The sequence below is a fragment of the Micromonospora sp. NPDC049175 genome (assembly GCF_043197345.1).
Lineage (GTDB): Bacteria > Actinomycetota > Actinomycetes > Mycobacteriales > Micromonosporaceae > Micromonospora.
This window is the reverse complement of record NZ_JBICSY010000011.1, coordinates 57,672-114,825: the sequence shown is the minus strand read 5'-3', so window position 1 is coordinate 114,825 and position 57,154 is coordinate 57,672. Positions and strand designations below refer to the sequence as shown.

At 69.0% G+C, this 57,154-nt stretch carries 55 protein-coding genes (2 of these 55 only partly in view); 15 read left to right on the top strand and 40 right to left on the bottom strand.

The genetic code is table 11. From position 1 onward, the window contains the following. Positions 1–988, top strand: partial view of a hypothetical protein gene (locus tag ACGFH8_RS31280; RefSeq protein WP_393374287.1) — the 3' portion only. 329 nt of this gene lie to the left of the window's left edge; only the last 988 of its 1,317 coding nucleotides appear in the window; the start codon falls outside the window, past its left edge; its stop codon occupies positions 986–988. A gap of 407 nt (positions 989–1,395) precedes the next feature. Continuing rightward, positions 1,396–2,238 carry a hypothetical protein gene (locus ACGFH8_RS31275; RefSeq protein ID WP_393374285.1) on the top strand — a complete coding sequence of 281 codons (843 nt, stop codon included), beginning with the start codon at positions 1,396–1,398 and terminating at the stop codon, positions 2,236–2,238. 134 nt (positions 2,239–2,372) lie between these two features. Here ACGFH8_RS31275 and ACGFH8_RS31270 read toward each other — a convergent pair whose 3' ends face one another. Continuing rightward, a complete protein-coding gene (locus ACGFH8_RS31270; RefSeq protein WP_110568000.1) occupies positions 2,373–2,855 on the bottom strand; it encodes a MarR family winged helix-turn-helix transcriptional regulator in 483 nt (160 codons plus the stop codon). A gap of 82 nt (positions 2,856–2,937) precedes the next feature. Between ACGFH8_RS31270 and ACGFH8_RS31265 the strand changes: the two genes are divergently transcribed. Continuing rightward, positions 2,938–4,041, top strand: coding sequence for an NAD(P)/FAD-dependent oxidoreductase (locus ACGFH8_RS31265; RefSeq protein WP_393374282.1), 1,104 nt, complete (start codon positions 2,938–2,940; stop codon positions 4,039–4,041). Positions 4,042–4,479: 438 nt separating this feature from the next. Here ACGFH8_RS31265 and ACGFH8_RS31260 read toward each other — a convergent pair whose 3' ends face one another. The 24 genes from ACGFH8_RS31260 to ACGFH8_RS31145 form a co-directional block, all read right to left on the bottom strand. Then, entirely contained in the window at positions 4,480–4,941 is a 462-nt protein-coding gene (locus ACGFH8_RS31260; protein ID WP_393374280.1) for a DUF4262 domain-containing protein, read from the bottom strand. 16 nt (positions 4,942–4,957) lie between these two features. Next, positions 4,958–5,326, bottom strand: coding sequence for a hypothetical protein (locus tag ACGFH8_RS31255; RefSeq protein ID WP_393374277.1), 369 nt, complete (start codon positions 5,324–5,326; stop codon positions 4,958–4,960). A 106-nt stretch (positions 5,327–5,432) separates the two neighbouring features. Beyond that, the gene (locus ACGFH8_RS31250; RefSeq protein WP_393374275.1) at positions 5,433–6,263 is read right to left on the bottom strand and encodes a hypothetical protein; all 831 of its coding nucleotides are present in this window, start codon (positions 6,261–6,263) and stop codon (positions 5,433–5,435) included. Positions 6,264–6,659: 396 nt separating this feature from the next. Then, entirely contained in the window at positions 6,660–8,297 is a 1,638-nt protein-coding gene (locus ACGFH8_RS31245; protein ID WP_393374272.1) for a VWA domain-containing protein, read from the bottom strand. Between the two features lie 34 nt (positions 8,298–8,331). Then, on the bottom strand, positions 8,332–9,504 hold the full coding sequence (locus ACGFH8_RS31240) for an AAA family ATPase (protein WP_393374269.1): 1,173 nt from the start codon (positions 9,502–9,504) through the stop codon (positions 8,332–8,334). Between the two features lie 352 nt (positions 9,505–9,856). Beyond that, positions 9,857–10,339: a hypothetical protein gene (locus tag ACGFH8_RS31235; RefSeq protein ID WP_393374267.1), complete on the bottom strand. Its 483-nt coding sequence runs from the start codon at positions 10,337–10,339 to the stop codon at positions 9,857–9,859. Between the two features lie 106 nt (positions 10,340–10,445). Then, the gene (locus tag ACGFH8_RS31230; protein WP_393374265.1) at positions 10,446–11,621 is read right to left on the bottom strand and encodes a DUF4314 domain-containing protein; all 1,176 of its coding nucleotides are present in this window, start codon (positions 11,619–11,621) and stop codon (positions 10,446–10,448) included. Then, the gene (locus tag ACGFH8_RS31225) at positions 11,618–12,286 is read right to left on the bottom strand and encodes a hypothetical protein (RefSeq protein WP_393374263.1); all 669 of its coding nucleotides are present in this window, start codon (positions 12,284–12,286) and stop codon (positions 11,618–11,620) included. The genes ACGFH8_RS31230 and ACGFH8_RS31225 overlap by 4 nt, the downstream gene beginning before the upstream one ends. A gap of 101 nt (positions 12,287–12,387) precedes the next feature. Beyond that, positions 12,388–13,479 (bottom strand): M23 family metallopeptidase, encoded by a 1,092-nt coding sequence (locus ACGFH8_RS31220; protein ID WP_393374261.1) that lies wholly within the window; start codon positions 13,477–13,479, stop codon positions 12,388–12,390. Positions 13,480–13,593: 114 nt separating this feature from the next. Continuing rightward, complete coding sequence (locus ACGFH8_RS31215; RefSeq protein WP_393374258.1) at positions 13,594–14,007, bottom strand: hypothetical protein; 414 nt, start codon at positions 14,005–14,007, stop codon at positions 13,594–13,596. A 136-nt stretch (positions 14,008–14,143) separates the two neighbouring features. Continuing rightward, positions 14,144–14,542 (bottom strand): hypothetical protein, encoded by a 399-nt coding sequence (locus ACGFH8_RS31210; RefSeq protein WP_393374256.1) that lies wholly within the window; start codon positions 14,540–14,542, stop codon positions 14,144–14,146. Between the two features lie 215 nt (positions 14,543–14,757). Further along, positions 14,758–15,345 carry a hypothetical protein gene (locus ACGFH8_RS31205; protein ID WP_393374253.1) on the bottom strand — a complete coding sequence of 196 codons (588 nt, stop codon included), beginning with the start codon at positions 15,343–15,345 and terminating at the stop codon, positions 14,758–14,760. A gap of 104 nt (positions 15,346–15,449) precedes the next feature. Beyond that, positions 15,450–16,127: a GGDEF domain-containing protein gene (locus ACGFH8_RS31200; protein WP_393374250.1), complete on the bottom strand. Its 678-nt coding sequence runs from the start codon at positions 16,125–16,127 to the stop codon at positions 15,450–15,452. Positions 16,128–16,222: 95 nt separating this feature from the next. Next, positions 16,223–17,128, bottom strand: a complete 906-nt coding sequence (locus tag ACGFH8_RS31195) for a MarR family transcriptional regulator (RefSeq protein WP_393374248.1) — start codon at positions 17,126–17,128, stop codon at positions 16,223–16,225. A 156-nt stretch (positions 17,129–17,284) separates the two neighbouring features. Further along, positions 17,285–17,677: a hypothetical protein gene (locus tag ACGFH8_RS31190; RefSeq protein WP_393374245.1), complete on the bottom strand. Its 393-nt coding sequence runs from the start codon at positions 17,675–17,677 to the stop codon at positions 17,285–17,287. Then, positions 17,674–18,306, bottom strand: a complete 633-nt coding sequence (locus ACGFH8_RS31185; protein ID WP_393374242.1) for a hypothetical protein — start codon at positions 18,304–18,306, stop codon at positions 17,674–17,676. The genes ACGFH8_RS31190 and ACGFH8_RS31185 overlap by 4 nt, the downstream gene beginning before the upstream one ends. 456 nt (positions 18,307–18,762) lie before the next feature. Beyond that, positions 18,763–19,479, bottom strand: coding sequence for a hypothetical protein (locus tag ACGFH8_RS31180; RefSeq protein WP_393374240.1), 717 nt, complete (start codon positions 19,477–19,479; stop codon positions 18,763–18,765). Positions 19,480–19,958: 479 nt separating this feature from the next. Continuing rightward, positions 19,959–20,834, bottom strand: a complete 876-nt coding sequence (locus ACGFH8_RS31175) for a replication-relaxation family protein (RefSeq protein ID WP_393374237.1) — start codon at positions 20,832–20,834, stop codon at positions 19,959–19,961. A 211-nt stretch (positions 20,835–21,045) separates the two neighbouring features. Next, a complete protein-coding gene (locus ACGFH8_RS31170) occupies positions 21,046–23,565 on the bottom strand; it encodes a type IV secretory system conjugative DNA transfer family protein (RefSeq protein WP_393374235.1) in 2,520 nt (839 codons plus the stop codon). Beyond that, on the bottom strand, positions 23,562–25,352 hold the full coding sequence (locus ACGFH8_RS31165) for a VirB4 family type IV secretion system protein (RefSeq protein WP_393374232.1): 1,791 nt from the start codon (positions 25,350–25,352) through the stop codon (positions 23,562–23,564). Before ACGFH8_RS31165 ends, ACGFH8_RS31170 begins: the two co-directional genes overlap by 4 nt. After that, on the bottom strand, positions 25,349–26,317 hold the full coding sequence (locus tag ACGFH8_RS31160; protein WP_393374229.1) for a PrgI family protein: 969 nt from the start codon (positions 26,315–26,317) through the stop codon (positions 25,349–25,351). The genes ACGFH8_RS31165 and ACGFH8_RS31160 overlap by 4 nt, the downstream gene beginning before the upstream one ends. Continuing rightward, positions 26,314–27,228, bottom strand: a complete 915-nt coding sequence (locus tag ACGFH8_RS31155) for a hypothetical protein (RefSeq protein ID WP_393374436.1) — start codon at positions 27,226–27,228, stop codon at positions 26,314–26,316. The genes ACGFH8_RS31160 and ACGFH8_RS31155 overlap by 4 nt, the downstream gene beginning before the upstream one ends. A gap of 5 nt (positions 27,229–27,233) precedes the next feature. After that, positions 27,234–27,614: a pilin gene (locus ACGFH8_RS31150; protein ID WP_393374227.1), complete on the bottom strand. Its 381-nt coding sequence runs from the start codon at positions 27,612–27,614 to the stop codon at positions 27,234–27,236. Positions 27,615–28,343: 729 nt separating this feature from the next. Further along, positions 28,344–29,222 carry a hypothetical protein gene (locus ACGFH8_RS31145; RefSeq protein ID WP_393374224.1) on the bottom strand — a complete coding sequence of 293 codons (879 nt, stop codon included), beginning with the start codon at positions 29,220–29,222 and terminating at the stop codon, positions 28,344–28,346. 835 nt (positions 29,223–30,057) lie between these two features. Between ACGFH8_RS31145 and ACGFH8_RS31140 the strand changes: the two genes are divergently transcribed. The 7 genes from ACGFH8_RS31140 to ACGFH8_RS31110 all read left to right on the top strand — a co-directional run bounded on the left by ACGFH8_RS31140 (position 30,058) and on the right by ACGFH8_RS31110 (position 35,709). Next, positions 30,058–30,990: a hypothetical protein gene (locus ACGFH8_RS31140; RefSeq protein WP_393374222.1), complete on the top strand. Its 933-nt coding sequence runs from the start codon at positions 30,058–30,060 to the stop codon at positions 30,988–30,990. After that, entirely contained in the window at positions 30,974–31,966 is a 993-nt protein-coding gene (locus ACGFH8_RS31135; RefSeq protein ID WP_393374433.1) for a TRM11 family SAM-dependent methyltransferase, read from the top strand. The genes ACGFH8_RS31140 and ACGFH8_RS31135 overlap by 17 nt, the downstream gene beginning before the upstream one ends. Further along, on the top strand, positions 31,963–32,829 hold the full coding sequence (locus ACGFH8_RS31130; protein ID WP_393374220.1) for a hypothetical protein: 867 nt from the start codon (positions 31,963–31,965) through the stop codon (positions 32,827–32,829). Before ACGFH8_RS31135 ends, ACGFH8_RS31130 begins: the two co-directional genes overlap by 4 nt. Next, positions 32,826–33,377, top strand: a complete 552-nt coding sequence (locus tag ACGFH8_RS31125; protein WP_393374217.1) for a DNA cytosine methyltransferase — start codon at positions 32,826–32,828, stop codon at positions 33,375–33,377. The genes ACGFH8_RS31130 and ACGFH8_RS31125 overlap by 4 nt, the downstream gene beginning before the upstream one ends. Positions 33,378–33,600: 223 nt before the next feature. Then, positions 33,601–34,083, top strand: coding sequence for a hypothetical protein (locus ACGFH8_RS31120; RefSeq protein ID WP_393374214.1), 483 nt, complete (start codon positions 33,601–33,603; stop codon positions 34,081–34,083). Positions 34,084–34,201: 118 nt separating this feature from the next. Continuing rightward, positions 34,202–34,585, top strand: coding sequence for a helix-turn-helix domain-containing protein (locus ACGFH8_RS31115; RefSeq protein WP_393374212.1), 384 nt, complete (start codon positions 34,202–34,204; stop codon positions 34,583–34,585). Then, positions 34,573–35,709, top strand: a complete 1,137-nt coding sequence (locus tag ACGFH8_RS31110) for a tyrosine-type recombinase/integrase (protein ID WP_393374210.1) — start codon at positions 34,573–34,575, stop codon at positions 35,707–35,709. The genes ACGFH8_RS31115 and ACGFH8_RS31110 overlap by 13 nt, the downstream gene beginning before the upstream one ends. Positions 35,710–35,835: 126 nt before the next feature. Here ACGFH8_RS31110 and ACGFH8_RS31105 read toward each other — a convergent pair whose 3' ends face one another. From ACGFH8_RS31105 to ACGFH8_RS31095, 3 genes are all read right to left on the bottom strand, one after another. Beyond that, a complete protein-coding gene (locus tag ACGFH8_RS31105) occupies positions 35,836–36,078 on the bottom strand; it encodes a hypothetical protein (protein WP_393374208.1) in 243 nt (80 codons plus the stop codon). Between the two features lie 161 nt (positions 36,079–36,239). Next, positions 36,240–36,785 carry a hypothetical protein gene (locus ACGFH8_RS31100; RefSeq protein WP_393374205.1) on the bottom strand — a complete coding sequence of 182 codons (546 nt, stop codon included), beginning with the start codon at positions 36,783–36,785 and terminating at the stop codon, positions 36,240–36,242. A 66-nt stretch (positions 36,786–36,851) separates the two neighbouring features. Next, positions 36,852–37,103: a transcriptional regulator gene (locus ACGFH8_RS31095; protein ID WP_393374203.1), complete on the bottom strand. Its 252-nt coding sequence runs from the start codon at positions 37,101–37,103 to the stop codon at positions 36,852–36,854. A gap of 65 nt (positions 37,104–37,168) precedes the next feature. Here ACGFH8_RS31095 and ACGFH8_RS31090 point away from each other — a divergent pair, with 65 nt between their 5' ends. Next, on the top strand, positions 37,169–37,804 hold the full coding sequence (locus ACGFH8_RS31090) for a hypothetical protein (RefSeq protein ID WP_393374200.1): 636 nt from the start codon (positions 37,169–37,171) through the stop codon (positions 37,802–37,804). Between the two features lie 9 nt (positions 37,805–37,813). On the opposite strand, the gene ACGFH8_RS31085 is transcribed toward ACGFH8_RS31090, so the two are convergent. The 9 genes from ACGFH8_RS31085 to ACGFH8_RS31045 all read right to left on the bottom strand — a co-directional run bounded on the left by ACGFH8_RS31085 (position 37,814) and on the right by ACGFH8_RS31045 (position 48,433). Beyond that, the gene (locus ACGFH8_RS31085) at positions 37,814–38,563 is read right to left on the bottom strand and encodes a hypothetical protein (RefSeq protein WP_393374199.1); all 750 of its coding nucleotides are present in this window, start codon (positions 38,561–38,563) and stop codon (positions 37,814–37,816) included. A 36-nt stretch (positions 38,564–38,599) separates the two neighbouring features. Next, on the bottom strand, positions 38,600–38,917 hold the full coding sequence (locus tag ACGFH8_RS31080; RefSeq protein ID WP_393374196.1) for a hypothetical protein: 318 nt from the start codon (positions 38,915–38,917) through the stop codon (positions 38,600–38,602). After that, the gene (locus ACGFH8_RS31075; RefSeq protein ID WP_393374194.1) at positions 38,910–39,575 is read right to left on the bottom strand and encodes a hypothetical protein; all 666 of its coding nucleotides are present in this window, start codon (positions 39,573–39,575) and stop codon (positions 38,910–38,912) included. The genes ACGFH8_RS31080 and ACGFH8_RS31075 overlap by 8 nt, the downstream gene beginning before the upstream one ends. Positions 39,576–39,748: 173 nt before the next feature. Then, positions 39,749–40,384, bottom strand: coding sequence for a hypothetical protein (locus tag ACGFH8_RS31070; RefSeq protein ID WP_393374191.1), 636 nt, complete (start codon positions 40,382–40,384; stop codon positions 39,749–39,751). Positions 40,385–40,641: 257 nt separating this feature from the next. Further along, complete coding sequence (locus tag ACGFH8_RS31065; protein WP_393374189.1) at positions 40,642–42,075, bottom strand: tyrosine-type recombinase/integrase; 1,434 nt, start codon at positions 42,073–42,075, stop codon at positions 40,642–40,644. A gap of 830 nt (positions 42,076–42,905) precedes the next feature. Beyond that, on the bottom strand, positions 42,906–44,240 hold the full coding sequence (locus ACGFH8_RS31060) for a Shedu anti-phage system protein SduA domain-containing protein (protein ID WP_393374186.1): 1,335 nt from the start codon (positions 44,238–44,240) through the stop codon (positions 42,906–42,908). Between the two features lie 311 nt (positions 44,241–44,551). Then, positions 44,552–45,418, bottom strand: coding sequence for a hypothetical protein (locus tag ACGFH8_RS31055; protein WP_393374184.1), 867 nt, complete (start codon positions 45,416–45,418; stop codon positions 44,552–44,554). 4 nt (positions 45,419–45,422) lie between these two features. Continuing rightward, the gene (locus tag ACGFH8_RS31050) at positions 45,423–47,411 is read right to left on the bottom strand and encodes a hypothetical protein (RefSeq protein WP_393374182.1); all 1,989 of its coding nucleotides are present in this window, start codon (positions 47,409–47,411) and stop codon (positions 45,423–45,425) included. Between the two features lie 197 nt (positions 47,412–47,608). Then, the gene (locus tag ACGFH8_RS31045; RefSeq protein ID WP_357308044.1) at positions 47,609–48,433 is read right to left on the bottom strand and encodes a hypothetical protein; all 825 of its coding nucleotides are present in this window, start codon (positions 48,431–48,433) and stop codon (positions 47,609–47,611) included. On the opposite strand from ACGFH8_RS31045, the gene ACGFH8_RS31040 reads away from it, so the two are divergent. From ACGFH8_RS31040 to ACGFH8_RS31030, 3 genes are all read left to right on the top strand, one after another. Beyond that, positions 48,434–49,129: a hypothetical protein gene (locus ACGFH8_RS31040; RefSeq protein ID WP_357308041.1), complete on the top strand. Its 696-nt coding sequence runs from the start codon at positions 48,434–48,436 to the stop codon at positions 49,127–49,129. A gap of 72 nt (positions 49,130–49,201) precedes the next feature. Then, positions 49,202–49,885: a Crp/Fnr family transcriptional regulator gene (locus ACGFH8_RS31035; protein WP_357308039.1), complete on the top strand. Its 684-nt coding sequence runs from the start codon at positions 49,202–49,204 to the stop codon at positions 49,883–49,885. A gap of 672 nt (positions 49,886–50,557) precedes the next feature. Then, on the top strand, positions 50,558–53,221 hold the full coding sequence (locus tag ACGFH8_RS31030; RefSeq protein WP_393374178.1) for a PHP domain-containing protein: 2,664 nt from the start codon (positions 50,558–50,560) through the stop codon (positions 53,219–53,221). Positions 53,222–53,280: 59 nt separating this feature from the next. Here the strand turns inward: ACGFH8_RS31030 and ACGFH8_RS31025 are convergent, their stop codons facing one another. Next, a complete protein-coding gene (locus ACGFH8_RS31025) occupies positions 53,281–54,300 on the bottom strand; it encodes a hypothetical protein (protein ID WP_393374176.1) in 1,020 nt (339 codons plus the stop codon). A gap of 595 nt (positions 54,301–54,895) precedes the next feature. Between ACGFH8_RS31025 and ACGFH8_RS31020 the strand changes: the two genes are divergently transcribed. Further along, on the top strand, positions 54,896–55,828 hold the full coding sequence (locus tag ACGFH8_RS31020) for a hypothetical protein (RefSeq protein WP_393374174.1): 933 nt from the start codon (positions 54,896–54,898) through the stop codon (positions 55,826–55,828). Between the two features lie 97 nt (positions 55,829–55,925). Here ACGFH8_RS31020 and ACGFH8_RS31015 read toward each other — a convergent pair whose 3' ends face one another. Both ACGFH8_RS31015 and ACGFH8_RS31010 read right to left on the bottom strand, forming a co-directional pair. Then, positions 55,926–56,489: a hypothetical protein gene (locus ACGFH8_RS31015; RefSeq protein ID WP_357308031.1), complete on the bottom strand. Its 564-nt coding sequence runs from the start codon at positions 56,487–56,489 to the stop codon at positions 55,926–55,928. A gap of 116 nt (positions 56,490–56,605) precedes the next feature. Then, positions 56,606–57,154: the final stretch of a hypothetical protein gene (locus ACGFH8_RS31010; RefSeq protein ID WP_393374172.1), read on the bottom strand. 645 nt of this gene lie beyond the right edge of the window; the window shows 549 of its 1,194 coding nt (coding positions 646–1,194); its start codon lies beyond the right edge, outside the window — the gene reads right to left on this strand; it ends in the stop codon at positions 56,606–56,608.

Here is a 57,154-nt window from a genome sequence, read left to right as displayed (position 1 = left end):
CCTCGGATACCTCGTCTGGCTGATGCACGCCGGCAACCAGCGCCGCGACCGGCTGCGCGTCACCGGAGGCCTGCCGCCCACACCACCGGCCTACGAGGTTTTCGGGCATTGGATCTGCCACCCCGTCGTCACTTCTCAGGCGCGGTCCATCGCCAAGGCCGACGGCCTCGACCTGTACGAGTCTCTCGCCGCAGCCCGCACCGCGATCGCCCGCCGACGCCGCGACGCCGCCATCGCCAAGGTCCTTCATCGCAAGATCAGAGCGGCGGTGGATCCCACCACCGCCGACATCGCCGTGCGCGTGTACGACCTGGACGAGATCGCTGCACGCCTCGCGGCAACCGCCGACTACAACGGGCTGACCACGCTCCTGGCCGCTGACCTTGCCCCGGAGCGGATCATGACGGCTCACAGTTTCCGCCGCCGCCGCCGTCGTCGCTGGTTCAGGCTAGAGCCTCTCGCCGACGCACCACCAGCGCCTGAGCCGGCCCCCTCCGCGCCACAAGCGCCCACCGCGTCGGTGGCGGACACGCCTCGCGATGATCGGCAGGAGCCGAAACCAGAGCCAGAGGAGAACTTTATGTCGGCCCCGAGTGGCCACCAGCAGAGTGCCGAGAGCCGCGACGCTGGCACGCCTGAAGCTCAGTCCCCGGACGACTCGGCCGACGCGGGACCGACAGACAGGACCGTGGACGACATGGACATCCTCGGCGCGGACGCCGACGAGGAGAGGGACGACGGCGATCAGAATGCCGCCGACGACGCCAACGACGACGCGGAAGTGCCCCGGGGAACCGCGCAGGCAGTGGCCTACTGGCTGCGTAAGGAGCCGAACCTGGACCCTGAACTGCTCGCCGAGAGAATCGGCAAGTCAGTGCGATCGGTCTACCGATACCTGCCGCCGGACTACCCCCGCCGACCGGGGATCGCCAGGCGACGGACCCGAAGCCAGCCCGACCTCGCCCGACGCTCGAGCCACAGTGAGTGACGTCAACAGGCACCACGGCCGCCCGACAAACGAGGAAAGAGCCGCACTTGTTACTCGAGAGCCCGCAGGTGGGCTAAGACTGTGAAAGCGAGACCGGTGCAGGATGTCGCTCTCCATGAGGGATGGCCGAAACGAGGTAAGCGCACAGACAGGGACGGCTTGATGTACACGGCAGCATTGGGCAGGCGCCTTTTGATGGTCGGCTGCCCTGGCGGTTGTGCGACTGGCCGGTATGCCCGGTCGATGACGTTTGCGTGACGGGCACCCAGTCGATATCTCCACGCGGCATCCGCTTCTGCCGAGTTGAGTGCACTCGACCAGCTACCGCTAGGGCCGGTATTCCGGAAGATCGACTTGGTCCCAGCTGCAGGCGCCGAGTCTGGGATCCGCCTGTATACCCTGTGCGGATGCCTTCAGCGAAGCAGCTTCTGCTGCTCCTCGGGGCCGCGCTGCTCGCCGTCGTGGGCGCGCTGTTCGGATCACCCTGGGCGACCGGGGCCGGCGGCGTCGTCGTGCTGGGCGTCCTCGCCGTCCACCCCGCGGTGACCGGTCCCGCCGTGCCCCGGTCGACACGTCTGCTGCTGCAGGGTGGCCTGCTCCTACTCACCCTCGGGGGCGTCGTGGAGATGTGGGGATGGGCGGCCTCGTCATTCGGCGACGCCCCACCGAGCGCGAGCGAGCTGATCGCGCTGGTGACCGACCCGGTACGGCAGCGGACGCAGTTCCTGCGACAGCTAGCCGTGGCAAGCTGTCTGATCCTGGCCTGCGTCTGCCTCGGCGTCGCTATCGGGCGGTTGCCGCGGGATCAGCTGCGCCGGATCGGCCAGGCCGCGCCGGCCGTGGGCGTGCTCACGCTGGTCACCCTGGTATTCGTCGCCCTCCTCCCGTCGGGGCTGACCGCCCTGCTCGGCTCGTTCACCAATGTGGCCGTGGCGGCGTTGCTCGTGCTCGGGGGGTATGCCTGGGTCGTGAGCCGCGCGGTCCGGCGCCATGGCACCGCCCCGATCGCCGCATTAGGTGCCACGCTGCTGGCCACGGCGGCCTGGCTCGCGGTGGACGATGCCTGGCGGAGCCGGCCGGAGCCGCGCGGCAGCGACGCCTTCTACCAGACGGGCGTCAGTGTGTCCGTGGCCGCCGAGACCGGGCCCGACGTCGAGACCGCCGTCGCGGTCGCGGCGCTGCTGCTCGGAGCCGCCCTGACGGTGCTGGCCTGCGCGAGGCTCAGCACGACCCACAGCAAGACGCGCTGAGCCGGGCACCCTCCAGCGGTGACCATTCAACGGCAAGCGCGCACATCTGCCGAGAAGAGGGCGTTGTCCGGCCGATAATTCTTGTCACGCGTGCACGTGAGATCCTGCGCATCCACGTGCTCGGTCATCTGTGTTTATCCACCGCTGGTCAGCTTTGAGTCTGGGGCTTCGATGCGGTCGATTGTCTGGTGGCTCCACGCCTGGATGGCCGCGGCCTGATCGGGGCTCAGGGCCTCGAAGAAATAGCGGCGAATGTTGGATCCGTGGCCCACGATGGCATTCTGGGCCGCGCTGCGACCTTTCGCGGTAAGGCGAATGCCTGCGCGGCGGCCGCTGGACTCGCGGTCGGTGCGGTCCACCAGGTCGCGGTTCTCCATCCGGGTTAGCTGATGTGCGACGCGGCTCTTCTCCCAGTCGAGTGATTCGGCCAGCTCGCCGACCCGCATCTCTCTGTCGCGGGCCTCGTGCAAGGTCACCAGCACGCTGAACTCGGCCTTGGAGATGCCGTAGTCGCGTTGCAGATCCCGGTCCAGTTCGCGCTGGAGCAAGCGGTGTGCCTGCATCCAGGCGTGCCACAGCTCCCACTGCTCCGGCGACAGGGTGCGAGGTTCCGCCATGGCAGAGATCGTACCGGCTCAAGGAGTTGACGTGACAACTCCAGGCGCTACAGTTGTCACGTCAACTCTAGGAGGTGCAGGCATGGAACGAACTGTCGTGATCATCGGCGGAGGCTACGGAGGGACTTTGGTGGCCAAGGAGCTCGATGCCGACGCGAACGTCATCCTGATCGATCCGAGGGAAGGTTTCGTCAACGCGGCCGCTTCGCTGCGGGCGCTGACTCGCCCGGACTGGGCGCACAACGCGTTCTTCCCGTACGGCGCTCTGCTCAGCCGAGGACTGGTCATCCGCGATCGAGCGGTCTCGGTAGATCCCCAAGGCGTGACGCTTGCGTCCGGCGAGCGGATCCGAGGCGACTATTTGGTACTGGCCACCGGTTCCGGGTATTCGTATCCGGCCAAACCTCACCCGGAAGCAACTGAGATCGCCCGGCAGCTGGACGACCTCCGCGAGACTCACAAGGAGCTGTCCGGCGCCGCCCGCACGCTGATTCTCGGCGCGGGCCCGGTCGGCCTGGAACTCGCCGGCGAGATAAAGGACATCTGGCCGGACAAGAACGTGATCATCGTCGACCGGGCCACCGAGCTACTTCCCGGATTCCTGCCCGAGGTGCGGAACAGCCTGCACCACCAGCTCAACGAACGCGGTATCGATCTGCGGCTCGGTACCAGCTTGACCGCACTGCCGCCGGTCCCGGCCGGCAAGACTGCCCGTTTCACGGTCACCACCAACAACGGCGAGGAGATCGTCGCCGACATCTGGTTCCGCGCGTTCGGTGTCCAGATCAACACCAACTACCTGGCCGACGGACGCCTGACCCCGCTGACCGACCTCGGAACAATCCCGGTAACCGACCACCTGAACGTCCGAGGCTACGACCACGTCTACGCCATCGGCGACATAACCGAGCTCCCCGATCCGAAAATGGCCTCCTACGCCATGGAGCATGCCGTCATCGTGGCCGCCAACATCAAAGCGCAACTCGCCGGCGAGACACCCGAAGCCATCCACACACCGACGTCCGACCGACGGATTCTGCTGCCACTCGGAACCCACGCGGGCGTCGGTCAGCTCCCCACCGCCGACGGCCCCGCCGCAGCAACCGCGGAGACAGTCCACCAGCGCAAAGGCGCCGACCTGTTCACCGCACGATTCACCGCTCGTTTCGACCAAGGTCGCCATTGACCCCCTCCGTTCACCACCTGCTCCAGAGGCCGTCCTTGCCACGAAGTCGACGGCAGCCTTGCCCGCCGCACGAGATCGCTGCTCGCGATTCGCATCCGATTGAGAAACAGCGGCACCTTCGACGTCGTCGACTGGACCGAGGAATGGAGCCCGCCGCACTCATCTGCCGCGTTCCGGGCGCGCATGCGTCTGCGATGGGGTAGCCGAGTAGCCGGACGGAGTAGCTCCGCCTGAGTGGCGAGGGGAACTCGGGTCGACCATCCTGGGATCCGTCGTCATGTGGATCTTTGTGCCTAACGGCGTACCTACCTACGTACTCCGATCTGTACGCCGACAGATGCCCTCGCTGCTGCTGACACCTTCGTGGGCCAGCGGTTCGGCCGTGCCTGGGATCCGGCGCCTCGGGGCGTCCGGATCCCGGGCGGTGCCGCGTTGTCGCTACATCTGGGCGATCAGTGGCTGTGTCTGCGGTTCGAGGCTGTACCCGCTGTCCCAGGGGAACCGTCCCTGCTGGTCGGGCCAGACGAGCTGCTGGAGGCGGATCTGGTGACGGCCGTAGCGGGCGATCGCCATCCCGGGCAGCAGGTCGTCGGTGGGTGGCCCGTCGATGATGATCGCGTCGTATCCGGCGATGAGGTTGCTGACGCGCTGGCCGTGGGTGAACCGTTCGGCCCTGTCGTAGATCCGGCGGGCGAGGTCGTTGAGCAGGCAGTGGGCGACCTCGGAGGGTAGCCCGGCGGTGAGCAGTTCGGGGTAGTGGTGGGCGGTGAGTCCGACGGTGTAGGCGAACGGGGTGGTGGTGTCGGGGTCGTCGTCGGTGGGCAGGACGTGCGTGACGGCCCAGCCGATGGTGTCGATGATCTGTTCTTGGCGTCGGAGGACGTCGTCGATGTTCGGCATGGTGGGTGTCCCCTGGTCACTCGGGAGTACGGGTGGGGTCCGGGTCGGGTGGTTCGACTTCGACGAAGCCCCAGAGTCGTTCCATGACCTGGAGTTGCCAGGTGCGGTAGCGGTCGGCGAATCCGCGGCAGACCGCGGGCGGGACCGGGCTGCCGGCGTACGGCAGGGTCGAGTGGCAGATGATGTAGCCGGCGTCGCCGCGCGCCGCGGTCACCATCTGCTTGAGCCGGCCGGGGTCGAGGTGCATTGGGTTGCCGGGTTTGAAGATGCAGGTGGCGCACTCGCGGGCGAGCAGGCGGGTTTTGCGCAGGTCCGGGTCGCCGACATTGAGCCGGACTGGACGACCGGTGGCCGGTTCGTCAGCGGGCTGCGACATGCTGTCCATCGTCAACTCCTTGTCGTTACGGCGCGGTGCCCGCATCCATGGATGTGGGCACCGCGAGTCCGGGTGAACGGGATGGTCTGGCGCCGGGCGGGCGCCGGTGTCGTTGTCAGAGCTGCCTCAGCCAGGTCAGCACCGCGTCGATGTCGGCGCGGCGTAGCCCGTGGTACGGGTTGACCGGGCGGAGCAGGGTGGGCGCGCCGTCGGCGGTGCGCTGGTCGGCGGCGAAGGGGTCCTTGCCGCCGAACTCGTCGTCGAGGACGGCGAGTGGCCGCCGCGCGGTCCAGGCGTAGAGGGGGCTGAGTTTGCTCTGGTGGCCGAAGCGGATACCGCCCGCGTGGACGGGGACGTGCTGCCAGGTGGCCGGTAGTCCCAGCCGTGGCGCGATCCATTCGGCGGCGAGGTGGTTCCAGTTGGTGCACCACACCGGCTGGGCGTGGTTGGCCAGTTCCCGCAGCCATGGCCCGTGGTCGGGGTGGAGCCAGACGGTGCCGGTGATGTGCCGGCCGTCGGGGCCGGGCCCGTCGTAGCGGTGCGGTTGGTAGCCGAGCGCCGTGGCGTGGGTGGGGAACGGGCCGACGGCGGCGAGCCGGCCACCGGTGCGGTCGAGCAGTACGAGGACGGCGGTGCGGGCGTCGTCGAGTGCGGGTCGTAGGGCCGCGGCGAGGTCGGTGGGCAGGTCGACCCAGCAGGTGGTGGGCAGGGCCGTGGCGGCGGGGTCGTGCAGTGGTGTGGGCCTGGTCGCGGCGAGGGTGGTGCTGTCGAGCGCGAGCGTCGCCGCGTGGGAGTCGGCCGCGGTGGCGCCGCCGGTGGGGCCGTGCGCGGCGAGTTCGCCGCCGGTGTGGACGGCGAGCAGCGTGTACGGGTCGCGGATCTCGAGTGAGTCGAGGATCGCGAGGGTGATCGTGTCCCCGGTGTGCAGGTCGACCAGGGTGAGCATGACCGGCCGGCCGGGTCTCTGTTCCAGGTGATGACGTCGAAGTGTTCGCTGGCGATGTCGCCGAGGCGTCGCCAGGCGCGGTTGTCGGTGTCGAAGGGGTGTTCGCTGTCGGTGCTGTAGCGCATGGGGTGAACTCCTTGTGATGGGCATCGCCGTGCCGCGTCCGCGCCCGGTCGGTTAGGGCCTGTCGGGGACGCGATGCATGCACGCTTCGATGACGGCGGATGGTCAAGTCGCGGACCGGGTGGCGGGGAGCCGGCGGCGGGCCGCGCGATCCCAGGGGCTGAGGGTGCTTCGTGAGACGCCCCGCGCGGCGCTGCCCGGCCGTAGCTCGTTGCAGCGCCGCGCGCGGGGTGGGACTGGTTTGCCGCCCGGACGAATCCGGTTTGGCCGGGGTTAGGCCTGGGCGAGCGCGGTGACGGCGGCGTCGGCGATCGCGGTGATGGCTTCGACCGGGTCGGTGACGGTCAGGGTGGTGGTGTGCGTGAAGGTGTTTCCCCAGTTCTGGTCCGGGTCGGTTGGCTCGCCCGCGGTGGGTGGGTCGGCGGGGTGTAGCCACAGCACGGCGCAGCCGGCGCGGTGCAGGGTGGTGACGAGGCGTTGTCCGGCGGGGATGTCGTCGAGGTAGCCGTCGGAGACGACGGCGAGCATCCGTAGGGTGCGGCCGTGGCGCAGGTCGAGGAGGCGGTCGGCGACCTTGACCGCTTCGGGGAAGGTGGCGGTGGCGAAGTCGGTGCGCATGTGCAGCACCTGCTTCGGGTAGGTGCGTGGGGGTACCAGGATGGTGGTGCGGTCGCCGAAACCGATGGTGGTGGTCGTCGCGTCGGCGCGGCGGGCGGCGTGGGCGAAGATCCATGCCGCGGAGGACATCGCCTCGGTGTAGCGGTCCATCGATCCGGACAGGTCGACCAGGATCGCCAGGTGCAGACGGGGTTTCTCGGGTGGTAGGTGGGCGCGTTGCTGCCACGGGGCGGCCGTTGGCAGTTGCCCGGCGGCGGTTTGTGCGTCGGCGGTGATGGCGTGGCGGGTGCGCAGCCGGCCGGGTGGGATCGCGGAGGGCCGCCGGCCGGGTTCGGGGTGGCTGGTGCGGGCCTGCCGCAGCCGGTGGGCGAGGTCGCGGGCCGCGCGGTGTTCCTGCTCGGTCGGGTCCCGGCGGTCCCACTCCGAGGGTGGGCTGTGCCGGCGGGCCAGCATTGATGCGGCGTAGTCGGCCGGGGTGACACCGGCTGCGACGGCGAGGTAGTCGACGAGGGCAGCGGCGAGGCGGCCGGGGAACAGGCCGGCGTCCGGTACGGGGGTGTCGTACTGCTGGTCGGGGTCGATGCCGAGGGCCTGGCACCACCGCCGGGCCAGGGCGATCATGGTGTCGGCGTCGGTGTCGTCGCAGGTGTGGGCCTCGCGCCAGATGTCACGGAGCTGCCGCAGGCGTTTGCGTCCGAGGACGCCGGTGACCGCGGCCCGGACCGGGCGGACGTCTTTGCTGGTGACGATGCGGGCGTCGACGCGGGCGAGGAGCAGGGCGGCGAGTTGCCCGGCGTGCCACGGGTCGTCGACGGCCGCGTCGTCGGGTGCGATGAGGGTTGTCACGACGTGGCGCAGCCAGCGGCGGTCGCCGCGGCGGCGACCGCGGTGGCGTCCTTCGGCCCGGGACTCCTCCAGCATGTCGGCGACGTGGGCGAGGATCGGCGGGGTGCCGGGCGGGGTGGTCCAGTGGCTGTGCGCGGCGTGCGCGGCGCCGTGTACGAGCAGCCCGTAGCCGGTGGGCACGAGGCGCTTGTGGCGGGCCTTGGCCGGGTCGGTGATGTCGGGGCGCTCGGCGATGTAGGTGGCGTCGACCTCGATGCGGTTGAGGTCGGGGTAGAAGCATTCGGGGGCGCCTCCGGCGGCGCCGGGGGCGACGAGGACGGTGAGGTCGGTGCGGCTGGTCAGCAGCGGGACGTGCTGGGTCCACGCTGTCGACCAGGCCCGCCAGTCGGCGTCGCCGGCCGTTGCCGGTGGTGTGCCGGTGCGCAGGTGGGTGTGGGGGTGTGACACGGAGTGGCTCCTTCCAGAATGGGGTGGACGGTGGTTAGCGCTTGCCGAGGGCGAACGCGGTGATGGGTGCGCCGGTGTGCCGGGACAGGGCGGCGGTGACGTCGTCGCGGGCGTCGTCGGGGGCGATGCCGGCCAGGTTGGCCAGGGCGGCGGTCATGCCCAGGTGGTCGCGGACTGTGACGAAGCCGAGCAGTTCGCGAAGCTGCGGCGCCCACACGGTCTTGCCCGCGGCGAGGTCGGCGTTGAGGTCGATCGCCGCGTTGACGACCTGCTTGGGGACGCCGAGTTGGCGGGCGAGGTCCCAGTCGGTGGTGACGTGTAGGTGGACGGTGAACCGGGAGGCCAGGGCTTCGGTGAGGACCGCGCCGTGCACGCCCGGGTTGTGGCCAGCGACGATGTAGAACCCGTCGACGGCCTGCACGGTCTCGTTGCTGTTGGCGGGGATGGTGATGACACCGCGGCCGTCCATGGCCGGGTACAGCACGGCCAGGACGCGGGGCGGGATGAGGGTGGCGTCGTCGACCAGCAGCACCCGCCCGTCACGCATGGCGGTGACGAGGGGTCCGTGTACGAATTCGTAGCCGCCGCCGGGGATCGGGTTGTAGGAGCCGAGGAAGTCGTCGACGACGGTGTCGCCGGTGCCGGCGACGGTGAGCAGGTCGGGGAACGCGGCCTCGACCATGGCGGTCTTGCCGGTGCCGGGCGGCCCGTACAGCAGCACCGGTACTTGCTGGGCGCGTAGCCGTCGCAGTTCCTCGACGTCCCAGCCCCTGCCGAGCCGCCGCGGGTGGTACAGCGTCCCGTTCGGGCGCGGTACCGGCGCGGGCCGGGACTGGCGGCCACCACCACCACCACCGGAGCGGGTGCGGGGTGCGGCGGGTGGGAGGGTGCCGGCGGCGTCGATGCCGGGCTGGGTGATCTGGAAGCGGTGGTGCGGGTCGCGGTGGTGGGTGGCGTGCCCAGCAGCGGCCATCTTCTTCAATGCCTCGAACACCGCCCCGGAGGACGGCGCGCCGATCGCCCGGGTGATCTCACCGACTTTGAGGATGGCGTCGGGATGGTTGGCCAAGTGCAGGGCGACCTTGCGGTAGAGGTAGCCGGACCGGCCGGATCCCGCCTCGGTGGCGGGAGTGCCGGCGCCGCTGGCCGGGGGCGGGTCGTTCTGCGGTGAACCGGCCGGCGGGGCCTGCGGGTGTGGTGTGGTCATGGGGTTGCCTCGATTCCAAGGGTCGTGCCCGCGCACCCGTCTCCGGGTGCGCGGGCGGTGGGTACCGCACAGCGGAGACGGGTGGGGCCAACCCCTGCCGGCCCGTTTCGGGCTGGGCAGGTGGGCGACCACACCCCGGTGGTGCTGAAGGGTTACGGCGACACGTCGGGTCGCCGCTGGTGCGTTGCTGGTCGGTGTCGAGGCCGCGCGGGCGGTGTCGGCGCCGACGATGGAACCCCCGCCAGTCCAATTCATCAAGTCGAATGGGTTGGCGGGTGCGGGATCGCGGGAGCACCGGCTGACTACGCGTGCACCGTGAGGGCCGGAGGCGATGCGCGCGGCGCGGTCGTGGTCAGTCGGCGCAGCCCCGTTCGCAGCCCTGCGGGTCGCACTGCTGTCCCTCGGCCATCCGGGCCAGGGCCAGCCTGTCATCGCCGTCGAGGTCGTCGAGGAACGGCCAGCCGAACCCGTGGGCGAATGCCTGAACCGTGGGCGCCCCGTACATCGGGTAGCCGGCGTGGTCCATCGCCGCCACGATGTCGTCACGGCCGAGGAGCCAGGCGAGTTCGCCGAGCTTGTCCACCGACCGGCTCGCCGAGTTGCCGCGGTGGTCGAGGATCTTCCCGACGGCGAATCGCAGGTAGTCCCGGGCGTAGGTCTCCTGGTCGACCCGCTGGGTCCACTTGCCTGGGTGTCGGGGGGCGATGACCTGGCGGGCGTGGTCGAGGTCGAGTGCCTCCACGAGCACCTCCTCGCGGAAGCCGAAGATGTCCCCGCGGTCGGCTCGCAGAGCCCAGATCCGGGTGACGATCTCCTCTTGGGTACGGATGGTCACTTGTTTCCTTCCTGGTGGTCTTACCTGTCGTGGGGTGTGTCGGATGCCGCCGCCGAGTTCGGCTCAGCCTCGGCAAGCGCGGCGGGGTCTGGTTGGCGGTGCCGGCCTATGCCTGATCGGGGTCGGGCAGGTCGCCGACGATCCGGTCGCAGGCGTACGGGTCGACGGCCTCCCAGCACCAGCTGCGGCCCATCACCACGTACCGGCCGTCGCCGTCCGGGGTGATGTGGTCGATGGCTTCCGGGTCGTCGGACAGGGTGCGCTGGTCGGCGACGATGATGTCGCCGTCGAAGGACAGGTCGGCCAGCGCGGCGTCGACCCGCCGGTCCAGGTCGTCGGCCGGCACGGCCTCCTCCCGGAGGCTGTCGCGGTACTGGTCGCGGTGGCGCTGCTGGTCGGCGACGATCGCCTCCGCCACGGCGTGGGTGCAGGAGAACACCGCCCATCCGTTCCAGTGGTCGATCAGAGTGCCGACGAACCCGACCGCGATCCGGTCGTCGCCGTCGGGGCCGCTGCTGCGCGCCCAGTCGCCGCAGAACACACCGACGTCGCCGATACGGACCCGGTCGGGGTGCAGATGGGACACGTCGCGGCCGGTGGGGCTAGCCGCGAGGCGACACAGGTCGACCACGCGGTCGGTGACGGCGTTGTCGTAGGCGTCGCGGTAGACGGCCATCGCCTCGTCGCGCTGCGGGATGCGCAGCCCAAACCAGCCCGTGGTGTCGCCGGTTGCCTCGGCGAACAGCTCCCACCCGGCGATGTCGACCGACTCTCCCGCCGAGGTGAAGTGGGGCAGGGCGTCGAGGACGGCGGGATCGTCGTCGTCGACGCCGGCCAGGATCCGGCGCGCGGCCAGGCGGGTGTCGCCGCCGGCGCGGGCGCCGATGGTGTTCTGCGCCCACCATTCGGCGGCGGTGTGGCCGGCCTCGGTGCCGGCGGCGCGCATCCGCTGCAGCGCGGTGGCCCATCCGGTGGCCTCGGCGACCGGATCGTCGGTGGGCGACGGGGTGGTGGTCGGTGCGATGCGGTCGCCGGCGTCGAGGCACATCGACAGCGTGGAGCCGCTGTCCCAGGTGACCTCGACGATGTTCTGTCTGTGGTCGTGGCGGCGGACGGTGCCGGTGTCTCCGGGGCGCAGCAGGGTGTGCGGGTCGTTGGTATGGACCAGGGCGATGCGCTGGCCGGTCTCGTAGCTGGCCATGGTGATCTCCGATCGGTCGTTGGGGCCGGTAGTAGGACCGCCGTCATCGGCGGCCGTGGACAACATGCGGTCGGTGTTCATCGGGTTCCGCCCGTCGCGTCGCCCGTGGTGGGGGCGTTCGGGGGCCAGGGCTTGCGGGTGACGTGGTCGCCGAACATCGGGTCGGTGGCCACCGAGGAGCCGCAGCGAGTGCAGCTGGTGGTGGTGTCGTAGCCGTAGCCGGCCATGGACGGCACCTCGACGTGGTCGATCTCGTCGACCGCGCCGCAGACGGTGCACACCGTCATCTCCGGGCCGTCGCTGCCGTCGTTGGCGGGTTCGGTGATGAACAGTTCCTCGACGGGGTCGAGCTGGTGGGCGCTGTGCCGCAGCCAGCGTCCGTGGACCGTCGCCTCGTAGGCCATCAGCCGCCGCTGGTCGAGGTGCAGCAGGTATAGCCACTCGAGGGCCCCGCCGACGTCCTCGCGCAGCGCGCCCCGCCGGATGGTGTCGTTGTCGGCGGGGTAGCCCAGGCCTGGTACGGGCGGCTGCCGGTGCCATCGCCGAGGCTTGGGGTTGACAGCGAGGGACCACCAGTCGCTGGCCAGCAGCGCGGCGGCCATGGCGTCGGTTTCACGGCCGAACGTGTCGGTCCAGATCCGGCGCAGCAGTGGCACCAGAACCTCCGGATCCTCGCCGAACTGGATCAAGCGGGCGGTGTAGCTGCCGCGAGACGCGGCAACGCCGATCAGCGTGGGTGTGCTCACGTGCCTTTCCTCCTCAGGAATGTGCGGATAGGGGTTGCGGCGGTCGCCCCGGGCGCGACGGGCAGCCGAGCTTGGGCGCCATGGATCCGCCGGCATCGCCTCTAGGGCCTTGTGCCGAGCGAGGCGTTCTGAGCCGCCATGAAGGGCACTGGATCGATCGCGCCGTTCGGGCTGGCATCGCCGTTGTGGTGCACCTCGTAGTGCAGGTGCGGGCCGGAGCTGTGGCCGGTGGAGCCGACGACGCCGATGGGCTGGCCGGCGGCGACCGGCTGCCCGACCGTCACCGTCGGGGGTTGGTCCATGTGGCAGTAGCGGGTGAGTAGGCCGCCGGCGTGGTCGATGTCGACGTACCAGCCGCACCCGCGCGTGCGAGCGGGGTCGCCGTCGCGGTCGCAGCCCCAACCGGCGCCGGTGTCGGCGTGGACGGCGTTGCAGCGGACGGTGCGGACGGTCCCGGCCGACGCGGCGCGGATGATGGTGCCGCGCGGGGCGCTGAGGTCGACGCCGTCGTGACCGGGCCGGTCCGAGCTACGAAAGCCCGACCCGACAGGGGCGAGGACCGGCTGCGTCCACGGGCCGGTGGCCCCGCACCCGGCCAAACCGTCGGTGGGAAGGCCCGTGGTGTCGGCGATCGCGGTGACCAGCTGGGTGGCCGGCCCCTCCCATTTCGCGTAGGCGTCGGGAAAGGCACTGACCTGCACGGCCTGGGCGGCCTCGGTGAGCGGCATCGCCTTCCAGCCGCGGATCCTGGCCAGCTCGTCGAAGAACTTCTCCGACGCGTAGACGGGGTCCTGAAGCTGAGCGGGGTTGCCCCACCCTTGGCTGGGGCGCTGCTGGAACAACCCGACCGAGTCCCGGTCGCCGCCGGCCAGGTTCCGCAGGCTGCTCTCCTGCATGGCGGTGGCGACCGCGATCACCCAGCCGCGCGCTGGTAGCCCAAGGCGAGCGCCGGTGGTGACGATCGCGGCGGCGTTGCCGACCTGGTCGCTGTCCCAGTCACCGATCGCCGGCCACAGGATCGGCGGCCCGGGTGGCGACGCCGCGCTGTCTGACGTGGACCCGGGAGTGGTGAGCATAGGGACACATCCGGCGGTGGCCGAGCCGCCGGCGAGGAACCCGCCGAGCCCACCAGCGCAGAGGATGAACACGGCGACGAGCGCCACCGCGACTGACACCAGAGATCGGAGCTTCACGCCGGCCCCCAGCGGCCGAGGGGATAGGTGAGGTAGGCAGCGAGGTAGGGCGTGGAGTGGCGCTGGACGAGGGGAGAGGCGTGGCCGGGCATGACTGGTCCTCCTGGGTGCCGGCTAGCCGAGGCTGTGGACACCGACCGGATCGCCGTCGCCGGTGTGCACGGTGACGGTGTCGTCGGCCGGGCTGATCACGTAGATCCACGAGGCGTCGAGGTCGACCGCGCGGCTGAGCGGGAAGACGGTGGCGGGCTCCGGCTCGGTGTCGTCGAACGTCACGCCGACACCCCTGACGGGGTGCTGGTGGGGGAACGACCGGGTGTCCGGGGTGACGTCGGATCCGAGATAGGACCAGTCGTGGGCGAGGACCGCGTCGATGAGGGCTTGAGTGTCGTGGCGGGCGGTGGTGGCCCAGATGCCGCGCAGGTGCGCGATGAGCGCCGAGGGGTAGCCGTCGAAGTGGACGTAGCGGGCGTGGACGGTGCTCGGGTGGGCGGGGTCGATGGCGCTGACGTAGCAAATGGTTCCCACGGGTCGTGTCTCCTCGTCGTGGTGGTGTGTTCGGGTACGGCGACGACCGCGCGGCCGTAAATGGGCCACGCGGTCGAAGGTCGTGAGGTCTCTTGGTCCGGGCCGGGCAGCGTCGGTCGTTGCGTCTGGGCTGCGGCTACGCGGCGTAGGCGGCGGTCAGGGTCGCGCCGGGAACGCGGCGGGGCAGCCGCTGCGGAACCCGCGGCAGTAACTGCGTGGCAGCGGCGGCGAGACCGTTGGCGAACCAGCCGACGAATCCGACGGAGTCGCGGGCCGGCCGTTGTGATGTGGGCTCACGGGCGGGTGCCGGCTGTGGCGGTGGTGTGGCTCGGGCGGCGCGCATCGCCCGTTGTGCCTGCCTGGCGGCCGAACACGGCCCGCTCTGGTCGGCGCACTGCAGGTTGGCGCACCGGTTGCCGGGTCCGGGTTGGTGGGCGGTGAGGACGTCCACGGCCAGCCGCCACAGCAGGGGGTCGGTGACGTCACGGGGGAGGAAGGCGCGGTGAGACGAGCGGGTTCGGCTGCGGTCAGACATGGCGGGTGACCTTCCGTCGGGGGTTTGGGCAGGGGTCACCGTCCGGGTGGGGGCCGGTCATGTTGTGCCTGATGGCGGCCCCGGACAATGACCTGACTGATCGACGCTTCTCTCTCGATAAAGGTCAAGTCGTCTGCCTGGTGGTGCCGTATAGGCACGGTGTGCGGCGCGCGGGTGAGGTCGGGACCCGCGCTCCCGACGGGGCGTCGGCGGCGTCAGGAGGCCGCTGGCGTGATTCGGCCGGGCCTGCTGGTGGTCTCGACGAGACGCGCCAGTGCGAAGCGAGTGGCCGGTGCCCCGTCGTGGTCGACGTGGTCGTCGACGCGGACCACGGGGTGCGGTTCGCCCCGCAGCCTCGTGATTCGGTAGCCGCGGCGGTCGGCGTCGACCGCGTCAACGCGGCGGATCTCGTGCAGGTCGTCGGACTCGACGCGGACGTCCTCGTAGCAGACGGCCCAGGCCAGCAGTCGGAGTCCGGGGGTGGGATCGGCGAGGAGGTCCCTGATCAGGCCGATGTCGACGCAGGCCGCGAGGGTGGGCCGGGCGACCGGCTGGTTGCCGTCGAGTGCGGTGGCGAGGTCCGGCAGGAGGTCGGCGAGTCCGGCGGGGTAGCGGCCCATGCGGGTGTCGTTGAGCGGTAGGTGCACGGCGCGCATCTGACGTGCCGTCCCGCGCGGTGCGGTTGGGGCCGGCCGGTCGTGGACGAGCAGCAGGAGCGGCGGGCGGCCCCAACCGAGCAGGTCGGCGCTGGCCTCAACGTGCAGCAGGCACCCGGTCAGGGTGTGGACGGTGTTGAAGGACATCACGGGGATGGGCTCCTTGGGGTACGCGAAGCCCCGCAGGCCGAATGGGCCTGCGGGGCTCCTGGTGGTGCGGGGACGTGGGTGCGGTTGGCGCCGGGGGCGTGTTACCGCAGGTCGCGGTAGCGGATGGCGATTCCCTGCGGCGTGGCGTGGTCCGGGTCGTGGGCGCGGACGCCGCAGCGCTTGCGTTTGGCCAGGTACATGGCCTGGTCGGCCGCGTGCAGGAGGTCGCGGGGCAGCATGTCCGGCTCGGCGAGCGCGTAGCCGACGCTGGCGGTGACGATCACCTGCTGCCCGGCGATCTCGTACGGGAGCGTCGAGATGCGCCGGTGGGCGGCCCCGGCGGCAGTCTCGACCTCGCCGTCGTCGCCGTGCACGACGAGGGCGAACTCGTCGCCGGTGAGATGGGCGGCCAGGGCGACCTGCGGTCCGAGCCCCCTCAGGCGGCGTCCGACCTCGTGCAGCAGGTCGTTGCCGTGCTCGTGGCCGTAGGTGTCGTTGACCTGCTTGAACCGGTCGAGGTCGATGAGGACGAGCCCGAGCGGTTCCCCGAGCGAGAACGTGGCCTCGAGGTGGGTCCACAGGGCCCGCCGGTTCGGCAGGTCGGTCGTGTCATTGTGGGTGGCCAGCCGGTGCCAGTGGGACCGGTCGCGGTCGCGGGCAGCCAACGCCTGCCGCTGATGGTGAATGATGTGGCGCTGCCGGGCGAGTAGTGCCGCGGCGACGGCGAGACCGGCGAGGACTCCGCCGGCCGCCGTGAGGTACGAGCTCAGGTGACACACTTGACGTCGCTCCTTGTCTGTTAAGGAGCACCGGGGCGGGCGTGGTTCCGCCAAGTTCGACACCTGCCCCGGGCTACCAGCGGTAAGGGGTTCTGCTAGGTGGTTGTCGGGGCGAGTTGGAAGGTCGCCGGCTTCTCGGCGACCTGAATGGCGACGCCGTCGGTGACGAGCTTGTGCACGGCGTTGACGACCGCGCCCGCGCTGGCCTTGGCCGAGTCGGTGCCCTCGTTCGCCTGGTCGATGGCCTTGCACAGTTGGCTGGTCTTGAACGGCTGCCCGGGTTGGGCTTCGAGCACGTCGAGGATGGCCCCGCGCAGGCTGCCCTTGGTCCGGCGCGGCTTCGCGCCACCTGACGCGCTCGGAGCCTCGGATGGGCTGCTGGACGCAACGGTGTCGTCGCTGCCCGCCGGGTCCAGACTGGGCCGGGAGTCTGCCTGACCAGACGCGTCGGCTGCGGCCGAGTCCTCGGCGTCGGCCGGAGAATCCTCGCCGGCCTCGGTGAGCGTTGTGGTCGGTGCGTCGGGGACGTTGTCCGGCTTGGCGGGCGGGTCCTGTAGGGCTGGCCTGCCCGCGTCGCTGTCCGGCGTTGGTCGGCGTTCGTCGTCCGGCTGGAGACTGGTCGCCTCGTCGTCCGGTCTCGCCGCCATTGCGGTGTTCGCCTCCTCTGCCGCTCCGGGGGCGTGAGCCTCGTTGGCGTTGTCGTCTGTCAAGGCGGGGGGTGGGTCGCGCCTGGCGTCGGTCGTGGTCGCCGGCGGGACGTCGCTGTCGGTGCTGGTCGTCGTGTCTGGCAGGTGCCGCCAGAGCGTGGGGCCGTCGTCGGCGCGCAACGGTTCGGCCTGGCCTGCCTCCGCCAGGGTGCGAAGTCGTTTGGTGGCCGTCGAGTAGCCGACGCCGGCGCGCTGAGCGATCGCGGCGGCCGTGTCCTGGCCAAGTGCTGCCAGAGCGGCGGCGACCTTGTCGAGTGCGCTGGGCACTCCGGTCTGGTCGGTCGTGTTGTCCATGAGTCCTCCCTGTGCCTGCTGTTGCGTCTGCCTGGATGGGGGCGTGCACTGATCCACGCTTCGACAGCGCCTCGTGATCAAGTGTAGTGACGGATCTTGGGATGCCGTCAACGCTCGGGGCGGAACCTGCGGGCCCCGTGCTGGTGAGCGGTGCGGCTATGGCTGGCCGAAGACGTGGTCGCAGCGGCTCGGGTCGACCGGTAACCACGGCAGGCCCCAGCCGATCCGATACCGCTCACCGGTCGGCTTCACGAGGTGGACGCCGCCGCCGAGGGACACCGGACGGGCGATGGTGAGGGTGTGTCCGTCGAAGTCGACGGTGCGCCAGTCACCGCCGACGTAGGTGGCCATAGCGGCGAACGTCTGGGTAAGGGCGGTCACGGCCTCGTGGTCGAGGGCGAGTTCGAAGCTGCCGTTCCACCAACCGGTCACCGTCGCGAGGTATCCCTCGTGGTAGCGGTGGAAGCCAGGGACTGGTTCGTAGCGCAGCCACCGGCCGGAGAAGACGGCTGTGCTGCCCTGACGCGGCGTGTAGTCAGGACTCGTCACTGCTGGCCCTCCTGCCGGTCGGTGCCGCTGGCGGTGGAGGAGGAGTCGCGGTGACTCGCGGCCGTGACCTTGCGGGCGCTGGACCAAGCGGCACCTGATGCCTGCGCCGACTGGGCGAGCCAGTCGGCCGCGTCCTGCAACCATGCGTGGATGTCGTCGACGGCGTCGCTCACCTCGCTGCGCCTCTCACTGTCATCGAGGCCGGCGAGGTGTGCCTGGCGGGCCTGGTCGAGGAGGTAGGACCCGATCTGTGCGTGCACCCGCGCGAGCAGCCGAGTGCTGCGGTGTAGGTGCCCGATCAGGGATGCGACGTCGGAGGCCGTCGGCAGGGTGAGCAGCGCGCTGAACGGTCCGGTGGCCGTGTGCAGCCAGCGGCTGAGGTGCTCGGCGGCGGTGACGGCGCTGCCCAGTCGGGCGGGGTCGTAGGGACCATCGACAGCGAACAGGCGGCTCATCTCGTCGAGCCAGGTGGTGGTCTGACTGTCGACCGGAAGCGGGTCGGCGACGAGGACCGGCTGGGAGTGTTGGCCGTCGGCAGCAGCGCAGATGGGGTTGTTGTTTGCCAGGTGCCACCACGGGATGCCCCCGCGGTAGGCGTTGGTCCAGTGCGTGGCGGGTTGGTCTGCCACCGGCTCGCTGCAGACGGGGCAGATCGGAACTCGAATCATGGACTATGTCCCTTCAGGCAGGGTGATGTCGGCGACCAGGGCTTGGTCGCCGACGGCTCGGTGCGGTGCGCAGGGGTTGGTGCCGGCGCTCGCCGGCTTACGCGCAAGAGGGAAAGGGCGGCCGTCTCTCTGGCCGGCAGCGCAGTCAGCGCCCCTGCCAGAGGCGGCTGGCACGCCGGGGCGAGATGCGGCGGATCGCGGGTATCTGCCGACACCGTGAGCCGGTCGCCAGGATGGTGAGCAGGTCGGTGCGCCAGTGAGTGCGGGGACTCGAAGCTGCGCGATGAGGTGCGCGTGGATGGCTAGCGGTTAGCGGCGCTGCGTCGCGGGGCGCGGACCCAGGCGTCGAGGCGCTCGACCTCGTCGAGCGGGAACATGGCGGGCCCGTCGGGCGTGTTTCCTTCTTGGCCGGTTCTGTCAGAGTGCGACCGCGAGTAGTCGCTGGTCGGGGTCGATGGCGTCGAGCAGCCGGTTGGCCTGTTCGAGGTAGGTCACCCGGTCGGCCATGGCGTCGCTGGCCGGGGCCAGCTTCGCCCCTTCGGCGGTGATCAGCGCGTCGCCCGCTAGGGCGGTGAGGGCGCTGTGGTGCTGGTAGGCCATGCAGCCGGCCTGGTACATCTCCAGTTCACTGAGGCGGATCTGCCCGGCGCCGTAGGTGGCGGCGTTGTGCATCCGGATGGCGTTGACCCGGGGCTGATGGGTGAAGTCCGCGACGGCCGTGTCCCACGGGTACTGCTGCGGGTCCGCCAGGTGGTGGGCCTCGTAGACGTGCCATGGGGTGGCGTTGCGGGTGCCGTGCACGGCGCGGCTGAACAGTTGGTGGCGGATGCCCGCCCCGACACCGGCGGCTTGGCGCATGCCGGTCAGGTCGAGCAGTCGTACCGGTCCGCCGGCGCAGTAGGCTGGGCGGCCCTTGCGCAGTCCGAACATCTGGGTGCGCTGCCACAGGTGCAGGGCGGGGCTGGCCCAGAAGCGGGGCGACAGCGTGCCCTGCACGCCGAAGTTGCGGTCGAGCTGGTGTGCGGTCAGGGACTCGCGGGGCAGGTCGCCCGGCACGCAGACGATCATGGTGCGGATCGTCGCCGTCGGTGTGACAGCAGGCGAGGTGGCCTTCCGGGTCGGGTTCTTCGGCATGAGTGGGTCCTCCTAGCGGGGTGGGCGCGTCAGGGCGCGCGGAGATGACCGGCCCACTGGGTGCGTGGGTCGGTTGCGGGAGAGGTGTGGGTGCGGGTTGGTGCGGTGCGACCTGGGGTCGCCGCGCGGCGCGGCGCCGACCGGCCCCGGGTGGGGCGGGTGGGCGAGGCGAACCGGTAGGTGCGGCGGTGGTTCCGAGGTGGGACCGGACCGGGGTGGAGATTTATGAGGTGGTGTTAGTGCCGTGAACGGTAGCGGCCTGTTCTGTCAGGCCGATCCGACGAGTTGATCGCCGGAAAGTGGGGTTGACCTGCGCTGTGAGGCAATCCGGCTCATGGCGGACCCGTCGTCAGCGCGGATGCTGTGAGCCTTCACGACTCTCACAGATGATCTTGTTTGCTGACAGAGGCCGGCGACGGTGGTCGGCTTGCCGGAGGTGCTCACTCTGGCAGGTGTCGCGCTGGCCTGCGGTGTGAGTTCTACGGGTGGTCGAAGCGCCGTGGGTTGGTGACCGTGTCGGGGCCGTGGTCGCAGGGCAGCTCGTGCAGGTATCGCCGGTGGGTGGGGTCCGACGCGAGGGCCCAGACTCTGCCGGCCGGGTCGGGGCCTTGGATGGCGGTGGCGATCGGGCTGGCGGTGTGCAGTCCGGCGAGCACTGCGAGGAGGCTGGCCTCGCGGCGCCGGCTGGGGACCCAGAACAGCACGGGGTAGCGGGGTCCGAAGGTGGTGAGGCGTTCGTAGCCGCGCAGCTTGGCGACGACCCGGGCGAGGTTCTCGGTGTCGTTGTCGTGCTCGAGGAAGAAGCCGGTCGAGGTGTCGCCGACGGTCCATACGCCGTGCCCGTCGGGGCGGATGCCGGCTTGGGCGTAGACGGTGGTGGCGTGCTGCTCGGACCACCAGCGCGACAGCTGGGCGTCGGGTGTGTGGCGGGCGGTGGCGATGAGGTCGGTGAAGAACTGGTTGACGCCGAGCAGGTGGTTGACCTGGCCGCTGGCGGCGATCCGCTTGGCCCGCTCCAGGGAGCTGCGTGGTGCTTTGCCGCTGGTGCCGGTGGGGTCGTGGTAGACGGTCGGGTGTAGCTGCAGTCCGACGGGGCCGAGGGTGTAGAGCAGCGACCCGTACCGGCCGTGGGCGCCGCTGCGGCCGAATCGGTGTAGCACGTCGAGGCGGTGCAGGATTGTCAGCCGCCGTTGGGCGGTGCGCCGGGTGGCGAAGAGGGCGCTGGTGATTTGGTCGGTGGACAGCAGGTAGTGCTCGGCGAGCAGGGCCAAGAGGGCGTGGTCGCGGGGGACGATGCGACCGAAGACCGCGAGGGGATCGGGGTTGCGGGAGGCGGGGGGTACACGGGAGTACACGATGTTCGCTCCTGGGCAGGATGGGGTTCCCCTCCCGATCGGGAGGGGTGTCTGGGATGGGGGAGGTCGGTGCGGAGGGCCTGTCACGGGGTGTGTGCGGCACTGACAGGCCAGGTCAGAGCTGTGCTGCGGCTGCCCGGCGGTCATCGGTGACGATCCCGATGGTGAGCCGGTGCGCGACCCGGGCGACGCCACCGTCTGACAGGGACAGTTAGCTCCGGTCGCTCTTCGGACGGGAGCGACGTTCGTCGGGTTTGCGGCTGAGCCGTTCGACGAGGTCGTCGACGGCGCTGGTGTCCTGGGTCGGTACCGCCGCGGCGGCGGCCTGGCGGATGGCGGTCGCCTCTCCGACGATCGGCTTCGGCGGTCGGGTCTTCATGGTGAACGCCGGGGTCTGGCGGCCGTTGACGACCAGCCGCGCGGTGGCGGTGTACGCGTCGAGGTGGGCGAGGTCGTGCTCGCCCAGTTCCGGCAGGGTGTGCCGGGACAAAACTTTCGCGTCTTCCGGCGCGACGGTGAAGTAGATCTTGTTGCGGGCGTTGGCCGAGGCGGCGGCGAGCAGGTCGCGGGGGAACTGGGCGAGGTCCTGGTGGGCGAGGACGAGTGACAGCCGGTACTTGCGGGCTTCGGCGAGCATCGTGTCGAGGGAGTTGGCCAGGGTCAGGAAGTTCTGGGCCTCGTCGATGATCAGTGTCGCGTCGCGGCGCCGGTCGGGTTCGACGCCGGCGCGGGCGGTGGTGGCTTGCCATACCTGCGCGAGGATCAGGGAGCCGAGCAGCCGGCTGGTGTCCTCGCCGAGCACGCCCTTGGGGATGCGGACGAGCAGCACGCCGCCGTCGAGGACGCGGCCCATGTCGAAGCTCGACTTGGGGTAGCGCATGGTGCGTTTGACGAAGTCGCGCAGCAGGAACGCGCGCAGCCGGGCGAGGACCGGTCCGATGACCTGGGAGCGGAGGCTGTCGTTGAGGCTGTCGTACCACTGCCAGAAGCCGCTGAGCCCGGCCGGGTCGTCCAGGTCCACCGTCATCGCCGAGCGGAACTGGGGGCTGTTGAGCAGCGGTGGGATGTGTTGCAGGGTGACGTTGTTGTGGCGCAGCAGGGTCAGGCATGCCACCCGCATGACGTCATCCATCCGCGGTCCCCAGGCCTTGGCGAAGATGTTCCCGAAGATCGACACGAGGTTGTCGACGACCAGGTCGGGGTCGTCGCCTTCGAGGGGGTTCAGCGTCGGCGGGTTGTCCTGGTCCGGGTCGAAGAGGACGACGCGGTCGGCGACGCCTGTGGGGAGCCGGTCGAGGATGTCCAGGACGAGGTCGCCGTGCGGGTCGATGACGACGGTGCCGCGGCCGGCGTTGATGTCGTCGAGGGCCATGTTGACCAGCAGGGTGGTCTTGCCGGAGCCCGTGGAACCGATCACATGCATGTGATACCTCGCGTCCGCCACCGTCAGCCCGACACTGTGGCCACCGATTTCGGCGTCGCCGAGCATCTTCACTCCACGGCCTCCGCCGGGGATGGCGACCGGTGCTGGCATGGACGCGGCCCGCGCCCGGTCGAGGCCGGGCACGGCGAGGTCCTGCGGCAGCGCGGCCAGCGCTGCGAGTTCCGGGGCGGAGGTGAGGAATCCGGCACCGAGTCGGCGTGCGGCGAGGACGGCCACCGGGGCGGGCATCCGGGCGCGGTGGGTGAGCCGGTTGCGGCCGGTGTGGATGGCGAACGCCGAGGCGAGGGTGTCGGCGATGCCCCGCAGCCGGCCGGTCGGGTCGGTGCCGGTCCGCCGGTTGGTGGTGGCGACGGCGTACCGGATACCGGTCTGCCACAGCGGATGCGCCGTCTTGTCCAGGATCGCCCGGACGTCGCGCTCCACGGTGGGATCCCGACGGGACGCGGGCGCCGTAGCGCGGCTAGTGGTACCGCTGCCGGGTAGGAACGCGTCCAGCAGCCACCGCACCGGCGCGGCCGGGTTGATCGCCGGTACGGCGGTGGTGCCCGCCCGTAGCCGCCCGGCCGCGCGGCGGGCCCGTGCAGCCCGCCGGGGTGTGGCCGGGCGGGCGAGGATCTGCACGCACGCGTACTCGCGGGGTGTGAGCTGCGCGCCGGCGGCCATCAGCGGGCGCAGCGGGTCGGTGTCGTGGTCGGTGGCCAGCGGCAGCCACTCCGCGTTCACGGGCAGCAGGTGCCCACCGGCCGCGGGGTGCGCGTCCAGGGGGATCGGCGGCGGCGGGTTGTCGTCGGTGGTGGTGGCCGAGCTGGGCCACGCCGCCCGCACCGCGGCCTCGACCGCCCCCGGCGGGACGGTGCCGGGAACCCAGATCGAGATGAGCAGTTGCCGGCCGGACCACGTGTACTGCCACACGACGTGCGGGGCGCCGTGGAGCAAGCGCCGCCGCCGTGACGGGGTCAGCACGCCGGCCAGGTTCGCCCACAACGCGCCAGCGCTGTGCGGGTCGACTTCCGGCGGTGGCGCGATCGTCACGAGGCGCGCGCCCCGGGCGTGGTGGCGGTGCCGCCCGATCTCGACCAGGTTGCGGGCCGCGATCCACACGATCAGCCCGCCGGCGGCGACAGCCGCCAGCCACGGCCGCTGTGTGGCCCACACGGCGGCCTCGACCAGCGCGGCCGCTGCTCCGGTAGGGGGCGGGATGGGGCCGGCGCCCGGCCCGATGGTGGGGCTGGGCGCCGGTGGCGGTGACGCGAGCGCTGAGCTGAAGGCTTCGGTCGGTGGTGTCACAGATCGCCCTCCTCCTCGTCGAGGTCGGCCAGCTCGGCCGGGTCGGTGGTGCACAGGGCGTGCTCCGCGTCGGAGGCGATCGACTCGAAGCTGGTCCTGCTCACCCCGGAGATCAGCAGCCCCTGGCCGCGGCGGGTCGAGAGCAGCAGCCGCCGCTCACCATCGGTGAGCCCGAACGCCTCGCCGACGGCGTCGATGGCCTGCGGTGCCTGCCGCAGCAGCACCTGGGTGGAGGCGTTGGACACCACCGCCTGGCCGAGGTCGGTGCCCAACACGTCGGCGGCGTCCTGGGTGATGACGGTCAGCCCGGCGTTGCGCTTGCGTGCCGCCTTCGACATGCGGAACAGGAAGCGGGCGCCCTCGCCGTCGCGCATCAGCAGCCACGCCTCGTCGACCACCACGAGCCGCCGCCGCGACGGGCGTTGTGGGGTGTCGACGGTGCGCCAGATCGAGTCCAGCGCGAGCAGGGTGCCGACGGTGCGCAGTTCGTCGGGCAGGTGCCGCAGCGACCACACGACCAGGTGTCCGACCGGGGCCTGGGTGGTGGGTGCGTCGAACAGGTCGGCGAAGCTGCCCTGCACCCACGGCGCGAGCCGGGCGGCCAGGTTCCCGGCCGCTGGGTCGTCGTCGGCGCGCAGCGTGGCGGCCAGGTCGCGCAGCAGCGGTGCCGGCCGGTGATGCGTGGCCGGGTCGGCGGTGATCCCTGCGGCCCGGTAGACAGCGACGATGGCCCGGTCCAGTGCGGCGCGCTCCGCCGGTGGCGGCTGGTGGCCGAGCAGCACGCTGACCAGGGTGTGCAGGAACAGCCCGCGGCGGGTCAGCGTGTCGGGACGCCGGTCGCCGACCGGCAGGTCCAGGGGGTTGATCTTCACGCCGGGCAGGCCCAACCGGACGATGCTGCCGCCGACCGCGTCCGCGAGGCGCAGGTACTCGTCCTCGGGGTCCACCACCGCGACCTGCACACCCTGGTAGAGGTTGCGCAGGATCTCCAGCTTCACGAAGTACGACTTCCCAGCCCCGGAGCGGGCCAGGACGATCGAGTTGTGGTTCTCCTGCGTCCAGCGGTCCCACCAGACAATGCCGGCGCTCGCAGGGTTGACGCCGTAGAGGACACCGCCGGTGGCCGGCGGGTCGCCGGGCAGCGGAGCGGGCAGGTCCGGGCTCGAAAGCGGAAACGCGGCGGCGAGCGCCTGTGTGTCCATGGTGCGCAGCATCCGCAGCCCATCCGAGGCGAGGGGCAGGGTGGTGGTCCAGCCGGGAAGCTGCCGCCAGGTCGCGGGCTGCACCTCCAGAAGGGTGGACGCGGCGGCGGCCCGGACCTGCGCGCACGCCTGCAGGAGTTCGTCTTCGGTGCGGGCGTGCACGGTCAGGTACAGGCCGACGCGGAACAGCTTCGCCGCACCGCGGGCCAGCCGCTCGGCCAGGTCACCGGCATCATCTGCGGCGGCATCGACGTAGGGGTCGGCCAGCTTGCCGCGCTCGGAGTCCGCCCGCCGAGACGACTCCAGCCGCGCCCGTTGCTTGCGGAGCCGGTCGGCGGCGATCGGCGCCGGCAGCGGCTCGATGTGCAATGCGAGGTCGAGCCGGCCCGGCCAGGACAGCAGCGGCTCCAGCCACGCCGGGCCGACCTCCGCCGGGTATCCGGTCACGACGAGGGTGGCGGCGAAGCCGTCGCCCACGCGCAGCCACTGAGGTGTGACCTCGACGGTGGCCGGCGCGACCGCCGACGCCAGCGAGCCCGGCTGCGGCGGTGCGCCGCCGTCGCCGGACCGTCTCTTCCTGATCATGGATTCTTCCTCTGCTTGTGGGTGCGGGTGGGGGCGGCCGCGGTGATGACGGCGTTGGGTGCGGCCAGGCGGCCCGGCTGCGGCGGCCGGTACGGGTCGGCGGCGCTGGCCAGAGCGGCGGTGACCGCCGAGCCGTCCAGCCCCCGCGGACTGACGCCGAGGCCGGCCAACGCTCGCACCGTGTCATCGGCTCGCCGCCGCGCGGCATGCGCGCGCTCGCCGGCCGCCGCGCGGGTAACGACCAGGACCTGCCGACGCAGCGGGTCCCGGCGGGCGGCGAGGTCGCCGAGGAACTCCGCGTGATCGGCGCACGCCTCGCGCAGCCGCGGATGCGGCTCGGTGTCCGCGACGGCGGCGAGGGCCCGGCTGTGGGAGGTCAGGTCGACCGGTTGCGCGGACACGACGATCTGCGTCGGCGTCGACAGGCTGTTGAGCCACCGACCCCACCCCTCGATCAGGGCCGCCTGTTCGCCGGGTGTGCGAAGCGCGAGGTTCACCGTGGTGGTGCCGACGATCGCCGCCCGCGCGTCACCGAGGCTGATCTCCCCGTCGTCGTCGATGGCGTCGGCGGGCAGCCGCAACGGCGCTGGCAGCGGCACCCGGCCGCTGGTGGGGGTCTCGACCCAATCCGGCGTCCCGTTGTCCGCCGCGACGGTGGCGGTGGACAGTGACCGGGGTATGCGGGTGTGGCGGATCGCGTGCAGCAGCCACACATCCATCGACAGGCCGTCGCGGCGGCCCAGCGCCAGGCCGATAACCAGCCCGCCGAGCACCACACCAGCACCGATGAACACCGGCGCCGGCACAACATCGTGCAGCGTGCGCCACGCGGCGTAGAAGCAAAGCGCGCCGGCGGCGACGATCGCCAGCTGGTGGAACGTCAGCCCGTAGGCGACCTTGTCGGGGGCGTCGACGTCGGCGGGCATCCGCGCCCTCATCGGCGCTTCGGGATCAGGCCGGGTCATTTGATGCTCCTCCGAAGGGTGTTCAGGCCGGGGACGGTGCGGGCGAGCTGCTGCACCACGACGACGCGGACCACCGCGCCGAGCATGGTGCTCGTGCTACGTCCGGTCTGGCCCGCCCAGCGGGCCAACAGTGTGGGGATCTTGACGGTGGTCCACAGCAGCACCACCACGACCAGGAGGTTCAGCGTTCCGCCCGGGTCGACGGGCAGGCCGAACACGGGCAGCATGGTCGCCGGGTCGAGCAGCGTCTGCTGCCCCGCGGTGAGGAAGAACGCCTGCGCCACGGGGATCGCCAGGCATCCGGCGTAGGCGCGCCACCACAGCCGGGCGAGGCCGTCGGTCTGCGGCAGCGCGTGGCAGGCCAGCGCCAGCGGCGCGATGCTCGTCATCACCAGCAGCGCCACGAACCGGCCGATCAGCTGAAACGCCGCCGTCACGACCAGAACGGTGATGAGCAGGATCAGGATGAGGAACAGCAGCGGGACGGTGCGGTCCTGTGCCGCCGCGAGGTGAGTGCGGATCGCGGTGAACGCGCCGTCGCCGTCGTAGCCGCCCTCGCTGATCGCCGCGCTCAGGGCGTTGGCCACATCGATGAGCTGCTCGCAGGCCAACTGGGAGAAGTGCGCGGCGGTGAACCCGACGACCAGCCGCGGTAGGAGGTCCTTCACCGTGTACCGGGATTGCTCGTCGCCGCCGGCGACCATGACGAGCACACCGGCGGCGACGAACGCCAACACGAAGACGGTGTCCACGATCCAGACCGACCGGCCGGTGAGCGCCTGCACCTGCGGCAGCACGGTGACCTTCGGGGTGGTGAACAGAATGCCGGTGATGAGGTCGAAGATCGCGTTAAGGCAGGCCAGGATCGCCGTGGTGAGCCAATCAAGAACCTGGTCGAGGACCCATCCCACGACGATCAACCCCCGACGATGCCCTGGACGACCTGCAGCAGGATCGGGGCGAGGACGGCCAGGCCGTAGCCGACCAGCGCGTTGCGCATGGCGAGTTTGCCTTTCTCGACCTGCGACGGGTCACCGCCAGCGGTGACCCGGTATACGGCGGCCAGAACGAGGAAGAGGGTGGCGACGGCGGCCAAGATACTCATGAGCCAGGCCTGCAGTTTGGCGATCACCACCGGCAGGGAGTTCGCCGCCAAGTAGACAGCGCCGCCCGGATCGGCATACGCGGCGGTCGGGAGGGCGAGTGACAGGCCGATGCCGGCCAGCGGTACGGCGACACGGAGTGCGAGACGAACGACTCGCGGGATTCGGAGAGTGTGCTGTGGGGTGCGGGACATTGCGGTTCACCTCCCGCCGCCCCGATCACGAAGACGTGTGACCGGGGGCGGCGATTGCTCGAAGCGGTCTGATGGGACCGCCGCCGGGCGCTGGTGAGCAGCAGCACCGACCGCGTGAGCCCCGGGAGGAGCTCGTCCTCCCTCGTGGGTGGGTTGCGGTCATCAATGTGGTGTCAGCGCATCAATTGGCGCGGCACCCGAGGCGCGCGGATCGCGCTGCTCGTGTCGCCCGGCGGCGGGCGGGACCGGCGAGCGGTACGGCCCGCTGAAGTCCCGCACCCCCAAACCGGGATCTGTGAGCCCTGGCGAACACTTGCCACGCTCACTCAGCTCCAGGCAGGGCTCACGGGGCAGGTCAAGGCCTTTCACCGTCGACAGCATTGCCTGCAGGCGAAGGCTCACAGCCGGATCGGAACGGGCTGCTTTTTGAGCGGTGTGAGTGCCGCCGGGGCTCACAGCTCTTTGACACGGCCGCATCGGTTCGCCCCTTCCGGGGTGCTTAGGACGATGGCGGAGAGGTTTCGATCGTCGGAGCGGAGGGGGACGGCCGAGCGGTGCCTGCGCCGCAAACGCGTCGGTCGGGAAGGTCGGCTGGCAATCCTGCGCTGGTTCTTCGCTGCCAGCGCAGCGCCCTACCTCCGAAGCAGCTCTACTGGGACGGGCGCTCGGCACGCCGAAACGGCTGTGGCCCGACGGGGTACGTCGGGCCACAGCCGTGCCGGTTGGCTGTCAGGCGGCTGCCGCAGCATGCTGCCGGGCGGCTTCGCGGCCGGCGGCCGCGGCACGTCCCGCGCGGCGCCCGCCGCGCTGCTCGGCCTGCTGCCGCAGTCGCGCCGTGGTCTCCGGCGACGCGACCCCAGTCAGCAGCCCGTCCGCGAGGGCCTCGGCGATACGGCTGTCGATGCGTGACAGCCGCATGCGCAGGGCGTCGACGCTGACACCATTCCTCGCGGCGATGGGCTCGATCGCCCGGCGACCGAGCCGCACGTCGATGTAGGGCTGCTCGTCCTCGGGATCGAGGATCCCGAGGGCCACCGCGCGGCGGACCAGGAGATCCGGATGACCATACGGCACCGGCGGGGTGCGGGAGCCGGCAACAAGGTGCTCGATGTCCTGCACCGGCAGGCACTCACGCTGCTGCAGCCGCAGGTCCCGCCCGGCTCGCCACGCCGCCCTGCATAGACTCGCGTACGGCGCGGGTTTGCCCAGGTCGGCCCGGTCGCGGAGCGCGGTCAGGAACCCGGTCAGGATCTCGGCGTCGATATCCGCTGGGTCGCCGGTGTAGCCCTCGCACAGATGGGCCGCGTACTGCTGCAGCGCCGGCATCGCCATGCCGACCGCTGCGATGACCCAGTGCGGCCCGTCGAGGCGGGCGCGTCGGATCAGCTCCCGCCACACCTCGTCACGCGCCGTGTAGGCGCGGGAGTGTCGCAACAGCCAGTCCCGCAGCGCGGGCAGCGGCATCACCGGCCGCGGCAGACCCGCGTCGGAGAAGAACGCCGTGCAGTCGAGAGCCAGCGGCGCGGGCTCGCAGGTCAGCGCGGCGTAGGCGGTCGCCGCCGCGTCGAGGGCGGAAGTCGGCCAGTTCGTAGCGTCGGACACGCTCATGTCAACACTCCTGTGACACCGAAGGGATGCGAATGCCGTCGCCGGCGTTGTCACGGCGATCGGTGGCATCGATTGCGCCACAGAGGGCTCACAATGTCCTGACAGAGCCGCTCAGGGCCCTGTTCGTCGCCTCGACCCGGGCCTTTGTCAGTGGCCCGCGCGCACGGCGCGCCATCGCCGCCGATCGTTGGCAAGAGCCTGACAAAGGCCGGTTGACCTGCCCTATGACACCCTGACAGATCCTGTGACCGCGCTGTTCGGAGGTGGTGACAGAGGCTCACGTCGCGACCCGCGAGACGGCGCGGACGACCTCACGCGGGACACGCGCGGCCCGCTGTGACAACCGCGTCGGCTCACAGCGCCACTGACACCGATCGCCGGGGACGGCCCGCGCGGACTACCGACGTACCCATGACAGTCGCGGCAGGCTGTCACCGCTGGACATCCCGCACCCTCTGACAGGCAACGCTGCGCCGATGACAACGGCCCGGCACACGACGCTCGGCAACCTCTCACAGGGCCGGTCAACGCTCATGTCCACGTCGACGCCCGAAGCGTTGTCTCCAACCGGCGCCGGCACCGTCAGCGCCCCCTGTCAGGGACCCAGCGTCACTGACAGACGTGAGTAGGGACGAAGCCGGTTCCGTCGCGGTGGGGCGTCTGCCGATGGCTGCCGTTACGTCGCGGGCATCGGACAGGACGACGAAAACCGGGAGAAGCCGCTGCCGGGTCGCGCGTTGTGAGCGGTTGTGGGTTCGGCAAGTGTTCGCCGAGGCTCACAAAACACGGTTTGGGGATGTCAGCGCTTCACGGCGCGGCGCGGAGCCGACAGCACATGAGCGAGCACACGCCGCAACCGCACCAGCAGGCCGACCACACCGAGCCGGCCGACTCCACTCTCATCGACCTGATTGCCGGCGACCCGCCGGTACCGATCACGGTCTGGCGCACGGCCCGCACCGGCGCCGACCCGCGCACCAGCCTGCCCACCCGTCTGGCCTACCGCCTCGTCGCCGCCTACAGCCGGCCCGGGGAGGCGGTGGTCGACCTCACCACCGACCACGTCCTGGCACCGATCTGCGCCCAGGGCGGGCGCCAGCACCACCGCGCCTGGTTCACCGACAACTCCAGCCTGATCATCGGACCGGCCACCGCCGGCCCGCCGGCGCCCACGACCGCAACCAACCCGCTCACCGTCCCCGGCAAGCCGGAGGCTGGCGACGCGCAGGACCCGCCCGAGCTGGTCGACTGGTTCGGCGACGACCTCACCGACCCTGACCTGCCCGGCGCCGACGCCGCGGTCGTCCGGCCGCCCGACGACGGGCCGCTGGACGCAGCCATCAGCCTGGTGGTTGCCTCCTGGCCGCTGCACGAGGCCGGCACGACGGCCCGGGTCCGCCTCGCCTGGCTCCTCGCTGCCTGCGCGAGGCTGCTGCGCCACGGCGGCTGCCTCGTCCTCGTCGTCGGCGTCCCCGCCGGCACGCAGCCCACGCCAGAGGACTTCGGGCCGCTCGTGGCCGCGGCCTCCCGGGCCGGACTGCGCTACCTGCAGCACATCGTCGCCGTCGAGGCCGATACCGACGGCGACCAGTTCGCCTACTACGGCGCGGATGAGGAGCTGCTCACCCTGGCCCACGCCAACCCCGAGCAGTGGTCGGTCTCCCACTTGCGGGTGCACGCCGACCTGATGGTCTTCACCCCATGCCCGACTCCTGCCGCTGGAGTGGGACGGCGCCGTGGCCGCGACGGTGGTGAGCGCCGTGGCTGAGCACACCACTGCGGGATCCTCAGGCGCGAGCGAGCCGGACACCAACAGCTCCGCAGTGGGCGAGGACTACCCGGGCCGGCACCGCGAGTACGATGGCCGCCACCGCGCCGATCCTGGGGGCCTGTCCGTCTGGGCTACCGCCCAGTCGACCGGCCCTGTACAGCGACGCGGCCGGTACGTGCCGGAGTCGGTCAAGCATCCCGCCCGGATGCTGCCCGCGATCGCCGCCCACGCGATCGCCGCCTACACCCAGCCCGGCGATCTGGTCCTGGACCCGATGTGCGGCATCGGCACCACCCTGGTCGAGGCCGTCCACGCCGGCCGCGACGCCTTCGGCATCGAATACGAGCCGCGATGGTCGAACATCGCCGACGCCAACATCCGCCACGCCCACGACCAGGGCGCCAGCGGACGCGCGTCGGTCATCCGCGGCGACGCGACCCGGCTGATGTCGCTGGTGCCGAAGGCCCTCACCGGGCAGGTGGCGCTCGTGGTCACCTCACCGCCGTACGGGCCGACCGTCCACGGCCTCGTCCGCCCCGGCGAGCACGGCGTCGTCAAGTACGACGACCGGTACAACGACGGCGAGGACAAGGGCAACCTCGCCTACCGCGACCTGACCGGCCTCACCGACGGCTTCGCTGAGATCCTGCGCGGCTGCGCCACCCTGCTACGGCCCGGTGGCGCCGTCGTGGTCACCGCCCGACCGTGGCGCAAACGCGGCGAGCTGATCGACCTGCCCAGCGCCGTCATCGCCGCCGGCCTGCGCGCCGGACTCGTGCCGACCGAGCGGTGCGTCGCCCTCCTCGCCGCCGTCCGTCACGGGCAGCTCGTCGCCCGCCCGTCGTTCTTCCAACTCCAACAGGTCCGCAAGGCCCGCACGTCCGGGGTGCCGATGCACCTCATCGCCCACGAAGACGTTCTGATCTTCACCAAGACGCGCCCCCCTGAGGACGGATCCGGGGTGGTCGCGTGAGCCCACCCACCCACCGCTACCTGTCCCTGGGTGCCGGCGTGCAGAGCTCCACGCTCCTGCTGCTCGCCGCCCAGGGGGCGATCCCCGGGTTCACCGCGGCGATCTTCGCCGACACCTCCTGGGAACCGGCAGCGGTCTACCGGCACCTGGACCGCCTGACCGGCATCGCCGAACGGGCCGGAATCGAGGTGGTGCGCGTCAGCGCCGGTGACATCCGAGCTGACGCGCTCGACCCACGCCACCGGTTCGCCTCCATGCCCCTGTTCACCCTCGGCCCGAACGGCGAGCGCGGTATGGCCCGCCGACAGTGCACCTCCGAATACAAGATCAAACCCATCAAGGCGGAAGTGCGGCGCCGGCTGGGCTACCCACACCCGAGGCGCGTCCCGGCAGGGGTCCGGGCAGAGGTCGCGATCGGCATCAGCCTCGACGAGATCGGTCGGGCCCGGGACTCCGACGTCGCCTACATGCACAACGTGCATCCGCTGCTCGACGTCGGTTGGCGACGTACCGACTGTCTACGCTTCCTGGCCGAGCACGGCCTCGCGGACACCCCGAAGTCGTCGTGCGTGGGCTGCCCGTTCCACGACGACGGCTTCTGGTTCGCCCTGCGCGAGCACAGCCCGCAGGAGTGGGCCGACGCCGTCGCCTTCGACCGGTCCATCCGCAACGGCTCCGCCCGGGCCAACGCGGACGGACACCCATTGCGCGGCCAATTCTTCCTGCACAGGCAGCGAGTGCCGCTGGACAAAGTACAGCTGCGCCCACGTCCTCAACCCGCAGAAACGCCTGGCTGTGGCCCCTGGTCCTGCCCACATGGCGAGCCGGTGACAGGCGACGCCGGGCGCGGGGAGGTGGCGTGAGCATTGCCCACACCACCGCCCCCCGCATCGGATCGCTGTGCACCGGCTACGGCGGCCTCGACATGGCCGTCGAGCTGGTGCTCGGCGGCCAGCTCACCTGGTACGCCGAGACCGACCGCCACGCCCGCACCGTCTGCGCCCACCACTGGCCCGGCGTGCCCAACCTCGGTGACATCCGCACCGTCGACTGGGCCCGCGTCGCGCCCGTCGACGTCCTCACCGCCGGGTTCCCGTGTCAGGACATCTCCAACGCCGGCAAGCGCGCCGGCATCACCGGAGAGCACTCAAGCCTGTGGAGTGCCGTCGCCGACGCCGTTCGCGTCCTTCGACCGCCGCTCGTGTTCGTGGAGAACGTCGCCGCCCTCCTGCGGCGAGGATTCGACGTCGTCGAAGCCGACCTGGCCGCGATCGGGTACGACACGAGCTGGCTATGCCTACGCGCGTCCGATATCGGCGCCGCCCACCGCCGCGACCGGCTGTTCCTGCTGGCCGCACCCGCCACTCGACGGGGCGGAGGTGCGGACGCTGCCGACACCGTGCGCCCGTGACGGCAAAGGACCCGGCCACCAGTACGGCCTGCCCGACCTCATCGAACCGTCGGGCTCCACCCACGGCCTCCTACCCACCTCCACCGCGGGGCACATCGCTCGCACCGGTCAGCACGGGCACACGCGCGCCGACGGCGCACGGCTACTGCCCACTCCCAGGGCGAGCGACACCGGCACGCCCGGACGACGCGCGGGTGCCGGGTTCCGGCCCCCGCTGTCTGAGGTGCTGCTGCCCACCCCGCGGGCCACCGACGGCGAAAAGGGCTGCCCTGGGCAGCGTGGCTCGCACGGCGACCTCACCCTCCCCTCTGCGGCGGTGCGGGTCCCGGCCCGGATCCTGCCCACCCCGCGCGCGTCCGACGGGCGCGGCCCCGGGCGGCATGGCGACGGCGGCGCGGACCTGCGCACCACCATCGCCGCACTCGGGCAGCCCGACGAGCAGCGGTGGGGCGGCTACGCCGACGCGGTCGCCCGCTGGGAGCTGCTGCTCGGCCGCCCCGCACCCGAACCCACGCAAATCGGCCGGCACGGCAAACCCGTCCTCGCGCCGCCGTTCGTGGAGTGGCTCATGGGCCTGCCCGAGCACTGGGTCACCGACCCCACGCTCGGCCTGCCCCGCACTACCGCATTGCGGGTCCTCGGCAACGGCGTCGTCCCCGCCCAAGCGGCGACCGCCCTGCGGCTGCTGCTCTGCCAGCACATCTAGCCACTGCCAGCCCCCGGTGGGGGGGGGGGGGGGGGGCCCCCCCCCCCCCCCCCCCCCCCCCCCCCCCCCACCACCCCGGTTCCAGCCGCCAGAACCTACGACGTTCGGGAGTCCACCGATGTCTGCCAACCTGCCCCGAGCCCGACGCCGACCACCACCGGCCGCCCCCACCGTCGACCACCGCGCAGATGGCCACGACGACCAGGATCCGCGGCTCTACACCCCAACCGAGGCCGCCGCCCGACTACGCGTGCCGGAGTCATGGCTGCGCCGACACGCCGGCCGCCGCCAGATTCCTTGCACCTTCCTCGGCAAGCACCTGCGCTTCTCATGCGCCGACCTGGCCGCCATCATCGCCGCCGCCGCCCAACCCCCCACCGGCCGGCGCGCCACCCGACGCCGCCGGCACCCCGCCGACGACTTGCCTCACCCCGACAGTCACGCGTCAATCACCCCCGCACCCGACACCGACCGGACGGAGACCACACCATGGCCTGGGTAGAAAAGCGCGGCACTCGATTCCGCGTACGGCTGCGCATGCCCGACGGCACCGTCACCACCGACTCATCGCACGATCTGCGCGCCGATGCCGTCATCCGCGCCAAGGAAATCGACGTCGAGGCGGCCCGCGACACCTTCATCGATCCCCGCGGCGGACGCATCCCCCTCGCCGAGTGGGTTCCGATCTGGGAAACGACTCACCAAGCGGGCCCCGCGACCTGGGCGGCCTACCGTAGTCACCTACGGCTGCACATCCTGCCCGTCCTCGGCCCGCTGCCGCTGGTCGACATCCGCCGCCAACACGTCAAGACCCTCGCCGTCGCCTTGGGAAAACGCCTGTCACCACGATCGGTCGCTGACGTGATCATGGTCTTGTCGATGGTTTTGCAAGAGGCCGTCGAAGACCGCCGTGTTCCCTTCAACCCCTGTCGGGGAGTCCGCATCCCCAAAGGCATCCGCGCTGAGCGACCGCATGCCACCGCTGAGCAGGTCGCTGCGATCGTCGCCCGCCAAGCCCGCCCCAGCGACGGGCTGCTCATCCTTACCGCCGCCTACACCGGCATGCGGTGGGGAGAACTCACCGGCCTCACTCGCGACAACGTCGACCTCACCACCGGCAGCATCCACGTGCACCCTGATGTTGGCGCCCTGCACGAAGTCGAAGGCAAGCTCTTCCTCGGCCCGCCCAAGACCAACGACTCCGTCCGCCACATCCGGCTGCCCCGCTTCCTGACCAACCTCCTCGCCGTGCACCTCTCCGAACAACCCCACGACATCGTCTTCCCGGGCGCCCGCGGTCACCACCAGCGACGATCCAACTTCAACCGCCGCGCCTGGACCCCCGCCGTCGCCGGCAACCCTCAACAGGGCATCCCACCGGTCCTGGCCGGCATGCACTTCCACGACCTTCGCCACACCCACAAGACCTGGCTCATCGAGGACGGCATCCCCGAGATCGCCCAAGCCCGCCGCCTCGGTCACCGCCTCACCGGTGTACGGGGTATCTACAGCCACGTCACCGAGCCAATGATCACCACCGTCGTCGAAGCGCTACAACGTCGATGGGAAACCACCCAGCCCGACCGTAGCGGCGACACTGTCCGACGACTGCGCGCCGTTGCCTAACAGAGGGGAGGATGAGTCATGCTCCAGGCCTTCGTAGCGGAACCACCGTGCGCGGTGTGTGGGCGACCGGCAGCACACGTCGAACTCGTCGCACCTGGTGCCCGACCTGCGCACTGGCAGCGCTGGTCACCGCAGGAGCGCGACGCCTACGACGCTGCCCGACAGCGTCACGACGACCAGCAGTGGTGGCTGCTGTTCTCGGGGATCGAGGCGGGCAACGGATCCGGCCGACCGGTGGACCTGGCAGAAGCACAACGGATTGCCAACGCCTTCGCCCAGCCGTATCAGTACGCCGCCGTAGCCTCCGCGGGTTTTCACGACGACGCCGGATTTTGCGGCCAGTGTGATGCCCCGTACTGCTACCAGCATTGGAACGTCTCTAACACTGGCTACGGAAAATGCCCTCGAGGCCACGGCAAAAGCCTTGATCCACACTGGTGGTCCGATGACCTGTAGAGGCCTGAGGCGAAAACAGTGGAAGTAACTGGGCTAGTGCGTCCCCATAGCTGGCAGACGTGCCGTGGTGGCGCTCAGTGCGTCCAGCCGGCGGCGTGGAGCGCGTTGTGGAAGTAGCCCCCTCGGCTCAACGGCTGGATGGTTTCGTCGTCATTGATGTGGTGTGGGAAGAGGGTCAGGACGTGGGCGAGGTCCTGCTCGGCCGCTCGGGGTAGTTGGAGGAGTGCCTCGTCGAGTGTCAGGCCGCTCGCCTTGACGAACTCGGGATGCTTCCTGAGGTATGCCACGACGTGGTCCACTACGGCTGCGAGACGCTGGTGCAGTCGGTCCGCGTCGGCTTCGTCGCGACTATCCCGCAGGTCGACCAGTTGCCAGGCCGGACCGAAAACTGGCACTAGTTGTGCGCCTGCCGCGCTGAAGAATTCCAGGGCCCCCCGACGGCTGTCGGCATCACCGAACCCATCCTCGATCATTTGCCGCGCGTTCGAGTAGACGTGTGCGAAGGTGTCGTCGGAGGCGATCGCGACGATCGTGGTGACCGTGCGCGGGGCGGTGACAATTGTTGTCGAAGATCCGTCCACTCTGCTTTCCTCCCGTAGAAGCATGATGTGGAAGCTCACCTATCTCCATAGGGTAGGCAGTCAGGCCAACCGCTGACGCGCCGATGGGGCCCGACGTCTACGGGCTCACCTGCGTCGCATGATCGCGTGCAGTGTCCTGCTGCTTCCAACCTCCGTCACGTTAATGAGTTCCCATCCCGTGTGGCTGAGGTAGTCCGCGGCGGCGAGTGCCTGGCTGATGCTGTCCCCGCCGGGGGCATAGGCGGCCACGGCAAGGTGGCGGTGGGGGTAGGCGCGTAGATCGACCAGTTGTTGCAGAACCGCCGCCGCGGTGATGGCGCGGGAGCGAGCGACAGTTTCAAGGGTCTCGCGGGGCATGCCTCGACGATAACGGTAACCAGCACGGGCGATCGCCTGGCGCAGCTGACGGTATGGTCAACGGCGTGGAAGCTCGGTCCCGGAATCGGGCGCTGGTTGTCGGCCTTCTGGTAACGCTCGCGGTTACCGGAGGGTGTGACGACAGCGGATCAGCGACGCCCCGTGCTGTCACCACCTCGCCGGTCGTGGGTGTTCCCGCCACGAGTAGCCCGGCGCCCGCCGTCGGCCCTTCCTACGACGCCACCAACCTCGACCTGTGCCGGCGCACGGACCTGACGCCCCTGGCGGACTTGTCGGTGAGAGTCGCTCGTACCGATCCGAAGCCGCCGCTGGCGCGGCAGGGCTCGTCGTGCCTGTTCGAGATGCGCACTGCGGACGACCACCAGGCGAACCTGTTAGTGGAAGCCTCCTCGTTGACGAGCGCCGAGGAGGCGGGACGCCTCTACACGGCGACCCAGCAGGTGACAGGCATGACGGCGGACGGCCCCGTCGCCGAGGTCGGCGAGGAGGCCGAGGGGTTCGTCAAGCGATCGGACCCTGGCTTCAAGTACGCCGAGTACATGGTCCACGCCCGAGGCGCCAACCTGGTGGTCAAGGTCTGGCTCGCGGTCGGCGGCGATTCCTACCTGCCTAAAGAGGTACTCGCCGCGAAAGCGCTGACGATCCTCAAGGCCACCTACACAGCCGTGCCGCACGCCTGACGACAGGCGCTACCCGCGGACGGCTTCGGGCCAACGGCCGCCGGGAAGCTTGGAGTAGTCACCGACCTGCGTCGCGATGTCCCGGACGTTACCCAACGCGTCAACGAAACGCTCACCGATCTGCAGGAGGGTGTCCAATCCCGCGGTGAGGAGATCGCCGACAGACGCGGCCAACGTGTCGATGGCCCAGGGAATGTTGATGACCGTTGTCGCGTCGACAGCGGCCTGAGCGAACTTACCCGCCAGCTTGGTGACGATCGTCGCTAGCTCGACCGCGTAGTCAACGTTGGCCCTAGCGATCTTGAACAGCCACTGACTGATGAACTCCGCCTTGAGAACGGACTCGTCAACCGCCGCCCGCTGCTTGACAGCCTTATCGGCGTACGCGCGCGCCGCGTCGCCGGTCCACTTGACCAGGTTCTGGTCGACTGGCTCGCTGATGGCGAACGACAGCTGGGAGACAGGTGTCTTCACCTCGGCGACCCACCGGAAGCTCATCGAAATGAGCGACAGCACCGGCATCTGGTGCTCCACGGCGTGATCAACTCGATCCATGACCTCCCGCAGGCCGCGGCGCACGGCGTCAATGTTGCGCTTGATCCACAGCAGCGCCGCCGGCCCGAGGAGCCACGCCCACTTGTTGACCTGCGAGACGACGTCGTTGAACCCCTCGACGGCAAGGTCCACGCCGACGCGGATCTGGTCGAAGGCCTTGTTGAACGGCTCGCCGTACTCCAGGTCCGGCGGTGCGGGCTGCATCGGCTTGCGTGTCCTTCCGGGTCGTGACGTCCGTGCCTAGGCTTTGTAGATCTTGTTGAGGTCCAGCGAGATCACCTCGTCGGCCCGGTCGTAGGCGTCGGCCACGCGCCGAAGGGCCTCACCGACCTGCTCAAACTCCGTCGCCGCCCCCGCGAGAATCCCGACCATGAAGGCGTGAAAGTCGCCGTACGCAGCCGAATGCACGCCGGCGTTGACGTCGCCGATGTAGAAGGCAGACGCCTCCAAGCTCAGCCCCTCCGCGGCGCCCTTAATGACGGAAGCGCTGTCCGACAGGTGCAACCACTTGCCGCCCTCGGTACGCAACGCGTCGGTGATGACGTTCAGCTCATCCACCTGGCCACCCCTCAAGGTCGTGATGATCTGCCCCTGCCAGGTCGAAAGCCCGAAAGACGGACCGTGCTTCGAACTGCAGCTGACCGGCGTCGGCACGGGCGATCCGTCCCGTGTCGCCGGTGATACCGACAATGCTGTTCGCACGAATCCGCAACGTCAGACAACCGTTGGGGCTAGTCATCAGCTGCTCGACTGGGGAAACGCGCAGCTGCGCCACCCGATCGAGCTCCGCGTCGAGGCCCTGCAGCGTGCGCCAGGTCGCCCGCGACCACACGTCCTCGTCGAGCTCCGGCGACGCCTGCACCGCCGTCGGTCGTGGCGGTGTTGGCGGAGCCTGCCCCTGCTGAAGTTCCGTCAAGGCTGCCTGTTCCAGTGCGGCGCCGACGGCGGCGCTGTAGGCCTCGAAGAGCGCGGCCGGGAACCGAGCCACGCCAACCTCGCCGCGCCACTCACGGCAAACCGTCACGGTCTCCACGCGGCGTCGCGTGTCGATGACCACGGAGACCGATCCGGTGGCGTCGGATCCGCGGAAATCGGCCGCGCGGGAGAGGTGTCCCCTCTCCCGCAGCATCTGCTCGGCGTGTCGCTGAAGCGCGGCCTCGTCACCGAGGGAATCGAGGCTCGCTAGCGACAGGCGTGGGTCGCGTCTGTCGTTCATCCGTGCCTCGGTTCCTCACGACAATCAACGGGTGGCCATCGGCCTGATCTCCAGAAAGCAGGACCACCGTACGTGAAACCTCGTCAACTCGCAGTACCCGTGCCCGCCCGTCGAGGCGACGCCGTCATCGGGCAAACCGGTCCGAGTACGCCGATCGGACTTCTTGCCGATGCCTACGCCTTCGGGCGCAAGGCCCGCAGCTCGGTCATACGGCGACGCGACTCAGCGATCGTCGCCTGGGCTTCGCGGATAGCTGCTCGCTTGTGTGAAACGCTGTCCCGTTGGTGGGCCAGGTCGGCCTCAATGCCTAGATGCTTGGATTCCGCTCGCCATTCCGGGTGAGCCGCATCCAGCCAAGCTCTTGCTTCCTTGGCAATCTGGTGTGACCGGTCATAAAACGGATGCTGTGAGCTGAACGGAGCCCAGGCGATCCCGCCGGGTGCGAGGTCGTAGACGTCCAGGAAAGTCCACGACCACTTGCTCGTGGTGTTGGTTGCGTTGGCGGTGCGTCTCCCGGGCGGCTCGAGCACATGCTCCTTCCCGGGTACTACGCCACGCGTGATCTGTGGCGCCGCCCATGCCCAATCGCGGTCGCCCTCCTGGTCCCAGCCGGCGTTCAGCACGTAGCGACCCTCAATGAGGTCGGTGGAACGGACCGTATTTCGCGGGGTGAAGCAAGGCTCGGCGGGGTCAACCCGCCCTCGCCTGGTGTCCCACGTCTTCCAGTCAACGCGTGCCGGCTCGACGGTGATGGCCAACCGATGTCCCTCCGAGCTCGTCCACGTGTAGACCGTTGCCTTCTTGGCCATGCGGCGACTCCTCGCGTCCTGGGGGTGTCGCAGATCTTGCCTGATCCGTGCGACATCCCCAGGGCCCGGGGCTGCCGGGAGACGCTCGCTTGACGAACGCGGTGAGTGTCGTCGTCCAGCTTGACCGTCACGATCGCTCGTTCGAGGCGGACAAGCTGTAGTGAGGCCGCGTCCAAGCCGTCGTGCTTCTGGCAGACCAGCACGACCTCGCACCAATCTCATCGTGATCGTGAAGATCCATAGCATCGCCGTCCTCATCACCAGCGACGAGTGGCGATAACGGACGTCCGCGCGGCAGCCCGTCCTCGGTGGCGGGACAGTAGTTCGGCGGCGGCTTCGGCTTTGGCGCGTTCGACGTCGAGTTCGGCGATGATCGAGGTGTAGACGTCGGTCATGGCGGTGGAGGAGTGGCCGAGGAGTTCCTGGATGTCTTTGAGGTCGGCGCCGGCGGCTTTGAGGTAGGTGGCGGCGCAGTGCCGCAGGTCGTGCAGTCGTATCGGGGGTAGGTCGGCGTCGCGGACGAGGGCTTCGAAGCGGTCGGTGACGGCATTGGGGTGCCAGGGCTTCCCATCGGGTTGGACGAAGAACAGCCCGGTGTCGGGCCAGGTGTGGCCGGCGGCAAGTTTCCACTGGGCGCGGCGGGCGTGGTGGGCCCGCAGGACGACGCCGGTGATGCTGGCCATCGCCATGATCCGGTTGCCGGACTCGGACTTGACCTTCTTGATCACGGGCGTGTAGCCGTGGGTGGCCATCTGTTGGGTGACGCTGATCAGGGAGTTGTCGAGGTCGACGGCGGCGTCGGTGAGTCCGACGGCCTCGCCGCGGCGCAGGCCGCGGTGCAGGATGAGCGCGAACAGCGGGTAGAGGGCAATGTCGTGCTCTTCGGCGTGGTCGAGGAACGCGCCGGCCTGCTGAGGGGTCCACACCATGACCGGGCTGGGCCGCTCGCCGGTGTCGCGCCACCGTTGTACGGCTTTGGTGGTCCATACCCGGGCTTTGGGGCGTACCCCGGAGGGCAGCTCGATGTGGGCGGCGGGGTTGAAGTCGATGAGCCGGTTGTTGCCGCGGCGGATGGCGTCGTTGAGTGCCTTGCGCAGGGTGGCGCGGATGCGGTGCATGCTGGCCGGTTTGGTGGTGCGCAGGCCGCGGACGCTGGCGCGGATGGTGGGGTCGTCGCTCTGGCGGGCGATCTCGATGGCGGTGCTGCCCTCGGCGATGGCGGCGAACATGGCCTCGACGTGCTCGACCCGTAGTTTCACCAGGGCGATGGCGCCGAGGTGCGGGACCAGGTGGACGCGGATGTGCGACTCGTAGGCCAGCAGGGTGTTGGGTTGGACGCTGCTGAGGCTGCGGCGGGATGCCAGCCACGACTGCAGGTACTCGCCGACGGTGGTCGTGACGGTGGCGGGCAGTCCGGCGCGGACCCGTCGGGCGATGGTGTCGCGGTCCGGCAGTGGTGCGCCGACGGTGACGGCGAGGAGCATGTCGGCGATCTCGGCGGCGACGGCCGGGTCGTCGCTGGCGAGGGCGAGCAGGGCTTTGGCGTGGTCGCGGTCGCCGGCGGCAGCCTCGCGGGTGTCGAAGGTGCTGCGGCGTAGTTGCCGGCGCGCCTGGCCGGGGTGGGTGGGCAGTTCGAGTTGGTAGGCCCACCGGCCGTGGTTGGGATTCCACGCCCCACTCGCTCGGCGCAACTGCTGGCAGCGGTTGCCGAGTTTGCGGCCCTCGCGATCCCGGCAGGAACAGCGTTTGAACTCAGACCCTCTCGGCCGCCTCAGGTGCGTCTCTCCGGTTGAGCGTGCGGCAGTAGGTGCCTGCGGGTTCGGTCGAGGGTGACCCGGGAATGCCTCTCCGCCTGAGACTTGGTCGTGTTCCGGCGCTGGTGCCAGCGAATCGCCATGGGGGTTGGACGTTACCTGCAGGGCGCGGAGGATGGCCGCAACCGGCACCCGGTAGTGGCTGCCGAATCGGAGCACCGGGACCGGAAACTGGTCGCGCTTGGCCAGGTCATACGCGAGTGAACGCGAGAACCTCATGATCCGCGCGGTCGTCGCTAGATCCGTCACCATGCCCAAGGCCGCGATCCGCTCGCCAGTCCAGATGTCGTCTCCGACATCGCCGTCAAACCTGGTCGGCGATGTCGGGCCGGAGCCATGTTCGAAAGTTTTCATCGCATAGCGGTCCGTTCAGCAGCTAGGAAGAACGACGTCCGGTTCGGATGGGCGAGGTCAAGATGCAGGGCCGCTACCCATCCATGTGCTGGGACTGCCCGCGAGACCAAGCGCTCGGCAGCAGCAATGCCAACTTACTTCCTACTCGATACTGCGAATCGCCTAATGAAATTGTGTGAAGGCTTTCCGTGGCAGGCGCACCGCATCCTGTGCCAGCCGGGCATCGGCCACCTGTCGGATGTAGTGATCACGAGCATGGGCGAAAAGGATCAGAACCGCGTCCGTGTTTCGCGCTGGCACCCGCACCGGCACCGGCTCCGGAGAGCAGCGAGATCGGAGCGCGAACAGACCGGCTAATCGAGGCTTTCCTCCTCGAAACGCAGCGCACGCTCGGCACCGTCAAGCAGGTCAGCGTAGGTGAGGACCTGGATGCGCGAGAGGTGGGCGTTGTAGGAGCGGATTGTCTGTTCGATCCGGGTACGGCTGACTGCGTCGGTCACGGCTCGGTCCGGGTGACCAATAATCACGGTCGCACGGCTACGTCGGAAGTCGTAGGCAGGTCGCCCTTCGTTCTGCCGAAGCGTCTGTAGCGTCGCGCCGGTTTCGTCCAGCGAGCGCAGGTAGTTGAGGCATTGGCTGACCGCCTCGTGTACCTCGTCGGCCACGATCAGGCTTCCGCGATGCTCACGAACCAGCCGGCCGGCAGGGCCTTTGAGTTCGACTACATGCAAGCTGCCGTCCGCGCTGACTAAGGGGATGTCGTACTGATCGAGCGGCACGATGCTGCGCGGCGCCATCGCGATGTACTGGCCGCCGAACAGCCAGTAGTTCCTGCTGATGGCAGCCTGCATCGCCGACTCGGTCGTTGCCGGCTCGAGCGCCAGGCTTTGAAGCCCGGCGACCACGTCACGACGCCGCTGAATGACCGAAGCCTCTGCTGCGGACAGGCCCCGCGGCGTAGAGGTGATGCCGGACAGGATGTCCTCGATATCGGCGTGGTCAGCCAGCGTCTTCCCGAACGCTGTCGCGTCGTCGTCGGCAGCGCGGATCTGCCGAATACGCTCGGCAGCCGTGCGGGAGAAGTGCTCGAAACCAAAAGCGCTGTCCGGTTCGGCAACGGTGAAATGCGGCGGCGGGGCAGTGACGACGAACCAAACCGCGTCGTAAAGGCCGTCTTTGACGATCCTGCTGAGAAATGTGCGGATTTGTTCCTGGTAGGACATGGGGCTGGTGCCGGCTGTAGGTTCTGGGGAGCGGCGTAGGCGGGCCGAGACCTCGTTGTCCTCCACGATCAGGACGAGGCCGACGAAGGGTTTCACCTCCTGCACCTGCGGCAAACGATATGTCCGGGCGAAGTCGGTCGCCACGGCGACGATCTCCTCCTGCCGATTGCGCATGTTGTGCCCAATCGACGTACCGGTCATGGCCTTGACTTCGATCGCCGCGATTGGCAGCTCGTCGTCGACGACTAGCAGGTCCCAGCGCCGATTGCCCAACCCGTAGCCGCCGGGAAGCTTCGGTGCCTGACGCGGGCGAACCGCGTCCTGGCTGACGCCATGCCCCACCAGCATGTCCGTCAGCAGTCCTGTGATCGCGTCGCCGCCGGGCGTCAGTCGTCGCTCGGCAGTAGGAGCTTGGCGGTCCTGCCAGAACGCGCGGATCGCCTGCGTCGCCGGGTCGTCCGTCACGGGCTCCTCTTTGCCTCGGGGTCGTCACGCCGTCCGGCGGGCGCCACCACGGTTCCCTATATCGCGGCAATCAAGCAACCGATCAACAGAGCCCAGAGGGTGCCGGAGATGGTCGGTGCGGTGGGGCTCCCGCCTACGATCGATGCTATGCCGCTGGATCTCTGTCAACAGGGTGGGACTCGTAGCGAGCCCCTGCGGGGGAGCTTGAGTGGCCGTGCGCCGATTGCACCAGATCGTGCGGCGGGGCAAGCACGCGACCATTGATCACCTCGCTCAGGGGTCTTCGACGGGGTGTGGGCCTCCCGTAAACGTCAAGCCTTAGACGAGCCGCGCGAGCCTGAAGTCGGCATCGATGTGGGTTTCGGTCCGTGACCGTTCAGTCGCTCGGTCAGAATGTCAAATGACGTGGCCTGCTCGTAGGCGTCGCCGTTGCGTAGCCGTTCACCGAGGAGGTCCTCCAGCCGCTGCGCGGTGGCGTTCTGTTCGGCGATGAGGTCTCGAACGACAGCAGCGAGACCTTCGTTGGTCATCTTGGCCGCGCCGCCGGCGACGGGGTTCTCGACGAGTTTCTCGAGGATTGCCAGCCACTGCCGGCTCATCCGATCTACGTATTGTGCGCGTTTCGCATCCACGTCGTACTCGCAGTCGAGCTTGATCAACTGCTCCCAATACGGTTTGACTGCTTTCTTCACGCTCTCATCGAGTTCTACCCACACGTACGGCTGGCAGGTCACCCGCACTCCGTTGCGCTCGTACCGCCACGCCCCGCTGTCGGCGATGGCCCGCTGCAGCTCTACCTCAAGTTCTCTCGCGCGGTGCGCGACGACGTTGCGGGCTCGGGCGGCGGCGAGACGTGTCAGGGCTCGAACGGCATAGGGCATGAAGTACTGGGCAGAGCCGCTGAGGAACTCCCTCGGTATTCCTTCGGATGACCATACGAATGTGGCGTGGACGCGAAACGTGAAGACGTAACCGCGCGCCGGCACGATGATCGGCGCCGGTGCGTCCCGGCGTTCGGTCAACCGGCCTGGCGGCGGTGGTGGCGGGGGCGGTGGGGGCATGGGGACAGGCTCGGGCCCGCGCAGCGCCGCCACGAGACGGTGCCATAGCGTCAGTAGCCATGATCGGAACCGGCGCCAGGCGGCGGGTGAACCGGCCGTGTTGGTGGTGTCGGTCATGTCGTCACTTCCTCATCGCGGCGTCGAGCCATTCCGGTAGCCCGTCCTCGAACTGCGAATGCCGGGCGAGGTGGAACCTCATCCGGCGACCCATGCTTGGTAAGGCGGTGAGGTCGGTGACCAACGCTGCGGTCGCCTTACGCATGGCTTCGTCGGAGTCAGCCTTGGTCAGCCATTGCTCGAAGGTGCTCCATGCCCTCCGCGACACACCGGCTGTCAACAGCGCCACCTGCCAGAGGCGTACGAGATCGTGGCTGTCGACCTCCTGCGCTGCGGCTCTGACCATGAGTTCGGGAACGCCGATCGGGGAGGTGTCGGCCGGTATCGCGGCCAGACTGAGCAAGGCGCCGGCGGCGTGCAGTTGTAGCTGTCGGTCGTCCGACCACTCCGCGAGTTCGAAGATGATCTGATCCGCCCTGTGCGGGGCGTAGAGCTGGTACACGCCCTCGGCGACCATGTACGTGTGCTGCTGCATCGGATCTTGGGCGATGCGACGTAGGTCGGCGAGGCTCCAACTGAGATCCGGTTGTTGCAGCCCACTGGCGTACACGCGGGCGGCTGCGTCTCGCTGCAAGTTGCGATGCCCACTGGCCCAGTCTCGGACCTGCCCACGGACGAGATGACCCACCTGTCCGCCCATGTCAGCCGCGACCATCGCCCAGGCCGCTGCCTGCCGAAGCCGACTTTTGGGTGAGGCCGCCCAGCCGTCAATGAGGTCGGCGCAGACCCGCGCGAAATCATGGTGAGCGAGCAGGCCAGCCGCCTCAGCCGCCGCTCGCTGCATCGGCTCGTCATCCTCCGAGACCAGCCTGTCCAGCCACTTGAGCAGGGCTGGCCGAGTGCTGTCGAACTCATGCCACGCCTCATCGATGATGACGCCGCGCATGCCGCCGTCATGCAGCCAGGCCGAACGTGACGACCCGCCCCGTAACCGGGTGGCTTCTCGGCCCTCCTGCCAGTCCACCGCGAGCGGTCCGAGCAGCTCCGACACTGGGTGCTGCAACGCCAGCCGGCCCCAGTCCACCCGCTTGGCCTGCCCGTCGATCTCCTCGAGCAGAATGCCGGCCGCCTCGAAGGCGTAATGCAGGGACTGCCAGGCGAAAACGGCGTACGCAATCCGGAAGGCCCTTTCGTGCTGGTCAGCCCGCCGGGGCCGTCGGCTAGCGCCGCCGGCATCCGAACGCAGGATTTCCGCCGCACGAGCCCTGCGCCGCGGTTGCGAGCTACGGAGGATCTCGGCCAGTGCGCCGCCGTCGGCCGGATGGCCCTGCCCGACGGCTTCGGCGATTGGCACCACCTCGCGAGGTCCATAGGTGCTGTGCAGGGCATCGACGAGGTCGCTGTGGTGGAGATACCCGCGGATAAGTTCGGCGCTTTCCTCGTCGCTGAGCCTCAGTCGGTCGCGCAGGTGATGACCAAGATGAGCGCGAAAGACGGCCAGCGGTGCTGGGCTCCCGTGCTGCACCTCGGCGCTGTGCCGAACACCCGCACGCGAGTCGTCATGCCTGATCAGCAACAGGCTCGCGGACCGTCGTCGAAAGAGATCTGCTAGCAGGCGCATTACCTGGCCGTGGCTGTTGCCGGGCAGCCGGAGCACGTAACCGTGATCCTCCTCGATGCTGTCGCCCGCTCGGCGGAGTACTTCCGGCGCAACATCCCCCGGCAGCAGGATCTCATGTACTCGATCCGGGCTATGGCGGCAAGCCAGCGCCACGCAGGCGGTACTGAACCGCCCGGTGTGCGGCCTACCTGCCAGGCACGCCGTGGATCGCTGGCCGAGCTTCTCCCCGAGTTCCTCATCTGCGCCCGTCGCTGCGTACACCGCGAGCAGATCGGGTACTCCCGGCAGATCCCTGATGATGGGTTTCGTCGACGGTTGACCCGTGATAGTCACGACGTGAATCGTGTTGTTGTTGCCGACAGCGTTCACACCGCGGGCGTCGATCCCCGAGTAGACGGCTGAGAACTGGGTGCCGTACAGCTCCGCACCCACTCGTGGGTCCATCCGTAAGGAACCCGGGACAATCTCCTCCTGCTCCTCCTGCGACTCGGCTGTCGAGTCCGAAGCACTCTCCTCTTCACGGCGAACCGGCTCATCTATCCGCGGCTCCGGCAGGGCTGCGTCGCCGGACGCTGCCTCTCCGGAGGACGTACTGGGCGGCGACCTGTCTCCGTCAGGGGTGGTGTCGCTCATCGAGGCGAACCCCACGAGTCGAGGTCTTCTGGGCGGCCCGAGACGGAGATCGAATTGCCGTTGCCGATCGCACCAATTCCCCGCGACCGGATGTCCTGGAAGACCTGCCCACCACTGGCCAGCTGTGGGCGAGACCGGTCGTCACGGCGTTCGACGCTCTCAGCGCCGCTCCCGTCGTGTGGTTGGTCAGAGGCGGAAACGGGAGGACCAGGAGGCTCGTAGGTGGTGGAAATACTCTCGCCCGGAACGTAGATCCAGGCGGTGGCCTCGAAGTGCTTCTCAGGTAGTCGTGCCGTCACCTGCTGGAAGTGCTCAGGCCGAAGATCCTGGTACTGGCGGACGATGTCGTGGTAGAGCCGGTCCGACACAATCAGCGCGACCGCAGCCCCCGGGAACTGCCGTAACGCGGCCTTGAGCTGGGGCGAGTCCACCAGTCGGCAGACTGTCACGACGGCGTCGCCTGGGTAGCCGTTCGCCCCGTCGAGATGAACCGGCCCTTCGTGAACACCGACGCGCAAACGGATACGTGCCTCATGCCTGAGCCCACGGTTGTGTTCGCGCAACAACCGATCGAGGACCGGCGTAAGCCGCGTCACAACCGCCCGCTCGCTGGCGCCTGGCGGGAGGATAGCTAGCTCACCATCGCCTCCCTGTTGGATCAACCAGTTGGCGCGGTCGAAGCCCAACTCGTCGCACGCCGTCGCCATGACCTCCCGAAAGGCCAGCTGCGCTCGATGCTGTAGGACGTTGTCTCGGCCGCTGTAGGACTCCATGTCCACAGCGACCAACACACGCCGGTCTGGGTCCGTGACGTAAGCCATGTGCTTTCCATCCCTCACTGGCTCGACAAGTCATTCGAGATTCATCTCTACAGGCCGGCGGAGCTGGAAATCCCATACAAATACAGGAACAAGGTCCACTGTCGAGTCAGCGACAAGCGATACTTCGATCCCATGGCTCTCGCCAATATGGCCTTGACTCGAAGCATGGGAAGAAGCCGGAGAGCAAGCAGCGGCGAGGACACGTGGCGGGATCTTCATGTCGGCCTAGTCACGGCGGCATCACTGCAAGCCTCGATCAGACATGCGGACGCGAAAGCCTTGGCGCTGCTGACGGCCGAAGGAGGCATGGCCGCGACGGTCGTGGATCAAGCCTTGCCAGTCTCGCCGGATGGCAGCACAAGCGTTGCCGCCCTTACCGTGCTCCTTGCGGCCACCATGGTGATAGCCATGACGGTGGCCACCTGCCAGCTCGCGCTGTCGCTTCGGCCCCGTCTGCCCAGCGCTGGTGGTACGAACCGGTTCGGTTTCCCGGATCTCGTCGCGGTTGGCCAGCGGCCATCGATTGCCACAGCCACCCGGCACAGGAACGAAGCCTGGGATTTCGTGGTGGTACTCGCCCGGATCGCGATGGCGAAGCATCTATGCATTCGACGGTGTATGCCCTGGTTTCTCACGTCGCTGGGCTCCGCCGTCAGCTTGGTGATCCTCAAAACCTTTGCGGGTGCGATCACGTGACTGGCTACTGCGCGGTGTAGCGACATCGACGCGAGACGTGAAGGATGATCTCTGGAGCCTGAGGAGGCGTACATGGAGGAAGTGCTCTGGCCACCCGCTACGTTCCTCGGACGCCTTCAACCGTCGACGCGAGAGCAACTCTTGGCGGTGGGAGTCAGGCGCTCGGTGCGAGAGGCCCAGGTGGTTCTCCGGGAGGGCGCCTTGGAAACCCACGTGGTCCTGCTCCATGACGCGCTCGTCAAAGTCACGGCAGCACTCTCCGACGGCCGGCACGCCTTGCTGGCGATCCGCGTGTCTGGCGACATAGTTGGAGAGATCTCCGCCCTGAACGGCACACCGAGGACGGCGACGATCACTGCGTGTCGTCCATCAACCATCCGGATCATCCACCGCAACGCATTCAGGGCCTTCCTCCGCGACTACCCTGAAGCCGCCCTAGAGGTGGCCGGGATCGTCGCCGACCGTCTTCGGTGGGCCAACCGGCGACGGATCGACTTCACCTCATACCCTGTGCGAGTTCGTCTGGCCCGAGTCCTGTGGGAACTCGCAGTCGCCTACGGACGACGCAGCCCTCGCGGGTTGGTCATCGACATCCGACTAACGCAGGACGAGCTGGCTACCCTCTGCGGCGCCGCGGAAATCAGCCTGCAGAAGGCGCTCGGAGGTCTTCGGGCGGACGACGTTGTCGCCACGGGCTACCGCGAGATCGTCGTACGAGACAGCGAGGCGCTGCGTCTGATTGCCGAACTTGACTAGCTCTCGACCGGTCCCGGGCGGGCAGTTCGACCCGGCGGACCGGGTTGTCGCCGATCAGCCCTTCTCGAACTGCGGCGTTCAACGCCGCTCGCGAGGTGTGGTGTGCACGTGGTGCAGGGTGCACGGGATCTGCGGCTGCCCGGCCCGGTCGTGGGTGACGGCGATCCGCGCGAACGCCGCCTTAGCTGCCGTTCGGTCAGGTCACCCAGGATCAGCTGCCCGAGGTGCGGAACCAGGAATACCGCCACGTCTCGGCGTGTAGGGCATCCCTGTTGCCGCGCGGATCGGGGCTGGTCGACAGCCAGCACCGCAGCCACCGGGCCAGGGTCCACCGGCGGCCCGCCTGCTCCTCGCGTGACAACGTCAGCAATTCGCGCGCACGCCGGGCGGCTGCCGGCTTTCCGCAGGCAAAGACCGGCGGGCTCAGCGCACCCCGCTAACGGTACGTGCGGGCGGTTGGCCTCGTCCTTGGACGAGGCCAACCGCCCGCCAAGCCGAAACTCCTCGGCAGGTCGGATGGCTGACCGAGGCGGATGGTCTGACACGGCCTCCTCCGGTGGCGGCTATTCGTACGTATGGGCGAGTGTCGCGCCTCTTCTTGGGTTCACTGAGCGTTACAGTGTCGAGCCGGGCGCTCAGACCATCGGCGAACGATCACACGGAGCGAGTGCTTTGACGTCAGCAACGGCTTCAACGGGGAGTAGTCGGGCGGCATCTCCGGCGGTCACGCAGCGCGGACCCGCACGGTTCTGGGCCGTCGACCTCCACGTACACACCCCTGCCTCACGCGATGTCGACACGCAAACTTACGGCGCGAGTGAGCCCCGTCAGATCGTCGACGCGGCGATCGCCGCCGGGCTGCACGCGATCGCCGTCACCGACCACAACACTGCCGGCTGGTGCGACAGGATGGCTGAGGCCGCCCGCGACACGACGCTCGTGGTGTTGCCCGGCCTGGAGCTCAGCACGGCCGAAGGGCATCTCCTCGCCATCTGGGAAGAGGGCACCCCGGCGCAGCAGATCGAGGACGTGCTCGTTGAACTCGGGGTGCTCCGCACCGACCACGGCGACCTGCACAAGGCCCTGGACAAGGGGTTCATCGACACCGCGAAGGTCATCACGGCCCGGGGCGGCTTGGCAATCCCGGCGCACGCCGAGCGGGAGAAGGGCCTGCTCCGCCTCGCCGTGGCCGACCGCATCAACCAGACGCTGCTCGACGACGCCATCGGCGCGGTCGAGATCGTTGACCTCGCTGAGGTCGAGCGGATCAACGCGCGGCTCGACGGCCGGCGCGAGCTCGCGGTCGTCCGCAGTTCCGACACCACCGCACCCGGTGCTAGCACCCACGTCCTGAGTGGCATCGGCCAGCGCCGGACCTGGATCAAGGCGTCGCGGCCGGACTTGTGTGGCCTGCGGCATGCGCTGGCGGATCCGGCTCTGCGTGTCCGACTAGAAGAACCCTTGGCGTCGGAGCACACGGTGATCGAGTCTGTGACCGTGACCGGTGGGTTTCTCGACGGTCAGCAGTTCCAGTTTTCGTGCGATCTCAACTGCCTGCTTGGCGGGACCGGAGCGGGCAAATCGCTGCTCATCGAGCTGGTCCGGTTCACTCTCGACCAGCAGACCGATGCCGACGACTTTCCTCAGGTCCGCAAGGAGGTCGAATCCCGGCTGAAGTACGCGCTCACCTCGGGCTCAACCGTCGAGGTCGTGCTCATCCGCGGCCACGCGCGATGCCTCGTACGCCGTGCGTACTTCGAGGACGGCTCCACCCAGCCTGAGTTCATCGGCGACGCCGAGCAGCTGACCGGCCTGTCCGGCCGGATCGCGATCGCTGGCTTCTCGCAGGGCGAGGTGATCGAGTACGCCCGGACGCCGGTTGGCCGGATGGCGCTCATCGACGCCGCCCTCGACCTGACCGAGTTCGAGATCCGCGAGACCGACGCGGTCAGCCAGCTCAACGACAACGGTCGACTCATCGGATCGCTCGAGACGAAGATTGCGCAGGCCCGCGCGAGGTTAGAGACCCATCCGGAGGTCGAGAAGCGCCTGGAAGAGCTATCCGGCTTGTTCGACGGCGAGACCATCAAGATGCAGGCGAAGTGGAGTGCGGAGAAGGCCCTCTTCGAGCCTGTGGTCGGCATCCCGGAGCTGAAGGTCACCGCCCGAACGGATAGCGGAGAGAAGTTCCGGGCCTCGGCCGCCATCGCCGACAACCAGGACCTCTACCAGCGAGCGCAGACGGCATACACACAGTTGCGCGAGGCGATCGAGACGGCGAACGCGCAGCTGGCGCAGGTCCTGCTGGTGGTGAACAAGGAACTCGTCGACATCCGACAGGAGTGGCACGACCGGTACCGGCAGTTTGACCACGAACTCGCCGAGGCGGTCAGCCGTATCGATGTCGATAACAAGGGTCTCGCCGCCCTGCGCACCCGGCTCGTCGAACTCCAGACGGAGAAGGCGAAACTCGACGCGCAGCAGACCCAGCTCGACGACGATCTCGTGCCGAACCTGGCCACGGCCATGTCCTACCGGGAAGAGTTGATCGCCGAGCTCATCGAGGCGCGCAAGGCGCGGCGCCGACGGCGTGAGGACCGGATCAAGGCGCTCAACAAGCTTATGGGCGGCATCGTCCGGATCAAGATGCTCTCCGAGAACGACGACTCGGCCTACCTGACCGAGCTGACGGCCATCGCCAAAGGATCGCGGCTGCGGGCTCAGGTCCTGCAGTTGATCTGCGAGGAGTCGACCCCGGTCAAGCTGGTCCGCTCGTTCCTCGCTGACGACGCCGACGGTGTGTGTGACGCCACGGGTGCCGAGCGCAGGCACGTCGAGACGTTGTTTGAGCACGTGCGGGAGAAGGGCGCCATCGAGGACTTCCTGCGGATGCAGGCCCTCGACCTGCACGACGGCCTTTCCGTCGAGTTCCGCAAACACGCCAACGACGGGTATGTCGCGATCGAGCGGCTCGCGCACGGCCAGAAGTGCACCGCCATCCTCATCATCGCCCTCGCCGACGGCAACGACCCCCTGATCATCGACCAGCCCGAGGACGCCCTTCACGCACCGTGGATCGAGGAATACCTCGTGGCGAAGCTTCGCGACCTGCGAGGCAGCCGGCAGTACATCTTCGCCACCCGCAGCCCTGGCCTCGTCGTTTCCGCTGACGCCGAAATGATCATTACCCTGACTTCCGACGCGCACAACGGTGTCGTCGAGGCAACCGGATCCCTCGAGCGTCACGACCTCAACACCCTGGCGCTGTACCACCTGGAAGGTGGTCCGGTTCCTTTCAAGCGCCGGACGGTCAAGCTGGGTTCGTCGATCTCGTAGGTCTCAGCGTGGCTGCCAGCCCGTGGTATGGCGAACGCGGCGTGAGAAGTTCGTTCGCTCTAGGACAGCGGCTCGGCAAGGTGGTGCAGCGTGCGATCGTTCTGGTCGCGGAACCAGCCCTGGGCCCAGACCTGGGCGTTGGGCCGCTGCCCGGTCGCAGTCTCAATGATGTGGCTGATGAGTCGGATCAGCCGCCACCGTGCACCGTCGTGCGCCCATTCAGCGGGGCCGGAGCTGTCGTTGTGCCAGCGCACACGGGCGCGGTCGGGGTGCGTCGCCAGCCAGGCTCGGATGGTTTCACGGTCTTGACCGACCTGGTCGGGTACGACGATGGTCAGTTCGGTGCCATCGGGGATGGTCTTGTGTGCGATCAGCCGATCCACAGCGGAGGCCCGGCGGACTTTCGCGGCTTGCGTGGCGACCTGGGTGCCACTGCTCGAGCGCGGACGGACCATGTACTCCTCCGCATCCGGAACCGGTAGGAGCCGTGCCACGGACAAGACGGTCTCTCCACCGCTGGTGAGATAGAGCTGGTAGCGGACGAGTCGAATGTCAATTCCGGACTCGTACAGGTAGAGAGCGGCGTTAGTAGTCGTTGGTCCGAAGTCGCCGGCCATGAGGATGATCCTTGGCGTTCGCAATGTCTCGTCGGACACGCTTTCGGCCCATTCCTTCAGCTGTGCCAGGGCCTCGTCGGTAGTCGTGTCGCCGCCGAGGTGAGCGGCGTGAACCTCGGCGAGGCTGTCGAGGCTGAACAGGCGGGCCATGGCCGCATAGTTGATCGCCTGCATCGTGACGGTGTCTGGGGCGCGGTCCCGCTTGAGTTCGACGACGACGAGCCGTCCGGCCCGGTCCAGACCCAACACGTCGAGTCGGTCGGCGGCCGGCATGCCGCCGGCTGTTATCCATCGCCCGTATTCGAAGGTCACGACCTTCATGTCGCTGTCGATGACTTCGGGATGGTCGATGACCCACTGCTGCAGGTGTTGACGTTCCAGTAGGCCGGCCTCGACCAGCGAGATGCGCTGTGCTGGTACCGCGTTGACTCCGTTTACCGTGAACACGATTTCGTCAGGCACGGGCGGTGCCTCCTTGTGAGCTCGTTGGATGTCTTGGAAGGTTGAGCAGATCCGGCGCATGTGCGGAGGTATGCCCAGCCGGTCGTGGTCCTCGCCTTGCTAATCACCTGGTCGCCGTACTCGATATCAGCGCATGTCACAGCCCTACAACTGCCCGACGTGCCGCGGCCGGCGTTGCACTTCCAGGCTCCGGCTTGGGCCGCGCCGATACCTCGCCTGCCGGGCCCAATCTCTGTGCCCCTCGACGGCCAACCACAGTCGCTTCCACGTCGCTAACTGGGAGCAGATTGGGTGCAGGTTGGCGAAGAGGTCGCCGCGCCCGAAGTGCTCACGACGCAGGAGAAAGACGAGGGCTCTGACCTGCGGTGATGTGGCCGAGCGGTGCGGCGTGCCTCCCGGTGGTTACCGAGGTGGTCAGGCGTTGAGCATCAACCGCTCACGGCGATGTCATCCAACGGTCGGTTATGCCGACGAGCTTCGTCCTCGGCAGAGACCCTCACGATCTGGTGAGCGTTGGCCATCAGTTGATGTCAGAGCGCTGTGGGAGCGGGTCACACTGTGAGATGGCAGGGGCAGTATCCGAAGGGCGGTTGAGGTGGCGTTCGATGCATCGCAGTACGTCGTCGGCGACGATTGGGCGTACCGGTCTCGGGACACGGCGCCGTCGGAACGCGTGCGCATCAAGGCTGTCACGCCGAAGAAGGCCAGTGCGAGCATCGAGGTGGAGTTCCTCGACGACGAGGGCCGCCGTCTGCAAACCGTGTCGTCAGCCCGGCTGAAAGCCCGGTGGGCCGACGTTGAAGCCTACGACGCCCGGCAAGCGGACTGGCAGCGCATCGACGACTTCGAGCTCGACTCAGTCGAGCGGGGCGCGGTTCTCACCGTCTACTCCGCCCTCATCCCTGAGGATGTGGCAGACCTGGACTGGCGTCCGGTCGAAAACGCAACGATCATCAAGGATCGCGCGAAGCTGACCGACATCCTTGAGGTGCCCGTAGAGGAGATCCTCGCGACGGTTCAGTGGTTCGTCACCGATGACGTTACGATCGTCTCACCTGCCGGCGCTGTCATCATCGCGGAGGCCGCCTGCCGAGCCCACTCGCACACCATCCTTGAGCACGTGATCGAGGAGGAGACCGAAGCTCGGCACAAGTGCAAACACGGCGGCCCGCATCCCATCCACAAGGGCGAAGAGACCAGTCCGGAATGGGAGTATCGGTGGTATCGCGAGCATGTTCGGCCCGAGCATGAACTTCTGCGGCAATGGTGCGGCCACCGTGCCGTCGTAGCTCACGAGCGCCTCACGGCCGCTGAAGCGGAGAACCACCGCCTCGACCTCCTCGTCGTGCAACTCATCAAAGCTCTCGACGTCGCTGGTGAAACCATGCAGGCTGAACGATTCGCCGAAGAACACGAACGCGACCGGATCACCCCTTACCTCGCCCGACCCGTCGTCGACCGGCCGCTGCACTGGTCCGAGATGCCGGTGCGTGAAGTCCAGGTCTATCGGCGCCGCCGCTGGGGGTAGGCGACCACCACTGCCAGAGTCGCTCGTCCTCGGAGCCTGGAGTCATGGCGCTCCGCTGGCGATGCGGCAGTGCCGCGGGCCTCGGCCGGCCCATAGCCTATGCGCAGTAGTCGCAGCGGCCCGACGCGGGCAACTCGGTGTAGCAGGTCGGGCAGCGGGGTCGGGGTATAGGCTCCGTCGCAGCCCTGCGAGCTGCCCGGCGCTCGGCCAGTTCCTTGGTCAGCTCAGGTCGGCCACCGTCAGCAGGCAGGCCGACAGCGTCGTAAGCCCGGTAACACAGCAGGCGGTGCTCGGCGGCGTAGACTTCGATATCTTCGCCGGGGACATCCATGACGGACTTTGGTGCCTTGGCGTAGCCGTCTCCGATCGTGCCGTCCTGACGTACGCACAGCGACGTAAGCGGCGGGCCACCTGCGGCCTTTGCCAAGATAGCGACCTCTTCGAGGAGTTTCCCGATCCAGTTGGTCAGCAACATGCGCGTACGGATGCCTGACCGCTCCTGCACGTGCTCGCCGAGATGCTTGTACTTGATAACGGCGTTGTACCGGCGTGCCGTCGTGACCAACTCCTCATGGGCGAGCGGTATCCACGCTGCGAGGGCATCCACGAACGCCACGGGCGAGTTGTCCGCCACGTGATAGGTGCCTGGCTCCGTCGTCACGCTTTGACCCTAAGGCTCGCCGCAGTCAAAGTCGAAGATTGCCGGCAGGCCCTTCAGGCTGGAGACCTCCTCGGCAGATCCGAAGCGCTCATTGTCCTATCGAGTTCGCCCGCGGGTCAGGTCTTCGACAGGCGCAGGAGCTTGCGATGATGCCAGGCGAGGTTGAGGCAACTGCTGGCGCCGCGCCTGGTGTTGAGGTGATTCGCGTATAGGTTGACGGTTTCTTGGTCGAACGGCAGGCCCTGTCCCTCCCGACCGACGACGAGGGTTCCTTCCGGCCCTTTTCGCACCATGTTCTTGAAGACCGCATCGAAAACTTCGGCGTCGATGATGCAGACCGTCAGGAGTTCAGGTTTCCACGTCAATGGGTCGAGTCCCAGCCCGAGCACCTGGACCGTAAGCCGGCCGTCGTCCCGGGCTTCGTTGAGCTGCCGGTACGGAAATTTGTTGTAATAGTCGAGCCACTCGCCCCCCTGACCGTAGGCCTCCTCCATGTTGAGGAATTCTTCAGCGTATTCGCGCATGATTGTGAACCAGATGTCGAAGTCGTGTCTGAGCGATTCGTAGGTGCGGTCGGACGGTGCGAATTCGCCGGCAGGGATGACGTGCATTACTTCAGAGCCGACGACTACTTGACCACCGTCGCGAGCGTGCATGAAGAAGCC

Coding starts and splice junctions, on each gene's coding strand:
- ACGFH8_RS31260 (WP_393374280.1), bottom strand. CDS start 4,941: ATGCCGAACATCGACGACGTCCTCCGACGCCAAGAACAGATCATCGAC.
- ACGFH8_RS31095 (WP_393374203.1), bottom strand. CDS start 37,103: ATGCCCCGCGAGACCCTTGAAACTGTCGCTCGCTCCCGCGCCATCACC.
- ACGFH8_RS31180 (WP_393374240.1), bottom strand. CDS start 19,479: ATGCCGAAGAACCCGACCCGGAAGGCCACCTCGCCTGCTGTCACACCG.
- ACGFH8_RS31270 (WP_110568000.1), bottom strand. CDS start 2,855: ATGGCGGAACCTCGCACCCTGTCGCCGGAGCAGTGGGAGCTGTGGCAC.
- ACGFH8_RS31240 (WP_393374269.1), bottom strand. CDS start 9,504: ATGACCACACCACACCCGCAGGCCCCGCCGGCCGGTTCACCGCAGAAC.
- ACGFH8_RS31205 (WP_393374253.1), bottom strand. CDS start 15,345: ATGTCCTTCAACACCGTCCACACCCTGACCGGGTGCCTGCTGCACGTT.
- ACGFH8_RS31055 (WP_393374184.1), bottom strand. CDS start 45,418: ATGACCGACACCACCAACACGGCCGGTTCACCCGCCGCCTGGCGCCGG.
- ACGFH8_RS31195 (WP_393374248.1), bottom strand. CDS start 17,128: ATGGACAACACGACCGACCAGACCGGAGTGCCCAGCGCACTCGACAAG.
- ACGFH8_RS31145 (WP_393374224.1), bottom strand. CDS start 29,222: ATGAGCGTGTCCGACGCTACGAACTGGCCGACTTCCGCCCTCGACGCG.
- ACGFH8_RS31160 (WP_393374229.1), bottom strand. CDS start 26,317: ATGACCCGGCCTGATCCCGAAGCGCCGATGAGGGCGCGGATGCCCGCC.
- ACGFH8_RS31070 (WP_393374191.1), bottom strand. CDS start 40,384: ATGGCCAAGAAGGCAACGGTCTACACGTGGACGAGCTCGGAGGGACAT.
- ACGFH8_RS31045 (WP_357308044.1), bottom strand. CDS start 48,433: ATGGCTTACGTCACGGACCCAGACCGGCGTGTGTTGGTCGCTGTGGAC.
- ACGFH8_RS31115 (WP_393374212.1), top strand. CDS start 34,202: ATGTCTGCCAACCTGCCCCGAGCCCGACGCCGACCACCACCGGCCGCC.
- ACGFH8_RS31250 (WP_393374275.1), bottom strand. CDS start 6,263: ATGCTCACCCTGGTCGACCTGCACACCGGGGACACGATCACCCTCGCG.
- ACGFH8_RS31140 (WP_393374222.1), top strand. CDS start 30,058: ATGAGCGAGCACACGCCGCAACCGCACCAGCAGGCCGACCACACCGAG.
- ACGFH8_RS31275 (WP_393374285.1), top strand. CDS start 1,396: ATGCCTTCAGCGAAGCAGCTTCTGCTGCTCCTCGGGGCCGCGCTGCTC.
- ACGFH8_RS31210 (WP_393374256.1), bottom strand. CDS start 14,542: ATGTCTGACCGCAGCCGAACCCGCTCGTCTCACCGCGCCTTCCTCCCC.
- ACGFH8_RS31265 (WP_393374282.1), top strand. CDS start 2,938: ATGGAACGAACTGTCGTGATCATCGGCGGAGGCTACGGAGGGACTTTG.
- ACGFH8_RS31165 (WP_393374232.1), bottom strand. CDS start 25,352: ATGATCAGGAAGAGACGGTCCGGCGACGGCGGCGCACCGCCGCAGCCG.
- ACGFH8_RS31035 (WP_357308039.1), top strand. CDS start 49,202: ATGGAGGAAGTGCTCTGGCCACCCGCTACGTTCCTCGGACGCCTTCAA.
- ACGFH8_RS31105 (WP_393374208.1), bottom strand. CDS start 36,078: ATGCTGGTAGCAGTACGGGGCATCACACTGGCCGCAAAATCCGGCGTC.
- ACGFH8_RS31075 (WP_393374194.1), bottom strand. CDS start 39,575: ATGAACGACAGACGCGACCCACGCCTGTCGCTAGCGAGCCTCGATTCC.
- ACGFH8_RS31150 (WP_393374227.1), bottom strand. CDS start 27,614: ATGTCCCGCACCCCACAGCACACTCTCCGAATCCCGCGAGTCGTTCGT.
- ACGFH8_RS31110 (WP_393374210.1), top strand. CDS start 34,573: ATGGCCTGGGTAGAAAAGCGCGGCACTCGATTCCGCGTACGGCTGCGC.
- ACGFH8_RS31255 (WP_393374277.1), bottom strand. CDS start 5,326: ATGGACAGCATGTCGCAGCCCGCTGACGAACCGGCCACCGGTCGTCCA.
- ACGFH8_RS31230 (WP_393374265.1), bottom strand. CDS start 11,621: ATGAACACCGACCGCATGTTGTCCACGGCCGCCGATGACGGCGGTCCT.
- ACGFH8_RS31085 (WP_393374199.1), bottom strand. CDS start 38,563: ATGCAGCCCGCACCGCCGGACCTGGAGTACGGCGAGCCGTTCAACAAG.